The sequence below is a fragment of the Arenibacter certesii DSM 19833 genome, assembly GCF_000429545.1.
Taxonomy (GTDB): Bacteria; Bacteroidota; Bacteroidia; order Flavobacteriales; family Flavobacteriaceae; genus Arenibacter; species Arenibacter certesii.
Map to the genome: position 1 here is coordinate 1 of NZ_AUCB01000026.1, position 57,671 is coordinate 57,671.

The following is a 57,671-nucleotide window of genomic DNA, read 5'->3' on the forward strand; positions in this document are numbered from 1 at the left end:
GTTAAAACGTTGGAAACGGTCAACTGATTCTCTATAACTACCGTATTGGTCGTTACTTTACAGCCATAGGCATCCCAAACCTCAACAGTATATGAGTTGGGCGCAAGGTTATTAAATACATTGCCGTTCTGTGCTGGGGCACCGTTTAGGCTATAGGTATAAGGGGCAACTCCTCCAGCTGCCGTAGCGGTTAAGCTTACCCCCGTTCCCGGAACATAACAAAGGTCTGTTGTAGCCGACAAGGTAGCCGTAGGCATTGCAGAGGTAACAATGTTAAACGTCTTGGTCTGCACACAGCCACCTGCATCGGTTACACTAATAGTATAGGTACCTGTTTGGGTAAGACCAGAAAACACATTGCTGGCCTGTGGACCAAGAATATTGGAATTAGGGTCGGTAAGTTGGTATTCATATCCTCCCCAGCCATTGGTAGCGGTAATCGTAACAGATCCATCTGCTGAACAGGTCAATGGGCTCACTGCAAAAGTAAAGTCCATCTCCGTATCGGGCTCACTAATAGTAACCGTAGCCGTATCACTACAATTGGTAGTATCGTCGGTAACTGTAATAGTATAATCACCGGCAACAAGACCAGTTAAGTTAATTGTATTTGAAGACTGAGCACTAACTGCTGTAGCCCCGTTAATAGAGTAACTATAAGTAGTACTAAAATCACTTACAAAAAAGTCGACTGCACCGTCGGCATTTCCTAAACAAGTTATGTTGCTGACTAAGCTACCCGAAACCAGAATGGGGTCTATTGGAGTTATAGTATAAGTTTCATCATAAGAACATCCTTTACTATCTGTCACCCTGAAGGTATAGGTATCTGGGGCCAAGTTGTTAAAAGTGGCCATTTTACCAGTAGTAGTAGTTGCAGCAATAGTAACTGGAGCAATGATCTCTATGTTTAATGGATCAGACCCATTTACAGCGGTTACTGTTACATTGGATGTTTGGGTAGGACAATTGGGTGCTGTAGACGAAAAAGTTAAATCGGTAGGTTCATCTAACGCGGACAATACTATAGTATTCGTAACAAAAGTACAAAGTGTTGCATCCCTAATACTAATACTATAACTACCGCTAGTTAGATTAGAGAAAGTTTCTGCTCCTGGACCAGAGACAAAATTTACACCATCTATACTATAGGAGTAGGGCGCAGTACCACCAGTAACATTCTGTGCTTCAATAATCCCGTCCTGTAGACAGGTATAATCCTGCACTAAAACAGCGTCACCAGAAACAGCGTCTATTGGTCCTCCAATAGTAATAGTTTCTATAAATTCGCAACTGTCATTGCCTTTCGTTTGAGTAAGGGTTACCGTATAATCACCCTGTGGTAAATTTGTAAAAGTACCTGAGGAGTTATTAAATATACTGCCATCAGGATAAGCAAGGGAATAGTCAACCTTATAGCCACCCGTTGTGCCCATGTTAAAGGTAATTGATCCATCTTCGGCACCAAAACAACTCTCGTCTATAACCGAGGTAGTGTATTCCACCGCAGGAACCAAATCAATGTTAACAGTATTGGAAAATACGTAACAATTGTTCCTATCTACCACCAAAAAGGTATAATCACCTGGATCAAGGACATCAAATATTACGCTGGTTTGAAATTTACTTGGAGGTATTGAGGTTACATTTGGATAGGAGATAATAGAGTTTCCGTTATCATCAACATAGGACCAAATTGCATATGAATGAGGTGTCCTACCACCATTAGAGTCCATTTGAATATTTCCCTCTCTACAAGTAATATGTTGAGATACCCGTGCAGTTAAAGTTAAATCTGCTTCATTAAGTACAATAACTTTTTCTTCTTTATAACAGCCATCATCGGTACGAACACTAACAATGTAATTTCCTGCATTTAAATTAGAAAAAGTGAAATTATTATTCGGTTGGGCTGTCTCATTGTCCAAAAAAGTTCCGTTGCCACCATTACTACCATCATCAATTCTAATTACATATTCATAATTTCCTTCAACATTCAATGCCTGAATGTTTATACTTCCAAGAGTGCCACATGTCGTTCCTGTTGCTATGGTATTAAGTTGAAAATCTCGATCTCTAATTCCGATTTCGGGGGTAGTGAATTCACAGGATCCATCAATTGGCTCCCCTGTATTGGTATCAAGTTGACTAACTCCAATTCTATAAGCACCATTTGTATTGATTTCAAAACTTGGTCCATTATTAGCACTGTAAGGCACTATAATGGTGTTATTAGCTATATCATATAATTGATATCCGTATCCTAAACCTAAATTGGTAATTGTAATATTCCCTGGTGTGGTACAGATAATATCATTTGAGGTGTATTGAATATCCAGGTTATTTTGGAATACATTGAAGTAAAAACGACTAAAACATCCTCCTTGATAATTAACAACAAGTCGGTATTTACCCTCTTGGTTTGCCATAAAATTTCCACCAGTTGACACTTGGTTCCAGGTACAGGTAGCATTTTTATTACCACAATCGTCTCCTGAATCTGTACAACTGCCTTCCACCAATTTTTCCCAAACCATACTCTGGGCATCGGCTATGTTAACTTCAATTAATTGTGTGTCATTTACCCCACAAAGGAATATTTTAGGCAAGGGACTTCCATCTACCGAACAACTGACAATTTCCCCCTGAATATCATTTGTAGGATCTGCATCATTATTACTATTATTAAAGAAGTCTACAATAGGATTGGTTTGGGTAGTCCCAAAACGTTCAACGGTCAATATTTCCTTAAAACCTTTACAGGGATCGGCCACAATTTTATCTACGATATAGGTACCTATATCACGTACAATAAAAGTGCTAGGGTCATTATCAGGATCTCCATCTGTTATTAAGGTGTCGGACGCATCTAACTCCCCATTTCCATTTTCATCCTTATACCATTTATAATCGTCAAAACCGTTACCGGCATCCAGAATTACCTGTTCTCCACAAAGTTGTACCGTCCTTTTAAAATTACAATCGTCTAAATTATCCAATAAAAAATTGGTGGCACCAGGAGAGGCAAACCCACAACCATCAAAATCATGGGCAGAAGGATCATCGGTAATAACGTTACTATTAAGTCTTCCTTGGTAGGTAGAATAGGCCAAGTTTTGGATTATATTAGAACAGGCATCTATAAAATCAAAGCAGTTTTCTGCTACAGTTACCCGCATACGAATACTGCTAGATGAACGTCCTTTAACCCCTAATTCATTTGGAATGTTAAAGACTATAGTCCTTGTAGGTGCATCAAAAGTATAAGTCACCCCTGCTGGTAAGCTAAGGTTAGTCTCATTTAAAGTAACATTTATTGGAAGTATGTCTTTTATGGTAAAATTCTCTGCATCATCATTTCCAACATTCTGGAATTCTAATACATAATCTAACGTTTGTCCTAAATTTACCCCTGCACCCGTAATATCATTACCCGCAATATCTTCTACTGTCTTTTTTAGATTGATAATAGGTTCAATTATCTCTACATCAAAAGAGGTAAAGAAAATATCATACTTATCTTGGGAAGAACTAGCCTTTAGAACGGCTCCTGTTTCATTATTAGGGATAACCCCATTAAATTCGTTCGAGATTCTGAATAAATCTACGTCCCAACCCAACGTATTTATAGAATTAGGATTCCTGGAGGTAACGATGGCATCTGATATGGTAATATTACTATTAAAAAAGTTATTAGTAGGATTTACGGTATTTCCTAAAGGCGTAAAGACAGCACTACTGTTCGCTTTAATGGAAAGTCCGTCCCCCCCAATTCTATTATCGCCTTCAAGTGCCGCTACACCTAGTTGGGCATTAACTGGAAAAGGAGCTGGTAACGTAGTAAATCCGTTAAAGGGAATATCTATGGTCTCTCCAGATTTTATACCTGCATACCCATCAAAGGTGGTGATGAATTTTCCAGGTAGGCCTGGATTCTCAAAGACCACTACCATTTTCCAACCTCCAGAAACACCTCCAGAGACATTATCTCCAGAACTTGCCCTAATGTTAGCTGCAAAATATTCCCCATTAGGGTCGGCCATTCCACTTACAATAGAGGTAACATCCTTATAACAGGCATAAGGGCTATAAGACCCAAAATCGGAATCCCCTTGCCCATCAAATAATATTTCATCTGCTGTTAAATCTTGATACGTACCACCTGGAGTTTTAAATTTTATTTGATTAAAACCACTTCTATTATTTTCTTTAAATACAGCCGACCAATAGAGTCCCGCATAACGGACCTTGGCGCAACTTATATCTGGTACCGTAAGGGTGGCGCTACTACTACTAAATGTAGATGGATCCCCATCTACATCTATATATTGCATATTTAGATTGTCATTATACTCCGATGAATTTCCAGTATCATTATAGGGTTCATTTGGGGAAACAGGTGAAGAAACCCAAACATTCTCCCATTTATCACATTTCCCTTTTTTCCATTTAACGCAACGTCTTTCCCAATATCCATTTCCTTGCCTATTGACAATATTATTGGCGATAAAGGTGATATCACCACGTAGTTCATCTGCATATCGAACTTCAAAATCGTTCTTCACCTGAGAGACCGCACTAAAGGCACCCAATAGTAAAAAACAAGTTAAAAACAGATACTTGAAGGATATTGGCTTCATTTGAAAATCGATTTTGGTTGAGTATTGGTACTGCACTTGGATTGGTTTATTAGTTTGGGAAATACGAGTGTTTTTCGTTTGGGAAATTGTACGACAGTCGATTCCCATTACATTCTTATTCAAAACAAATATTGATCTTAATAGGGAGGCGATAAAGTTATTGTTGTAGAGTCGGGTAATTCTGTTGTGAAACCCATAGAACACATGGTATGGATTTATCTCCAATACCGCCTTAGAATTAAAGTGATGTTAAAATATGTAAATGGAGAGAATAACACCTTCCTTTAAAGAGGTGCTTTTACCCGATTATACTCCCTGATTACGGATTTTACTTAATAGAAAACAGGGTATACAGGCCATATCGGACAGGAGCTAGAGACAAGGAATTAGCCTACCTCAAAAAAACAATCGGTTTATAAAAAACCTTGGTAGTTAGTTGCATTAATCCCCTTTAGGTAATCTGGTTAGGGGCCACCTTCATAATCCAAATCTTATCATTATAGGAGTTATTTATTTTAGAATAATATGATACTAATGCATTATTCCATGAATCATATTTCTTTAGATAAACATACCGATAATTATTTTTAGGATTTATGAAATAGCCAGCACTATATCCCTGCGCATTTAATAATTTCACAAAGCTGTTAGCATTGTGGGCATTGGCGAAAACATTAGCGATAATATAATAGTCATTGCTTCCCCGCTTTTTATATTCCTTGGGAGTACTAGTGGCTGTAGCCTCACCACCAACATTATCCTTGACCACAACGTTTTTTTGTAGTTTGTCTACTTCATATTGGGAAGATGTTCCTTTAAGCTTGTTTACATTATTTACATAAGCTTTATCGTTATCACTCTGGTTATCTACATTCATGATCCACAAATCCTCCTGATAAGATCCGTTAAACTTAGTCTTATGGGCTGCAAGGGCTTCTTGCCAAGTGTCATATCTTTCTAGATACACATACTTTAATCCGTTCCTATTATTCTTAAAATGGTCTGCTTTAATGCCCTCATCAGCAAGTTTATCTATAAACTGATTCATATAACGATCCCCTTTGTAAACATTTGCTACCACGTAATAACCCTTATCAACACCTTCTAAATTTGTGAACTTTTTACTTTTAATATTCTGCCGCTTAGCCATCTCTGTAAACTGGTCTTTTACAACAGCATTATTTTCAGTATTTTTATTTAAACGATTATTGTTTGCAACCTTCCCGTTAGCATCCTTAGATTGCAACGCTTCTTTTATCCCAATTGGTTTATTCGTATTTTTCTTATTATTAGCTTGTAGCGCCAAAGCCCCCTGTACATTATTGGGCAGGTACATATTTTTAGCTTTTTCTTCAATATCGGGACGTTTTCCTTGGGTCTCGTTACGTACCATTTTCATGACCATATCAAACCTACGCTCCAAATCCCTCTGACGATTGGCTTCCAAAGAGTCTTGCCTGAACATTAGTTCTGCCAAAATCTCATTATTCTCTGCAAGGGACTTTCTAAGTTCTTCCAATTCGTCCTTTTGTTTTATAAGATTATCTTCCGTTTCCACTTCTTTTTCTACCAGCTGCTCATAGTCCTCTTGTAGCATTACCCTATCTTCCGTAAGAGTTGGAGTTATAGAATAGGCAAAGGAGATTTCGTGGGTTAGTCCAAAATTATCAAAATTGTTAGACAAACCCTTTTCCATAGTATAACCTAAGGAAAGTCGCTCGTTTAAATTAAATCCAATTCCTGCTGAAGCACCATAAAAATCATCATAGCCGGCCTGTATCCATCCAAGTTTTGGTAGGTCTACTATTAAGCTTCCCCCAAGTACCACTTCCTCCTCGCCCACTTTCCTAACTCGGGCCAAAGGCATTAAACGTCCATTCTCGAAAATTCCTTTTTCATTTTCAAACTCGTGGGTATATTGTAGATGACTAGAAAAAGTCTTGTCTTGAAATTCACTTACAGATTTACTTGTTTTCAGATTATAGTCGAACAGATTTTCTGCGAAAACACCCACATCGAACTTACCAAAAGAAATATTAAATCCAGGTTGAAAAGATAATAGATTTGACTCTTGCAAGCCATTCAACGATGGATCATTGGGATCTAAGGCAGACGCCCTATTCCTATCAAAACCACTATTGTAATATGCTAAGTTAGCCCCAAAAGTAAAGTTGCTTTTATCACTTAGTTTGACCCCATAGGCATAATTTGCCATCACCCCATAATTGGTAATCAAGCCTTCTCTTTGGGTGTATAGACTTAATCCTACCCCATTACGATCACTTACCCTTCCACTGTAACTCAAAAAATAATCTTGGTTATTATCATCAAATGATACCGATTGGTTTCTGTGTAATAGGTTTATATAGGATTTATTTTCCCTTACCGTAGAGAAGGTTGGGTTAATTAGAAACCTATTAAACTTTAAAAGATTCTGCGAAGGAACATCATAAGATATAAACGGACTATCATCTTGCGCGCTTAGAGAGGAAAACGCCAATATGAAAAATAGGATATATAAAAAGTTTTTCTTGTACATAGTGCGTTAACGTATTACTGTTATAGTTCCTTTCTTTAAAGTTTGTTTTGCATTTTTTATGGTATAATAGAATACCATATTTTGTTTAGGAAACTTCATGTTAGCCTCTGGCCAATTGTTCTGGTACTGAAATTGGTTAAGAACCTCTTCCCCTTTTTGATTATAGATAATTACATTTATCTCGGGATCCTTGGTATAGGTATTGGGTAGCACCCATTGGTCATTGTATCCATCACCGTTGGCAGTGACCACATTGGGCACTCCAAAAATATCTTGATAGGAAACAACAAACGTTTTCATTACTTGGCAGTCGTTTACTGATGCAATCAACATATAGGTTCCTTCCATAGTTAACGTAATGGTAGCGGTGTCTCCCAACAATACATTATTTTCAGTAAACCATTGGTAGCTATTTGCTCCATTGGCAGAAATTTCCTTACTGCTCCCTTCTGGGAATACAATTTCCTTAGCTGCAGGGTTGATTGTAACTAAAGAATCATCAAAAGGTGCAACAATCACTTGGTTAGACATAAGAGCACAACCATTTTTTTCCATCGTTAATTGATAGGTTCCTGCTTCGGTTACCGTTAACTCCTCTGTTGCAGTTGGCAAAATTATCCCATCTTTAAACCATTGGAAAGTTTCCCCACTTAAATTGGTTTCTGTACTAATAATTGCAGTATCTCCAGAACTACATATAAATGGAATGGTACTCGTTATGGTTAAACTCTCATTGGTCAGCAACTGTAAGCTAAGGTCATTGGAAATAGAATTAAAACTACCTAAGGTAGCGTTTAAGGCATAACTGCCATTTTCACCTGTATTGATTAAACTTATGGTTTTGGAAGTGGCCCCGATCACATTAATTCCATTTTTGATCCATTGATAATTAAATGAGGATTGTAAATCTGAAGTAACCTCCATTTTAGACCCATCGGACAATACCGCATCTATACGTGCTATTTCTAAGGCTACACTAGTATTAAAACAATTGATATATTCTGTTGCATAGTCTATTTTAAATTCAAAGGTATTGGGATGTACCACTGTTGTAGTTTCTATTGCTTTGGTTGATGTTGCACAGCTACCTCCACTTAAGGAAACTTCTGCGTAATAAACACCCACCGAATTAGCAACTAGGGAGCTTTCCGTTTCTCCACTTAAAGCTACATTGTCCTTGTACCATTGATAAGTTACTGGGGATGCATCTGATGAGGCATTTAACGTGATGGCATTCCCGGGAAGCATTACCATATTAGCCGGATTATCCCTACTCACTGTAAATATTCCATCTTGGGTAATGGAAACCGGATCGGAAGTTTCAGTACATATGCCGTTACCTTGCACCTTTACTGAATAATCTCCAGGGAATGATACGTCATTGGTATCAATGGAAAAAGTATAGGCGCCCTGTGAACTTGGTTGAATTACATTTCCATTTTTGTACCACGTATAGTACAGATCGGGATAGTTCATGTTGGCTTCCAATGGCGCTACTGTCTCGCCAGTACACAACGCTGCTTTTATAGGGGGATTTATATTGAGGCCAACACTAGATCCCACTTGGACTTCTATTGATAAAGATTGGGTATTGGAAGATCCCGAACAGGTATTACCATAATCTAGCTCCACTACATAATATCCTGCTTCGGTTACTTCAATAGAAGAACCGTATCCAGAGCTGGTATAAGGGGAGGTATTCCTATACCAATTATACCGATAGGTTTCGGCATTGGGAACATTGTAAACCTCCAAGGTAGTGGACCCACCATCACACAGTTCCACTTTCATAGCGGGAGTAGGAGCAGTATCGCCCATTTCCCTAATTTTAAGGGTAGTATTAAAATCAATATAATACATTTCGAAGGACTCTGATTGTGGACTAGTCTTTGCGGGTTTAGTGCTTCTAACTCTAAAACGATAGGCATCTCCCCTAGTATTACTCGGAAGCGCAAACTTGAAATCGAAATCGAAACTTGTATTTTTATCCGAAACACGTGAAAGTTCTGTGGCGTTAGTAAACAAGCCGTTCGCATCGGAAAGTTCTAAGATAAATTCATTATCCGCCGCAACTGTGGGCAACCAGGTAAAATTTACATAATACTCATTAAAACTAGCCGAACCACATGCTGCTGTCCAAACCGAATTCCCCGGTAAATTAGGATTATCGGCAGGAGTAGGTTTGTTTAAAGTCTGTGCACCAATAGTGGTCATTCCCAGAGCAACAAAGCTAAGAATAGAGAACACTAATTTAATTAAGAAGTTCGGTTTCATATTTTTTGTAGTTTAGACTACTACCAACAGCTATTTTTTTGCCTTTTAGGTCCTAATTAGAAAGCTATATTGTTGATAACTAATGGGTAACTTCCCCAAGCCAGGACTTAATTGCCTCATTTTCAAAGAAAGGGGATATCAAATATGACGTTTTGTTGAAATTTTTAGAATTTAAAGTTGTGAGGTTCTATAAAAGCGTTGTGAAACACACTTTCTTGTATGGTAGGTGCTTTTTATAGGTTAGTTTTAAGCGCAATTTCGTTACCTTTGCACCTCAAAATTTAGACTATGAGTGAAACATCCCGTTCGTTAAATTTTATTGAGCACATTATAGAGGAAGATTTAACCAAAGGCTTCCCAAATAACAAGCTTAGGTTTAGGTTTCCACCAGAGCCAAATGGATATCTACATATAGGGCATGCAAGTTCTATTTGTCTAAACTTCGGCTTGGGCATTAAATATCAAGCCCCAGTTAACTTAAGATTCGATGATACCAATCCCGCAAAGGAGGAGCAAGAATATGTAGACGCCATAAAGAGGGACGTAGAATGGTTGGGGTTTGAATGGGATACCGAATGTTATGCTTCAGATTATTTCCAACAGTTATATGATTGGGCCATAATTTTAATAAAGAAAGGAAAGGCCTATGTCGATAGTCAATCTTCAGAGGACATTGCTATTCAAAAAGGAACTCCCACAGAACCGGGAAAGGAAAGTCCACATAGGAATCGGTCCGTAGAAGAGAACCTACTTCTTTTTGAAGGCATGAAAAATGGTGAATTTAAAGAAGGTGAACATGTACTTAGAGCAAAAATAGACATGGCATCCTCCAATATGTTGATGCGTGACCCTCTGATGTACCGTATTCTACATAGAGCGCACCATAGAACAAATACCGATTGGTGTATTTATCCTATGTACGACTGGACACATGGGGAGAGTGATTATATTGAACAAGTTTCACATTCTTTTTGTACCATGGAGTTTGCCATGCACAGAGAATTGTATGATTGGTTTTTAGATCAAGTAGTGGAAGACGGAAGGGTTCGTCCCAAGCAACGAGAATTTGCTAGGCGAAATTTTAGTCACACCGTTGTGAGCAAACGTAAATTATTACAATTAGTCGAAAAAGGTATTGTAACAGGATGGAATGACCCGCGAATGCCTACTATTTCCGGGCTAAGAAGAAGAGGTTACACTCCAGAATCCATAAAAGCCTTTGCTAACACCATTGGAATTGCAAAAAGGGATAATGTGGTAGACGTTTCATTGTTAGAATTCCATGTTAGGGAACATTTAAATAAAATTGCCCCTAGAGTTATGGCTGTTTTAAACCCTTTAAAAGTGGTTATTACCAATTACCCCGAAGGGGAGGAAGAATGGTTGGAAGCTGAAAATAATCCAGAAGATGAAGGAGCTGGATTTAGAAAAGTTCCATTCTCTAAAGAACTTTATATAGAACAGGAAGATTTTAAGGAAGAAGCCAATAGAAAGTTCTTCAGACTTAAATTGGGCGGGGAAGTACGCTTAAAAAATGGGTATATCATTAAAGCAGAATCCTGTACTAAAGATTCCGATGGGAATATAATTGAGGTACAATGTACTTATGATCCTAAGAGTAAGAGCGGTAGTGGTACGGAAGAAAGTTTAAGGAAAGTGAAAGGAACTCTTCACTGGGTTTCCGTTAAACATGCCGTGGAAGCAGAGGTTAGATTGTACGATCGACTATTCACGGACGAAACTCCAGATTCTCATAAAGAAAAAGATTTTATGGATTTTATAAATCCAGATTCCCTTAATGTAATTACCGCGTATTTAGAACCAAGTTTGGCCGATGCTAAAGTAGGGGAGAAATTCCAATTTCAGCGCATGGGATATTTTAATGTAGACAAGGACAGCTCAGTGGATAAATTAATTTTTAATAGAACGGTTGGTTTACGTGATACATGGGCCAAACTTCAGGATAAAAAGTAAAATCAGAATCCCTTATTAGAAAAATAATAACAACAGGTATTTTCTATTAAAAATAAACACCACAGCGCTTATATGCTGTGGTTTTTTGTTTGCGGCAGGATTTCCATCCAGTGCATGCATTTTATAACGTTAGAACGGCTCAAATCGCGAATTTTAATGTCATGGTCGTCATCACCTCGGTTTACGTCAAAAGTTTATGCGATTGCACGCATACAGTATCTGCTTTTTCGTTAATTTTATACAATCGATGCATGGGCCTAAATAAAATGGCTAGGATATAAGAAAGTAACCATTTATCTATTTGGAAATTGTACGTTTTATTCCTACATTATAATTAAAATTACTAACATTTTAAATATTGACTATTATGACAAACGAAAGTGGAAATACTTTATTGGCTTTGCTTACTGGTGCAGCTATTGGTGCAGCGGTAGGAATTCTATATGCTCCAGATAAAGGAACTAAGACTAGAAAGAAAATTAAGGAAAAAGCACAGCAAACCAGCGACGATATCACTACGCGTGTATTACATGCCAAAGAGGAGCTCACCAAAACTGCGGAGGCCAAAAAAGTGGATTTTGAGCAAAAGTTGGAAGATACTATATCCACTATGAGCTATAAGGCTGATGACATTATAACGGCTTTGGAAAAAAAGTTGTCCGACTTAAAAAGCAAGAACACACAACTCCAAAAATAAAAATATACTAAATGGCTTTGGAGGAATTAAAGGATAACTTATCGGAAGTTGACAGAAATGTACGTGCCTATTTAGAAAACACCGAAGAGTATTATAAGCTCAGAGGGTTTAAATTAGCGATGCGTGGCATAAGTTCGCTGGTGAAACTCCTATTAATGGGAAGTATCGCTTTGTTAGCATTGTTTATGTTGTCCTTTGCCCTTGCCTATGGTATTGGACAATGGTTGAACAACATTTTCCTAGGTTTTTTAATAGTAGGGGGGATTTATATCCTTTTTGGAATAGGTTGTTATCTGTTTAGAAGTAAATTGGACAAACCCTTATTAAAGAAATTCTCAGATTATTATTTTGATTAAATATGAACACAAAACCCGTATTTACCTCCTTTGAGGAAATAGATCACAGATTACGAATTCTAAAGCTACAGCGCCAAATAGAGCTGGAGCAGATGAAGTTACAGGTTAAAGGAGCAAAAAATAATATTGTTCCTACGGCATTGATGGGCGGAGTGGGAAAATGGTCTAAAAGACTCTTAATTTCATTTATTTCAAGAAAGATTCTGAGAAAATTAACTTAGGTAAAACAAATAAAACCCTTTTATTCTTGTGAAAATTAAGAGATAAAAGGGTTTTTACTTTGCTTTAATTAAACGAATATAAATTTATGTCAATTAAGGGTTTACACGATGTCTAATGGTCCGTTTCAGCACTTATATACCAATAGGTCCTTTAAAGAGTTTTGGCTTAATACAGGGCAGAAGAAGATCTCCATAGGCGTGTCATCCCATTCGCAGGAGTGTATCGTATGATAAGTACGATCACTTACTTTCTACCTTCTTGCTTCTTATCCTTCTCCTCGGCCTGTTTCTTCATAGTCTCCCCAATCATATTACTCGCGGTAAAGGAAGCCACCATATTATTCAACATATCACTTCCAGCCTGTGGCGAATTAGGCAATAAAATAAGATTGGTATTTGTTGCTTCACCAATAGATTGTAAGGTATCATAATGCTGGGTTACAACAATAAGTGCAGAGGCTTCCTGTGAATTAATCCCCACCTTATTCAATACTTCTACGGATTCTTCCAATCCGCGTGCAATTTCTCTACGTTGATCCGCGATACCCTGACCTTGTAAACGTTTGCTTTCAGCTTCTGCTTTCGCTTTTTCTACAATAAGGATACGAGCTGCATCACCTTCAAACTGAGCAGCAATTTTTTCCCTTTCCGAGGCATTAATTCTGTTCATAGCCTCTTTAACCTGGCCATCCGGATCAATATCCGTAACAAGCGTTTTAATTATATCATATCCATAATCCAACATCGCATCCTGCAATTCGGTCTTTACGGCTATTGCGATATCATCTTTCTTAACAAAGACATCATCTAATTTCATTTTTGGCACTTCGGCTCGAACCACGTCAAATACATAGGAAGTAATTTGGTCATGTGGATATTCAAGTTGGTAAAATGCTTCATACACCTTTTCTCTAATTACCACATACTGAACGGATACTTTTAGTTTTACAAAAACATCATCTAATGTCTTGGTCTCTACTATAACATCCAATTGCTGAATTTTAAGTCCAACCCTTGCTACTATTTTATCTACTAAAGGAATTTTAATATGTAAACCAGAGGTCCTTATACTATGGAATTTACCAAAACGCTCTATAATAGCTGCGGTTTGCTGTTTTACCGTAAAAAAGGATGAAAAAAGAACTATAAACCCGATTAATACAATCGGAATTAATAAAAATGAACCCATAATATTTAATTTTAGTTATTGAAAATAAGATATATTCGGAAGATACGGTTAGTTTTTTATAATCTATTAAATTAATTCACTTACCGTATCCCCAATATATCCATAACGAGATGGATCCTATTATTTCAATTCTACTATAGCCTTATTAATTCTACGAATGCTATCTTCTTTACCAATTAAAGATAAAATATGAAACATATCTGGCCCTTTCATATCACCAACCGTAATCAGTCTCAACGGGGGCATCACTTTTCCGAAGGCCAAACCCTGGTCTCCAATCCAATCTTTCACTTTAGATTCCACATTTTGGGCGGTGAAGTCCGATATATTTTCTAAAATGCTTACCAATTGCCCCATAATATTGGCCGTCTCTTCTTTCCATTGTTTCTTAACCGCTTTTTCATTATAGTTATCGGGAGCAACAAAGAAAAAACTTGTTAATTCCCAGAAATCGTGGATAAAAGTAGCACGCTCCTTTATTAGTGCTACGACTTCTTCCACGTAGGGGAGTGCTATTCTTTCCTCAGAAATAAAGACATCTTTGTTCTCTAAAAGGGTAGTGTATGCCACAGCCAATTCCTTATTGGACTGCTGTTGCATATACTGATGATTATACCACTTGGTTTTATCAGGGTCAAAACGCGCTCCAGATCGGTTAACCCTATCTAAATCAAAGGAATTGACCAATTCTTCTAAAGAAAATATCTCCTGTTCGGTACCGGGATTCCAACCTAAAAGAGCTAAGAAATTTACAACTGTTTCCGGAAAATAACCAGATTCTCTATAACCAATAGACTCCTTCCACGTTAACGGGAAAACAGGAAAGCCCAATTTATCTCCATCTCGCTTACTCAGTTTTCCTTTTCCTACCGGTTTCATTATCAATGGTAAATGCGCAAATTGAGGAACTTCCCATTCAAAAGCTTCATATAACAACTGGTGTAGCGCCATAGAAGGCAACCATTCTTCCCCACGGATAACATGGGAAATATCCATTAAATGATCATCTACGATGTTGGCCAAATGGTAAGTAGGCATACCATCACTTTTAAACAACACCTTATCGTCCAATACGTTAGAATCAATCTCCATTTTTCCACGTACTAAATCTGATAATATAATTTTAGTATCGGTGGGGGATTTAAAGCGAATAACATATTCCTCCCCAGCTGCAATACGTTTTTTAGTTTCCTCTTCACCTAAAACAAGCGAATTGGTCAATTTTAATCGGTTATGGTGATTATAAATAAAGGTTTTTCCTTTTTCTTCGTGATCCATTCTATGCGCATCTAATTCTTCACTAGTATCAAATGCATAATAAGCGGCCCCCTTTTCAAGAAGAATATCCGCATATTTTCTATACAGTTCTTTTCGTTCACTCTGTCTATATGGACCATGGTCACCCTCTTTACCAGGACCTTCATCATAAGGTATATTACACCAATTTAATGCATCTATAATATATTCTTCGGCACCCTCAACATAGCGTTTTTGATCTGTATCTTCTATTCTCAATATAAAATCCCCATTATGCTTTTTAGCAAATAGATAATTAAATAGGGCGGTACGTACACCACCAATATGTAGGGGGCCAGTGGGACTAGGCGCAAAACGAACACGTACTCTCTTTGTCATCTTATAAAGTTTAATTGCAAAGATACAAATTGTGGTTATTCCATCCCTCTGTTTAAGCTTCTCTTAGAGGATCTAGGGGCATTTTTTTTGTATCTTGGTAATAAAAATTTCGCACATTGGACAATTACCAGCAAATACTGAATAAGCTTAATGCCTTTACCACAAAATACTACACTAAAAGGTTACTTAAAGGAGTATTGTTATTTTTAGCGTTAGGCCTATTTTTCTTCCTTTTAATATTGGGTATAGAATATTTTTTCTGGTTAAATTCTATAGGAAGGCTACTATTACTAGTATTGTTTATCTGTTCAGAACTATTCCTACTGGTTCGGTTCATTATAATTCCTCTCATATATCTTTTCCGATTAAAAAACGGACTAACTTATAAACAAGCATCGCTATTAATCGGCAAACATTTTAAGGAAATTGATGATAAATTATACAACTTAATAGATCTAGCTGAAAATAGAAATAAGTCCGAACTATTATTGGCAAGTATAGACCAAAGATCAGATAACCTAACTGTTATTCCATTTGTTAAGGCCATAAACTTAAATGAAAGCATTAAGTATTCTAAATACTTAATAATCCCAATATTTCTCTTCATAATGATATGGATCTTTGGAGATGTAGCATCTTTTTTAGGCTCCTACAAACGAGTCGTGAATTATGATATGGCCTACGACCCCCCTACGCCATTTTCCTTTCATCTCCTTACTTCAGATTTAAATGTGTTGGATAACGAGCCTTTTATCATCCAAATCACTACAGAAGGAAAAATTAAACCAGAAGGTATAACAATGCTCATGGAAGGAAAAGAATTTATATTACAGGAGCAGAACGGGTTATACCAATACGTTTTTTCTCCTCCAATAAAATCCACCACATTCTCTTTTTCCGCTAATGGAGTTAAATCCAGAAGGTATAGGCTAAATGTACTAAACACGCCAACTATGGAGGATTTTGAAATGCAGATGATTTTTCCTTCCCATACCAAAAAGTCTCGTGAGATAATAAAGGGTACTGGTAATGGCACTATTCCTGAAGGAACCAGAATGGAGTGGAAGATAAACTCATTACACACCACAAATGTAAACTTCACCACAGAGGACACATTATATAATTTTATTAGAAAAGATAATCTATTCCATTTTCACCAAAAAGTATATAATGATTTAAACTATACCATATCAGCGTCCAATTTAGCTGTAAAAGATTATGAAAAACTTGGTTATTCCCTAACAGTTATCAAAGATGCATTTCCTACCATACGCGTACAACAGATTTTAGATTCCATAAATCCCAATATTTCCTACTACAGGGGAGAAGCAACAGATGACTATGAGTTAAGCAACATCCGATTGGTATATTATCCCTCGGATGATAAAGCGTTGGCTAAGGTCTTAGGAATCTCCAAACCCGAACAAAATTATGATTCATTTTATTACACTTTTCCTTCCGGTTTAGCTCTAGAACAGGGAAAGGAGTATAGCTTTTATTTTGAAGCCCTAGACAATGACGGCGTAAACGGCTCTAAATCAACTAAGAGTCAGGTTTTCACGACTCAAATCTTAAAGGATAATGAGCTTTTAGATCGGGATATAAAGGCTAAAAAGGATATTCTTTCCAATATGGATAGAAGTATAGAAAAATTTAAGCAACAACAAACCTCCTTGGAGCAATTAAAGAGGGAACAAAAAGAAAAAGAGCGCTTAAGTTTTAATGATAAAAATAAAATTCATGATTTTCTTAAAAAGCAAGAGCAACAGGAGCAACTAATGAACCGTTTTAGAAATGAACTAAAAGAAAACTTACAACGAACCAATAAGGAAGATAAGAAGAATAAATTACTTCGAGAACGATTAGAACGCCAAGAAATTGAAGCCAGAAAGAACGAAAAACTCTTAGAAGAGTTAAAGAAACTCTCCGATAAAATAAATAAAGAGGAACTAACCAAACGGTTAGAAGAAATGGGAAAAAACCAAAAAAACAGTCAGCGTAACTTAGAACAATTGTTAGAATTGACCAAAAGGTATTATGTAGAAGAGAAGGTAAATCAATTGGGAGAAAAACTAAAAGAATTGAGTAAGGCGCAAAAATCCTTGGCGGAAGAAAACTTAGAAAATAAAAATCTAATTAATGAACAGGAAAACCTAAATAAAAAATTTGAGGAAATCTCCGAGCAATTAGAAGAAGTACAAAGAGACAATGAAAGTTTAAAAAAGCCAATGACTTTGGAAATTGACAAAACCAAAGAAGAGTCGATTAAAACGGACCAAAAAAATGCTTTAGAAGAACTCGGGAAGGACCAAAGTAAAAAAGAAGCTGAAAATAATAGGGAAATCAGCAATACAAATAAAGCAAAATCCCAGCAAAAATCTGCTGCCCAAAAAATGAAAGAAATGGGAGAGCAATTACAACTATCGGCTGGGAGTTCTGGAGCATCGGATGTTATGGAAGATTCTCAGGTATTACGCCAAATATTAGATAACCTCTTGCATTTTTCATTTCAGCAAGAGGAACTACACCACAATTTAGCGGAAGTGGATATCACCTCAAATCTTTTTAGCGGCACTTTAAAAAGACAACAAGAACTAAGAGAATTATTCAATCATGTAGATGATAGTTTATTTGCGCTTTCCTTAAGGCAAATAGAAATTTCCGAATTAGTAAACAAGCAGATTACGGAAGTATATTATAATCTAGACAACACCTTAGAAAGTTTAGCGGAAAGTCAATTTCACAAAGCATCCTCCGATCAAAAATATGTTTTAACGGCAACCAATGAATTAGCTGATCTTCTAGCATCCATTTTAGAAAATATGCAACAGCAAATGCAATCTGGTTCAGGGGGTGGAGGTGGCGGACCTGAATTTCAATTACCAGATTTAATCCTAGGTCAGCAAGAGCTGCAGGAGAAAATGGAGGGATTAGGAAAGCAATCAAAGAAGGACGGCGAAAAAGGTGAAAATGGCCAAAAAGGAGAAAACTCTCCTGGAGAAGATGGTAATTCCAAAGAAGGTAAAAAAGGTCAGCCTAAAGTACAAGGGCAAGGTACTTCAGAAGGAGAAGGTAATAGCCCAAATGGCAAAAATGGAGAAAACAGCAAGAATGACAATAATCCAAGTGAAGCAGAATTACAAGAGATTTATGACCTCTACAAGGAACAGCAAAGATTACGCGAACAGTTAGAAAATCAATTAAACTCCCTGCTCAATAATGAGGAGCGCACATTAGGGGAGAAATTAGCGAAACAAATGGAGGAATTTCAGAACCAGTTGTTAGAAAATGGGATCACCCAAGAGACTTTAAGTCAGATAAACAATATCAATTATGAATTGCTGAAATTGGAGAATGCCACAATGAAACAGGGCGAAAAAGAAGAAAGGGAAAGTCGCACTGCAGACGATAGATTTCAAAATCCGTTATTAAGTACTCCTGAGGTCTTCAAGAAAACTAATATCGATGTCGATATTTTAAATAGACAAGCCTTACCTTTGCGGCAAACTTATAAGAACAAGGTAAAGGAATATTTTAAAAGCGATGATTGATTATCACTATTTAACGGATTTTCAGATAGACAATGAAGCCGAGTACAGCGATTGGATAGATAGGATTATAATTTCAGAAAATGCTACTCAAGGTCAACTAGATTTTATTTTCTGCGACGATGAATATCTTCTTAAAATAAATCAGGATTATTTACAGCACGATACATTTACAGATATTATAACCTTCCCATATGGGGACGATCAAAATATAGCTGGAGACATTTTCATTTCAGTTGAGCGTGTTCGGGAAAACGCAAAGACATTCAAGGTAGAATTTGAGTCGGAATTGCGACGAGTTATGTCTCACGGCATTCTTCATATGTTAGGTTTTGGCGATAAAAACGACCAAGAAATCCAGTTGATGAGAGAAAAGGAAAACGAAAAACTAAAATTGTTCCACGTGGAACACTAGAGAAATATGTTCGACAAAGTATACGATGTTATAGTAGTAGGAGGGGGACACGCAGGGGCGGAAGCTGCAGCTGCAGCAGCTAATTTAGGTTCTAAAACCTTATTAGTTACCATGAGCTTACAAAATATAGGACAAATGTCTTGTAATCCCGCTATGGGCGGAATTGCAAAAGGACAGATTGTTAGAGAAATTGATGCCTTAGGCGGATATAGCGGAATCATAACAGATAAAAGCGCGATCCAATTTAAAATGCTTAACAAAAGCAAAGGTCCCGCAATGTGGAGTCCAAGGGCGCAGTGTGATAGAATGCGTTTTGCTGAAGAATGGAGAATAGCTCTAGAAAACACACCCAATGTAGATTTCTATCAGGAAATGGTTTCCGGTTTATTAATAGAAGAAAACAAAGTTGTTGGTGTAAGAACCAGTATGGGTTTAGAAATAAAATCGAAATCCGTTGTTTTAACCAACGGAACTTTTCTGAACGGATTAATCCATATTGGAGATAAACAAATGGGTGGTGGTAGATCAGGGGAAAAGGCCTCCACAGGAATTACCGAACAATTAGTAGCATTAGGTTTTGATAGTGGCCGAATGAAAACTGGTACTCCTCCGAGAGTAGACGGAAGATCGTTAGATTATTCTGTAATGATTCCCCAACCAGGTGACCTACATCCAGAAACTTTTTCTTACCTAGACACCAAACCACTTGCCACACAAAGAGAATGTCATATGTCTCATACCAGTGCGCTTGTTCACGATTTATTGAGAGAAGGTTTTGATAGATCTCCTATGTTTAATGGCAGAATCAAAAGTTTAGGTCCAAGATACTGTCCGTCCATAGAAGATAAAATAAATCGTTTTGCAGACAAGGACAGTCACCAACTGTTTGTTGAACCAGAAGGGTGGAATACCGTAGAGGTGTATGTAAACGGATTCTCTACATCACTACCAGAAGATGTTCAATTTAAAGCATTGCGCTCCGTAAAAGGATTTGAAAAAGTAAAATTCTTTAGACCAGGATACGCAATTGAATATGATTATTTTCCTCCAACCCAATTAAAACATACCTTAGAAACTAAATTAATAGACCACCTTTATTTTGCAGGACAGATCAACGGAACAACCGGATATGAAGAAGCAGCCTCCCAAGGTTTAATGGCTGGAATAAATGCTCACCTTAAATTAAATGAGAAAGATCCATTTATTCTACAGAGAGATGAAGCTTACATTGGAGTATTAATAGATGACCTTATAACTAAAGGCACAGAAGAACCCTATAGAATGTTCACTTCAAGAGCAGAATATAGAACACTGTTAAGGCAAGATAACGCAGATTTAAGACTAACTCCTAAGAGCTTTAAAATTGGTTTAGCTACAAAAGAAAGAATGGAGAGAATGGAGTTAAAAGAAAAACAATCCAATTCTTTTATACAGTTCTTTAAAGAAACAAGCTTCTCACCAGAAGAAGTAAACCCAATATTAGAACGACTAGATTCTTCCTTGGTTAAACAGCCAGATAAAATGTTTAAGGTCTTTTCTAGACCTAAAGTCACTATGGACCACATGAAGGAATTAGATGTAGTATCTACCTATATTAACCAAAACAGTTTAGATAGGGAAGTGTTAGAGCAAACGGAAATTCAAGTTAAATACTCTGGGTATATCGCTAAAGAAAAAAACAATGCCGATAAACTTCAGCGTTTAGAAAACATAAAAATTCCAGCAGATTTCGATTACAGTAATATTAAATCTTTGTCTTTTGAAGCAAGAGAAAAGCTAAAATCAATAAAGCCAATTAGCATTTCACAAGCATCAAGAATTAGCGGAGTATCTCCAAGTGACATAAGTGTCCTTCTAGTTTATATGGGTAGATAGTTATATTTTGGATATGCTATCGAAATAAACCCTATAAATAGTAGTTTAAACAAAAATAGCTAATGTTCCACGTGGAACATTAGCTATTTTAATACGCAATATATTGATAATCACTAATTTAATATATTTACAAAAGCCCAATATAGCCATATTCAATAGAAATAAGGCCTCCTAATACATCTAAAAGGCAATACATAATCCGTTAGAAGTTCTTTTGACCAATACTACCTAAATACTTAATAGTAAGGGAGCGTTAATTTCAGAGGTAAACTAACCACCGCTAAGATTCTAAACAGTAAAAAATAAAAAGGAACCATATCAAGCAACAATACCTAGTTGTTGAAAATTGAAAGACTACTTCCTTCTAATCATCTTTAAATTAATTGAACGTTTAAAAGTACCATCATAGTAAAATTAACTTAATATCATTAAAAAAGGGGAAACATGTAACCAATAAGTACTAAAACCCGTCTTACATAATGGGTCATTAAATCCTTTTTATTTCCCTCTCAATTAAAGTATCTTCGTCACAATTTAAACGCTATTTGGAAAAATGAAATCCAATGATTTATATTTAGATTGTAAAGACCATTCCGTAAGTGGTGAAAATTTTCAACTGCTATACCAAGCTAAAACGGATATGTTAGTTACCAATCCACAGCCAGAAAATTTAGAACAATATTATCAGAGCGATGATTATATTTCCCATACCGATTCCAATAAAACCATCGTCGATAAAGTATATCAGACGGTAAAAATTTTTAATTTAAAATCTAAAACCAATCTTATAAGGAGATATTCTAACGACGGTACAAATCTTTTAGATGTAGGTTCGGGGACGGGAGACTTTTTAATGGCCGCTAAAAAGAAAGGATGGAAAACAATAGGAGTGGAACCCAATACTAAAGCGAGAACAAAAGCTAAAGAAAAAGGGGTGGAGGTAGTATCTAACGTAGAAATGATTTCCAACACAAAATTTGATACAATTACCTTATGGCATGTTCTAGAACATCTCCCTAATTTGGAAGAACAGATAAAAACCTTAACCGGTCTTCTAGCAGAAAATGGAACGCTTATAATTGCAGTACCAAATTACAAATCATACGATGCTAAATATTATAAAAGCAATTGGGCAGCATTTGATGTCCCAAGACACTTATGGCACTTTTCAAAAAATAGCATCTCGGCGCTGTTTGAAAAACATAATTTTAGAGTTGTTAAAACTAAGCCGATGCTTTTTGATGCGTTTTACGTTTCCCTATTATCTGAAAAATATAAATCAAAGAAACAGAATTTTATAAAAGCGATTTATATCGGATTAAAATCAAATATCTACGGTTGGAGAACCAAAGAGTATTCCTCGCATATATATATCCTTAAAAATGCTTCAAACGTAATTTAATCGCGTTTAATGCCGATTTATAAGGCATACTATCCAACCATATTGCCTAGATATAGAAACTGTCTTAAAACGGATGTATGAAGGTATATTTTAATAAATATAATCTATAACAGTGGATTTATCTATCAATAATCCTTATATTAATATAATTGGAAAAATTAATTCGTGAGCTTAACAAAAAAAATATTCATGAAAATCGGAATCCGCACAATTTTTTACAATTAATAAAAAAGCTTTTCTATTTTTACGCAAAATATAAAAACGGGAAAATGAAAAAATTAGTTTTGGCTTTGGTGTTTTTAGGAATGCTTTCTTGCCAACAAGAAAAAATAGGATTTGTTGATAACGTAAAGTTAATGGATTCTTATAAAGAAAAGTTGGATGTTGAAAATAGATTCAAATCCCGTTCAGAAAGATTTACCAAAAAAAGAGATAGCATCTCCCAAGCATTCCAAATTGAAGCTCAAGCTTTTCAAGCAAAAGCACAAAAATTATCTCAAGCCAAAGCTCAGGAAGAATACGGAGCATTACAGCAACGAAGTCAATTTATTGGTCAACAATTACAACAAGAAGAACAAGAGCTTCAGATGAAAGGCCAAACTGAAATGGATAGTCTAGTGTCTAAAGTAAAAAAGGAAATAAAAAAATATGGAAAAGCTAATGGATATTCTTTTATCCTTAGTGGAGGAGAAGGGGGTAGTGTTCTTTATGGAACAGAAGCCCATGACATAACCGACGCCATTGTTAAAATATTGAATGATAAATACGAAGAATAAAGAATACCTTATTATCGTAAGTAGTACTGAAGCCTTGGGTTAGAAATCCAAGGCTTTTTCTATTTTATAGGTGCAGACCCTCTAAAATTAAACCCTATATTTAATCTAAAAGGAGTTCTACCTATATAGAAACGCATAGCACAAGTTCTTTATAGTAAAACTGTTAGATATAAAAAGGTATCCTACAACATTTAGTAGCGCTCCCAATAAGACTTTTAAAAAAGAGCGAACCCTAATTTGTGGAAAAATAATCATACCCTACTTAGTTAATAAAATACGAAACAACTTTTATCAATAGGGGTTTTAATGATAAAAATCCCTTAAGAATTTATATTGTACGAAAAAACTTAAAGAACGATAAGAAATATAATTCAAACTTTTACAATATTCTTCAATTTTATGTTAATTTTTAACAACATAACGAGAATATTGTCCTCTTCATCGTACTTTTGCGTTCACCCCACTTAACAATAAATTAAGAAAGGTTGAAATAAATGAATTAACTTTTTGAAGTACTAATTAAAGTAATCAATTTAACCATCAATCATTTAGATTTATTATTAGCATAATTATCAAAACGAGAAATTAACACTAACTGACATCTGGAAACTATGAAAACAAAAATTACTCTATTATTATTAATGAATTTCTTTTTTATAACGCATCTCTCCGCACAATGTTCGGGAGCTGATTTTGAAGAAAAGAATGGAATTGCCATTTTAGAAATGGAAGCCAAAACAGCAGGAAGCTGGAGAAAGGAAGCACGTTCTGGTGCTTCAGCTGGTTCAGCTATAGTATACAGGGGAAGTAATTCCTTTAGCGGACCAAGTAGTTCCGTTATTACCTATAATGTGAAAATTAATTCTCCCGGTACTTATCGTTTTATATGGAGAAACAGTATCGCCATTATTGCGAGTTCTAATGCTGCGACAGAACATAACGATTCTTGGTTAAAAATAAACGCTAGCAATTTTTTTGGTTTAAAAGGTTCTCACAGAGTTTACCCAAAAGGTTCTGGTAAATCACCAGTGCCAAATGGCGCTGGAGGAGGGGGATATTTTAAAATATTCACTAATATTATAAACTGGAGTTGGTCTACACAGACCAGTGATCACGATGATCATTATATCTATGCTACATTTAATAACCCAGGTGTATACTCCATACAAGTATCAGGAAGGTCTCAAGGGCATTCTATTGATAGAATGGTACTTTATAAAGAGAGTAATTATAGTGCATCACAGGCACAAAATTTGGCAACATCACAAACAAATTGTACAGGCGGTTCTACCCCTCCACCAACAACTCCTCCAACTACCAATGTAGCTCCAACCGTGAGTTTTACCAACATAAAAAACGGACAAGTTTTCCCAGTAGGGAGTAGTTTTCCCGTAGGAATAGCTGCAAAAGATTCCGATGGAAGTATAAGCAAACATCAGATCTATGTAAACAACGCATTGGTGGACACTGACGGGGCAAATTATTCACCGCATCAACTCACCAAATTAACTGCAGGAAGTTATACGGTAAAAGCAACTGTTACCGACAACCGCGGCGCAACCGGTTCAGCTACAGTAAACTTTGTTGTTGGCAGTGGTACAACACCCCCAACAACACCACCAACTACCCCCCCTTCAGGTAATAATCCACCTTCTGTTAGTTTTACCAACATAAGTAATGGACAAAATTTTGTTGTAGGAAGCAGTTTCCCGATTCTTATCGCAGCAACTGATTCCGATGGTAGTATCAGTAAACATCAGATTTACGTGAACGGAAAATTAGTAGATACGGACGGTGCAACCTATACTGCACATCCACTTACCAAATTAAGTGCAGGAAGCTATACCATCAAAGCAACTGTTACCGATAATAAAGGAGCTGCTACCTCTGCAACGGTAAACTTTACTGTAGGTGGAAGTACGACCACACCACCGACAACACCGCCCACAACACCACCAACAGGAGGAAATACTCCCCCTACGGTGAGGATTTCTACTTTAACTGATGGACAAACTGTTAAAGTTGGTAGCACGGTATCTGTTGGCGTGATTGCAAATGATAGTGACGGTAGTATTGCTAAGCATCAAATTTTTGTGAACGGCATATTGGTAGATACCGATGGCGCCAATTTTACTCCACATCCCATTGTTGGAATTAAAGCTGGTAACCATCAAATTAAAGCAACAGTTACGGATAATAAAGGGGCAACAGCAACAACTACGATAAATATCGTAGCAGGTACTGGAACACCTACAACGCCCACACCTCCAACAACACCAACCAATCCTACCATTAGCTTAGATTTGATAAAAGCATCTACAAATGCAAAAATTACTTCGATTTCTAATGGTGTTTCCTTAAGTTCAACCAATGCACAAGGAATGAACATAAGAGCAAATGCTCCTAGTGGAACAAAAAGTGTTGTGTTTAGACTTTCTGGCACCCAATCTAGGTACTGGGTTGAATCTGCCGCTCCTTATGCCTTATTTGGCGATATAGGTGGTAATTACAACCCTCATAACCTTCCGAATGGATCGTATACTTTAAGTGCCTCGGCATATTCATCTAATGGTGGATCTGGAACACTAATTGCTAATTCTACTATAAGTTTTACAGTAGGTGGTGCTTCCACTTTTAATGCCTTAAGTGCAAGAAGCAATTCGAGACCTGATAGAAGCGATAAAACAATTGCCTATCCAAATCCTGTTCAGACTGATGGAAGGGTATCCCTAAAATTAGCTGAGGGTAAGTCGGGTGAGCATACCTATTATATCACCAATTCGCTTGGAATTCAAATTGATCAAGGTAAATTTAAAATCCAAGGTTCACAGAAGGAAGTTGATTTACAACTTTCGAATGTAGGAAGACAAATACCTGGTGTTTATTACCTCACTATATTAAATGGAAATTCTAAGGAAACAATCCCATTAATTAGAGAGTAAAAAAAGGATTAAAAAAGTTTAAAAATCAGCTTCCGAGACGAAGCTGATTTTTTTTTATTTTAAATATAAGAATCCCATAACTTGTAATGAACTACAAGGGGAACCGACCAAATAACTATTACTATTATTGTATGTTTACCAATTAACTATGATTTAGGTCCAAGACAATGGAAAATAAAACCGCCATACTTGTTTTTGCCAATTCTGCTAGGGAAGAAATTAAGCATAAGGAAATCCCTGGTGGCGGAGCTTTATTCAACGGACTAACAACACATACGTTAAAAACCGTAGAAAATACAAAATTGCCCTTTTTCCATTGCACCGAGCAGCAGCAATGGGGAAATAGTTTTGGGGAACGTTTTCTAAATGCCATAAATTGGGTATTTGATAAAGGTTACCAAAACGTCATCACAATTGGTAACGATACCCCACAATTAACAACAAATCTAATTTTAAATACGCATTCACAATTAACAGACAATAAAATAGTATTAGGACCCTCTTGCGATGGTGGATTCTACCTAATGGGATTTCATAAATCATTATTAAAAATTATAGGAGAGGACCAATTTAAAAACCTCCCATGGAAAACTGCCAGTTTAAACAATACACTAAATAAACTTTTAAAATTTATAAATGGGACAACTGTAAGTTTACCTACTTTACAAGATCTAGATGATCTAAGTGACGTGAAAACATTAATGGACCTATACCCAACCTTTACAAACAAAATTAGGGCAATACTGAGGTCTATCTTTCGAACCGTTATAAACATAATTGCATTACCTCTTCAGTTAACCCGCTTATATTTTTTTAACTACTACTTTAATAAAGGTTCTCCAGCACTAGAATTATCAAAAATATAATTCGAAGATATTTAAAATTTGTTGCCCAGTAGCGCCAAAATTTTATGACCTCTTTATCCATTTTCGGATATGCAATTCTATAAAATAATCCATTTAATAAACACAGGTACCATCAAGCAGTTAAACCTTGTGATACCCTATTTACTATAACATTAATTTTAAAGACAATAACAATGGCAGATACATACTACAATCCAGCAGACTTAAGAAAATTTGGCAAAATAAGCGAATGGAGTGAGGAATTAGGAACTAAATTTTTTGATTATTATGGAAAGGTCTTTGAAGAAGGTGCACTAAGTGCAAGAGAAAAATCCCTTATCGCCCTAGCGGTATCACATGTGGTAAAATGTCCCTATTGTATTGATGCGTATACCAAAGACGGCCTAGAGAAAGGTATTACGAAGGAAGAAATGATGGAGGCTGTCCATGTAGGCGCAGCCATAGAAGGAGGGGCTACATTAGTACACGGGGTGCAAATGATGAACAAATACAACAAATTAAGCATGTAGTTTATCGCCATACAGAAATAGTCAAAGTAGGATTATGAGTCTAATAGATCTGGAAAGAAGCACATGAATAAAGTTAAAATGGCAACAAAATCATTAAAGGCAAGACAAGATGAACTTGCTATAGGGAACAAGCAGCTAGAAATTCTTAATGGAGGGCCTTTTAAGGAAGGGGAATTACCTTATTTTAAGGATAAAATAGACCAGATTGGAAGATTTCCATTGCGCCCCAATAAATTAGAAATCCTTCAAATCAATGTAGGATATATGTGCAATCAGGTCTGTGAACATTGCCATGTAGATGCAGGTCCGGATAGGAAAGAAATTATGACCAAAGAAACCATGGCACTTTGTTTGGAAGTAATAAAAAATACCGGTGCCCACACCTTGGACCTTACTGGAGGAGCACCCGAAATGAACCCTAATTTTAGATGGTTTGTAGAGGAAGCATCTAAACTAGGGATAAAAGATTTTATTGTACGGTCTAACTTAACCATCATCCGTGCAAATAAAAAATATTATGACCTACCTCAGTTTTTTAAAAAACACAATGTCCACGTAATTTCTTCTATGCCTCATTACACTAGGGGAAAAACAGATAAGCAAAGGGGAGACGGAGTATTTGATAAGTCCATTCAGGCCCTAAAGGATTTGAATGCAGTTGGTTATGGTATGGAAAACAGTCCTCTTAAATTAGATTTGGTCTATAATCCTTCTGGTGCCTTCTTGCCCGGTAACCAAGAAGCCATGGAGCGCGACTTTAAAAAGGCCTTAAAAGAAGATTTTGATATCAGTTTTCATCAGCTATTTGCTATTACTAATTTGCCCATAGCACGTTTCTTAGACTATCTTATTGCTTCAGAAAATTATGAGGATTATATGTATTCCTTGGTTGAAGCGTACAATCCTGTAGCAGTTGCCAATGTAATGTGTACTAATACCATTTCTGTAAGTTGGGACGGATGGTTGTACGATTGTGATTTTAATCAAATGCTAGGTTTAAAAGTGGCTAGTACCGTAAAACATATTAAAGAGTATAATGAAGTTATCCTTAACAATAGGGAGATCATTATTTCACAACATTGTTACGGTTGTACTGCCGGTGCAGGCAGTAGTTGCCAAGGAAACGTTATATAAAGGATTTTTAAGAAGTAGTTTTCCTATTATATATGAGGAGTCCTAATAAACTGTATGGTCTGTTAGGGCTCTTTATGATAAGTCTATATTCTAGATTGGGTGTTTCAACGAAAATAATGTTACTTTTAACATACCACTTTTAATATTTCTTCCCATGTGGAGTTAGGGTAACAAACTTAGAGGTCTGTTTACCAAAAACCCAACTATGAAGAACCAAATTAAACGGCTTGCCACAATAAATAGAATCCAATCTACGGGATTGGAACTTTTCTATCAAAAAGGATTTTACAATACCAGTTTAGACGATATATTAAAAAAACTATCTCTTTCCAAAGGTGCTTTTTACTATCATTTTCAATCCAAGGAGGAATTCTTTATAAGTATCGCACAGACGCTATTATTTAGAAAAGTATACCTGGATCTTATAGCACCGATTGAAGGAAAGGAAGACCCCTTAGATACTATTATCCAGTGTCTGGATACTAATTTAGAAACTGCAGAGAATAACTTTTTGGATTATGGATTTATACTGGGGAATTTTATTACAGAGTTTAATGGTAAAAATCCAGAGGTTATGACCTATCTACAAGATATTTTAACGGTATGGGAAGTTAATCTGGTAACTATTCTACAGAAAGGAAAAACCGATGGTTATATCAGTAGACATGTGGATAGTGAAGCTCTTGCCTCTTTTATAATTTCCTCCTATATGGGGGTACGTACTTTAATGGTAGAGAAAAAAAATAAGCGACTTAGGTATAAATATATACAACAGTTACGACAATATTTTAAAACAATGGACAGTAGGGCTACCGTTTAGCTTATTGTACTTTTAATATTTCCAAGGCTTTACCTAATACCAACTCTGGTGAAATGCTTCTCATAGCATTCTCATAGCCAGATGGAAATTTATTTCCGTATACCGAGGTTGGGATCAGGGGATATTTTTCTCTGTCTGAAACCAGTACATTTTCTCCTTGACCAAAGGGATAAAATCCTGCGTAGGGATGAGTAACTCCCCATAAGGTGATACAAGGTACCCCAAACATGGCCGACAAATGTGCATTGCCACTATCCATAGCTATCATCAGCTTCAATTGTGAGATAACAGCCAGTTCTTCCTTAAAGGGAATTTTACCTACCAGATTAAGACAATTTTCATATTTATCTTCCCAGATTGCCAATTTTGTCCGTTCCATTTCTCCTCCTCCAAAGAGTAAAATATGAAACAAACCAGCACTATTTAACCCAGCAACCACTTTCTCCATCAAATCCAAGGGATACATTTTACCATCAAATGCAGCGAATGGAGCAATACCTATCCATTGCTTTGTGGTATCCTTTATCACCATTTGAGTTTTAGAAGAAATCCTTCGTATTGGAAGTAAATTAACCTCTTCTAAAGGTACTGGAAACCCGAGCGTTGAAAAAACATCGGCATAGCGCTGATGCGTAGTTTTTAAAGGTTTAAATACTTTCTTGGAAAGAGAGGTCAACGCCCCTTTTTCTGTCCTTCCTTTATCTATTTGTACAAAACGAGTAGCTCCCATTGCAAAAAAAGCCCTTAGGACATTACTACGCATCACATTATGCAAATCGGCAACTACATCTATCTGCAGTAATTTTAATTCGTTATATAGCCTCCATAGGCCTAGAACACCCTTATGTTTACCCTTTACATCGGCTTCAAAAACCGTTAGCCTAGGAAGACCCTCAAAAATAGGTTTAAAAAATCCTTTGGTAAGAACTGTTATTCTAGTATTGGGATAGTGCTGAAGCAGACCAGCTATAATAGGAACAGTCATGGCAACATCTCCCATAGCAGACATCCTAATGACCAATATGTGGACTTCCTGTGAATGTAAATTTTTACCGGTATCCATACCTTCGTTAGGATTTTTTAAAAAAATTGTGATTATCTCTAGATAACCAAGGGATGCCTTAGTTCTTTTTTCGAAGTACCGGATTTAATTCATCGTCATTATACATTTTCATCTGCTTATAGACTTTCATGTATTTTTTTCCGGATTCAATATCAGCTAACAACTGGTTTATGGCCGTAAAAAGATCTTTTCTTTGTTCTAGTAGAATGTTAAGTTTTGCCTGGCATTTTTCTATATGTTCTGGAGATGCATCAGTTCTGTTTACTTCCTCCTGCATATGATATATTTTAAGTGCTAAAATAGATAACCTGTCTATAGCCCAAGCCGGACTTTCGGTATTTATAGTAGCCTCTTCTGCTTTGGTAACGGATTGATATTTATTTAGAAAATAACTATCTATATATTCCACTAAATCTGTTCTATCCTGATTACTAGCATCAATTTTTCTTTTCAACTTAAGGGCTGCTACCGGATCAATATTAGGATCTCTAATAATATCCTCATAATGCCATTGAACTGTGTCTATCCAATTTTTTCTATATAGCAGGTGGGCAATGTCATCTTTAGGATATGGATTGGTGAAAACTTGATCCACATTATCCTCTATATGATATTTATCAATACTCTCATTAAATATTTTAAAAGCAAACTCACTAAACATAGTCTTATCTTTTATTTACAAATATACCTTTAATTTAATTTAAAAGATCCGAGACAACAGAACAATAAATGGTAGCACAATAACTGAAATTAGTACCAATTCCTTTACTCTATCTTTTTTTATGGTTTCTAAATAGGTAGTCATGAAAACCACTGAAGGGAAAAACGTAAGCATAATTGGATGGTGTTCAGAAGAAGATTTAAAAAGGAAAATTACCAAGCCTACAAGAAATAAGTATAGCACCAACCGCATGCTCATTAGCCAATTTAAGCCAACGTTACCTAACCTAATATAACTGATTAAACCGCTCAATAGCACTATGAATACATAAAGAAATAAATAGGCAACATTTTCAAAATCATTAAAATAAGAAGGTGTTATTACCATATTAAAGACATAATGATCAGAAAGAAAATAAGGATCTTTTAATAACACCAGAATAGCCAGTGTAATTATAGACATCGCAATTATTGCCACAAATGGAATAAGCCAATTACGAATATTTTTAGCCTGATAAAAATAGATAGCAACAAAAACAAGCAGTAGATAAAGTAAGGCCCAATCGTAAAACAAGCTGGCTATTAAAATCCATACGGAAGCGTCAAATATTTTAAGTTTTACCTCTTTAAAGGATCGTAAGCTCAACAATCTTCTTACCGCCAATAAAATAAAGAAACTACAGAAAATAGCATCGGAATCTAGTAATACCCTTGGGAAAAACACGATAAGAAGGGTGTAAAATAAAATAGATAAAGAATTAGATCCCGTAATTTTATTTCTGTTGGTTATAAAATTTACTAGGAATATACTCAGCATTAAACAGCCCAAAATCACGGATTGTTCAAATAGCTGATCCACAGTATAGGTCTGTTGGAACATCACTAAATGCACAAACCAATAGAAGACAAAAAGGAATACAAGGAGTATTATATAATTAATTGGCTTTGTTTTCCCAAAAATGCTTGAAATCATTCTAGTTTTTTATATTTTTGTAGGTAAATATAATTAAGATGAATACATTTTTTTACGGTATCGAGGATTTATTTGTAAATGTGCTACTTGCACCACTTGATGCCTTACGTTCTATGGAAAGCTGGTGGGCAGCTAATACATTGAATTGGGTTTTCATATTGATCGGTTTTGTAGCCTTCGTATACTGGATGTTACAACTAAAAAATTATAATGATAGCGGTGAAGAAAATAAGGAAATTACTGCACATGATTACCTTTAAATTGCCGGTAAGAAACCAAACCCAAAATAAAAAAAGATTGCTTTCGCAATCTTTTTTTATTCCCTAATAAGTTCTATACCCTGCTCAATGTTAAGTTTATCCTTGGGCAAAAATCCTTTTACAATTAGTACAACTCCACAAAGAATTAGAATAATACCTAGCCCTTTCTTAACCAGATGAATTCTTCTTTTGGTTAATTTTCTACGCAATTGCTTTGCTAGAAGTATTTTAAAAATATCTGTAATAAAATAAGCACCTATCATGGCTCCAAAGAAAGTCCATATCCTTTTAGGATCATTATCCAAACTAGGCCCTACCACAATAATAATCCCAAGCCAAAACACCAAAACGCCAATATTGATGAAGTTTAGTAAAAAGCCTTTTACAAAAAGACTTAAGTAATCTCCTTTGGTAACCCTTATTTTTTCTACGGAATGTTTGGACTCCTTCTTTAGAACATTCGTAAGTCCGTAGATCAATAGTATAACGCCACCAAATACATACAGACCAGGCTGGTTACTTAAATTTTCCAACAACTGAAAACTACTGAAATAGGCTACCGTAATAAAAATAACATCAGCAATTATTACTCCAAAATCAAAACAGAGAGCGGCTCTAAATCCTTTAATAGCACTAGTTTCCAGTAATACAAAAAACACAGGACCTATCATAAAACTCAGTAAAAAGCCTAATGGTATTGCCGCCTGTACATCTTCAATCATACAATTTATTTAACACCCTGGGAATTGGTACCCTGGTAATAGGGTTATGTGGTTATACTTACGTTACTATTCAATTTTAAAAAACGGTTACTATTTCATTCGGGTGATTTTTCCGCCAAAAATTGTTTTCTCTTCCATTCTAGACGGATTGCCATAAACCATTACTTCCCCACCTGCTTTTACACTTGCTTGAACGTAATCTGTTGCAAAAATTTCTGCTCTGGAACCTGCGTTTACGTTAACGGTACTGAATTTCGTTTTAAACTCCTTTCCATTATAAATACCACCCGTGTTTATTTGAACATCCTGGTTATGCGAGCTGCCAACCGCAGTTATCATACCACCCATTACGCTTTTTATTAATAGCTGTTCTACATTGGCATTTATAACCAACTCGCCTCCCTCCTGCGCCTTAAGCTCTAAAACCTTTTGTTTTACTGCTTCTTTAGAAGTAATCCTAGCATCCTCATTTGTATCTATTACCAACAAGTCATCTGAATAGAACAGATCCACAAAGGTTCTATATCCACTAAACAACTTATTAATTTCCATACGTATTTTAAGGACTCCTCCATTGTTAATTATAACAACATTATTGGTATTGACTCCGGTTATTACCGCCTTATTCTCATTAGATCTAATAAGGTTAATAGACAGGCCATCAAAAGCTTTTACTTCCTTAAAAGTACTGAGTTCCTGAACTAACTTCTCATTTTGTGCCCCTATGGGCAGTATCACGATTAGGCAGAACAGAATAATTGATATTTTTTGTTTCATTTGTTAAAAGCTATCGTTTTTATAAGAAGTGAACTAATAAATTCCCTATAAAAACATTTATCTTTACTTACAATCTACTATTAAGTTAAGCAGAAACAATCCCTAAATTCTATTCATCTTTAGAGGTATTTCAGCTTAACACAATAGTAGTTTAAACAAAATTCATTCCAAAACGCAGAACTAGTTCTTTTTCCCCAATAAGGAAAAATCCAAATGACGCTTAACTAGGTCGGTACTTTTAACCATAACGATCACCTCGTCTCCTAATTGATATGTCTTATTGGTTTTTTGACCAACAATAGCATACTCCTTTTCATCAAATGTATAGTAATCATCCTTTATGTCTCTAATACGGATCATTCCTTCACATTTATTCTCTATAATCTCCACATAAAGGCCCCATTCCGTAACCCCAGAAATAACTCCTACAAATTCGCGATCCTTATGGTCTTCCATAAATTTAATCTGCATGTATTTTATGGAATCTCTTTCGGCATTAGCGGCCAAACCTTCCATATTGGAAGAATGCTTACATTTTTCTTCGTATGTAGCTGCCTTAGCAGAATTACCACCATCCAAATAGTGTTGTAATAATCTATGTACCATAATATCTGGATACCTCCTAATTGGCGAAGTAAAATGGGTATAATAATCAAATGCCAATCCATAATGACCAATATTATCAACGGTATAAATGGCTTTGTTCATACTACGGATGGCCAAGGTATCAACCAAATTTTGTTCCTTTTTCCCTTTAACATCCTCTAGAAGTTGGTTTAAGGAACTGCTAATGGATTTTTTATCCTTAAAATTCAGTTTATGCCCGAAACGCGAAATTATTCCGTTTAAGGCCATTAATTTGTCCTCATCTGGTTCTGGGTGCACTCGGTATACAAAAGTTTTCTCTGGTTTTTGCTTACCTATAAACTGGGCTACTCTTCTATTGGCGAGTAGCATAAATTCCTCAATCAATTTATTGGCATCTTTGGACTCTTTAAAGTAAACACCTTCGGGTTCATTATTTTCATTCAAATTAAAACGGACTTCTACCTTATCAAAAGAAATAGCGCCTTCCTTCATTCGTTCAGAACGCATAATCTTGGCAAGCCTATCCAGTGTTAATGTGGCTTGTACCACTTCATCATCTACTGTATAAGCCTCATCCCTAATAGAAATCTCCTTACTTATATTTCCATCATGGGTTTCTATAATATACTGAGCTTCTTCATAAGAGAATCTTTCATTGGATTCAATAACCGTTCGTCCAAACCATTCTTTTTTAATTTTGGCATTAGTATCCAACTCAAAAACTGCAGAAAAGGTATATTTTTCTTCGTTCGGTCTTAGGGAACAAGCATTGTTAGACAACACTTCCGGTAACATAGGAACTACCCTGTCTACCAAATAAACAGAGGTTGCCCTATTATATGCTTCATCATCTAAGATGGTATCTGGCGTTAAGTAATGCGATACATCGGCAATATGGATTCCAATCTCATAATTTCCATTTTCTAGAACGGTAAAAGAAAGCGCATCATCAAAATCCTTGGCATCCTTTGGATCAATAGTAAAAGTAAGGCTATCACGCATATCCCTTCTTTTCGCTATTTCCTCCTCTTTTATAGAAGTATCCATTTTATTGGCAAACATCTCTACTTCTACTGGAAACTCGTGAGGTAATCCATATTCAGCTAAAATAGAATGAATTTCAGTATCGTGCTCACCTGGTTTACCTAAAACTTGAATAATACTACCAAACGGTGAATCGGCATTGTCCGGCCACTCTTTAATTTCTACAATTACTTTATCCCCATCTTTAGCCGTAGATAACTTATCTTTTGGAATAAAAATATCGGTATACATTCTATAATCCGTAGGGCGAACAAAGGCAAAATCTTTTTGCATATCCACGATTCCCACAAAAGAAGTTTTAAAACGAGATATTATCTTGGTAATCTCCCCTTCTAATTTTTTTCCTTTTCTTTTTGGAAAAATATAAACCTCTACCTCATCTTTATGAAAGGCTTTTTTTAGTTTATTGAATGGAACAAAAACATCGTCATCTATACCTTCAACTAGTATATAGGCATTACCCCTTCCTGTTATATCTACTTTTCCGTTATGATAGGTTTTGGTACTCGCAATAGCCTTATAATTCCCTTTTCCTTCTTCTTGGATCCTCCTTTTTTCCTTTAATTGGACTAAACGCTTTATTAGATTATTTCTATCGCTAGCATCCGTTATACCAATCTTAGCCGCTATTTGTTTATAGTTAAAGGTTTTTTGAGGTTCCTTTTCTAGAACAGTAAATATACCTTTGGTTATTTCGTTATTTCTGTGATTTTTGATTTTCTTCTTACTTTTTGACATCAACTCTTTAATTTTTGGAAAATTACGAATTTATATCCATTGTCTTTCTATTCCGTTTTAGAAGTTAGAAATTCTTGTTATCAACATTTATAATATATATATATTTCTTTTTTCTAAAATTTAAAAAAAAATGCTTGTTATGATAGTGTGTTAATAGGGGACATAATTATTTCACTTAATACTTGCTTCGAGTAGATTTGGAAGTTTATCGACATCTTATGGACTATTGATTTGTATATAAATCAATAGGTTGACTTAGTTATCAACACTTATTGATAACCTTGTTGAACATGAAATTAGTGATAAGTAAAATTTAAATTACTGTTAATTACTTCTATTTAACGTTTGATATCTTTTAATGATATTTGAAAAGTAAATTATTAATCTTCCTTATTATTTTGTAAGGCAAAATTTAAATGGATTTTAAAAATTTTAAAGTTACTTTTTGTCGGTAGTTTATCAACAATTAACACAATTTATTAAACCACTAAATAACAACAGCTTTACGTTTTTTCTTAATTAATGTTGTTAACAACCCAAATAACGTTGTGAAACCATAGGTATTTGTACATTTGTACACCTCCATGTAGGTAGTAATAAACGTTTTAAACATTATATAATCTAAAATTAACTATAAAAGGATGAAAATAGCCGTTGGTAATGATCACGCGGGAACTGAATACAAGTTTGCGATTGTTGAACTGTTAAAATCTATGGATTTGGAAGTCGTTAATTATGGTACGGATAGTTCAGAAAGTGTAGATTATGCAGATTATATACATCCAGTGGCAAGTGATGTGGAAAATGGAAACGCAAATCTAGGTATTATAATTTGTGGAAGCGGTAATGGGGCCTCAATGACAGCTAACAAACACCAAAAGATTAGAGCTGCGCTATGTTGGAATACAGAAATTGTAAAATTAGCCAAGGAACATAATAATGCCAATATTTTAAGTTTGCCAGCACGTTTTATTTCCCTGCCTCAAGCTTTGGATATGGTAAAAACGTTCTTAAATACTCCCTTTGAGGGTGGCCGACATGAAAAACGAATAGAAAAAATACCTACCTGTTCGTAACTATTTTTTGGTTATTTAAAAGACCTCATATGGTTTAATAGTGGCTTCTCCTGTAATAGGAACCAACAGTTATGATAATAAAAGTAAAAACATTTAAGGAATTAGAGACGCCGGAATTATATGATATACTACAATTACGTTCAGAAGTGTTTGTGGTAGAGCAGAATTGCGCATACCAAGATGTGGATGGTAAAGATACTTTAGCATTACATCTATTAGGTTTAAAGAAAGGTAAACTGGTGGCTTACACGCGTATTTTTAAAACAGAAGTTGTATATAAGGAAGCTAGCATTGGTAGAGTAATCGTAAGAAAAGAGGAACGTATGTACGGTTATGGTAAGGCTATAATGGAAGCTTCTTTAAAGGTTATTGAGAATACATGTGGTACCGTTCCCGTTCGTATATCTGCTCAAACTTATTTACTTAAATTTTATAATTCTCTTGGATTTGTACAAGAAGGAAAGAACTATTTAGAAGATGGTATTCCTCATATATTGATGATAAAAAAAGAATAGATTCCAATGAGTTTTAAACTAAAAAACACCGAATATTCGGTGTTTTTTAGTTTATATAATTCTTATTGGTTTTATATTTTAATTGGGACTTTATCGGTAAGATTAATATCTTCCAACATATTATCTGTAAACTTATAATGACCCTTTGTTGTAATTATTTTGAATTTATTAGATCTCATTCTGCTTAAGGTATCCAAAAACAACCATTTGGATTTGAGCATCAATGGTCTTTCTGACTTTAAGCTGATTTCAAAATAATATTTTCTACCATTTTTTAAAGCTACAATATTCGGGGTAATCTTTGTATCACTACCTTTTTTAAGGTAAGATTTTGGACGGTCATAACCTTCAATATCTGCCTTGATATTTTCAAAACCATGTGCTTCTAAATGGGAAACGGACTTCTTTATAAAGGCCTCATTCTCAGAATTTTCGATCTTAGGAATTTCAGAATTTTCAAATTGTGTCATAACGGAAAATTAATGATTTATTTTAGATATAACAAAATTTATGTAGAGATCTCGTTGATTTTAGTAGATTTTTAACAAAATTTAGTTTACGATGTTAAAATCCATATTTATTTCAAATCTTTAGGACTATTCAAACTTAATTAATTGGAACATTAATAGTTGGAAGAATATGTTCTTATTTTGAAATACCGTCAGATTTATTTTATAGGACTTTAATAACTAGATTTTTAAGTATTCCAAGTCCTTTTACTAAATAAAATTTTCTATTTTTCCAAGTTAAATTCAGAACCTAAATAAATTGGGATTTGTTCTGAAGCAGAATTGGTTGTTACAATTGTAATTAATTATAAGTCCCTACTTAAAACGAAATTTTATGCGACGGTATTGGAATGGATTTTTAGCGGTATTTTGTTTAACATTGTTTACTTCTTGCCTTAGCGAAGAAAAGGAGGGTAATGAAGTTTTAAATAAACTCATAGAGGAAACAAAACAAGAATTTGCACCAGATCAACGAGTAGCTTTATTAAATTTAGAGCTTGTACCGATGGGTTCTAAAACGCTTATTAAGGGAGAAAGCAACCTTCCTGATGCCGTAAATGCCCTGAAGGAAAAATTAAAAGAGAATAATGTTTTCTATACAGATAGTATTCAGTTATTGCCATCTGCAGAATTACAGGGGAAGACGTATGGTCTTATAACAATTTCTGTTGCTAATTTACGAGGTAAGCCTTCTCATTCTTCGGAATTGGTAACCCAGGCCACCTTAGGTACTCCGGTGGAGATTCTAAAGGAAGAAGATAGTTGGTATTTAATACAGACGCCAGATCATTATCTTTCATGGGTAGATGGAGGGGGAATTTCTAGCTTTTCCAAAGAAGATTTTTTAAAGTGGAAAGCGACCAATAAAGTGATTTTTACAAAAACTATGGGTCAGGCCTTTTCTGCTCCCGATCAAAATTCACAAGTGGTTTCTGATATGGTAGCCGGTGGGATATTGGAATTGATAGGAGAAGAAAATAGTTTTTATAAGGTTAAATTTCCAGATGGAAGAATGGCTTTTATAAATAAAAATGAATCCCAGGATTATGACGCCTGGCTAGCCGCTTTAGACCCTTCCCAAGAATCATTGGTAAATACCTCCATGGACTTAATGGGCGTACCTTATCTTTGGGGAGGAACCTCAACAAAGGGAGTAGATTGTAGTGGTTTCACAAAAACCATTTACTTTTTAAACGGCATGGTGCTGCCTAGAGATGCTTCTCAACAAATACACACTGGGGCTACAGTGGATAAGGATAAAAATTTTGATCAGCTACAACCTGGTGATTTATTGTTTTTTGGAAAGCCGGCAACAGAGACTTCCAAAGAAAGAGTTGTTCATGTGGGGATGTGGATCGGTAACAATGAATTTATACATTCTGCAGGTAGGGTTCATATTAGCAGTGTAGATAAAGAGGCCGACAATTTTGATGAATATAACCTAAACCGATATTTGCGTTCCAATAGGTACCTTAAAGAACCAATGGACGGGTTGATAGAATTGGCAAAAACGCCGGTTTTCAAAGATTAGTCGACTAGATTAAAATTAAGGGCCTCATTACACTTCTGAAAGATGGTAATGAGGCCTTTTTTAATGTGCAAAAATTACAGATTTGATCTTGAATCCGTTAGAAAGAATGTAAATGGATTCTATATAGTATTCTGATTATTATAAAAGAACGGTTTTTCCTGTTCGCACCGATTCATCCGCTGCCAATACTATTTTCAGACTGTTAACGGCATCGTTTAAATGATCTGTAAGGTCTAAATCTTCTTTAATGGCTTTTAATAAATATTCCTGTTCCAATAGACATAATCCATCATGATCGGGCTCGTCCTCGGTTGGAATCATTTCATCTTTCTTTGAAAATTTACCTGCAGCATCTAATTCGCTGTAATGTAATTTTAGACTGTTGGTTTTGCTATGGCCATCTATATCTTGGGACTCACCTTTAGCTTCATCTATTATGGAGACAGCTCCTTTTGGGCCAATTACATCTTTTACAAAAAATGCGGTTTCACTCATCATAGGACCCCATCCTGCTTCGTACCAACCTACAGAGCCATCTTTAAATCGTACTTGTAGCTGACCATAGTTATACATTTCAGAGTCTATTTCCTCGCTTAAACGGGCTCCTATGGCGCTTACGCTAATAGGCTTGGATTGAGTCATAAGGCACATAATATCTACATAATGGACCCCACAGTCTACTATGGGCGACATGGAGTTCATTAATTGTTTATGGGTATACCAATGGTCTCCGGAACTTTGTTGGTTAAGGTTCATTCTCATAACCAATGGTTTTCCTAAACCACGGGCAACGTCTACAAACTTGGTCCAGGATGGGTGTACTCTAAGAATATACCCTACCACCATTTTTCTTTTTTTCTCTAAAGCTAAATCTACTAATTCTTGTGCCTCTTCAACAGTTAATGCCAATGGCTTTTCTACGAAGACATGGGCCCCTGCCTCTAAACTCATTTTGGCATATTCGGCATGGGTATCGGGATAGGTATTTATAGATACCACATCTGGTTTTGTTTGCTCCAAGGCAGTTTTAAAATCTGGAAAAGTAGGATATCCTCCCAATTCCTTGGATAGCTTTTCCCTGCTCTCCGCACTTCTACTTACAAGTCCCACTATTTCAAAATCGGAGAGTTTATGGTAGGCCCTAGCATGGGAAATGCCCATATTACCACAGCCTACAACAAGTGTTTTTAATTTTTTCATTATATAGTTTTAGTTGTTCACAATTATAATCAATTGTTGAAGTTACCCATTAGGGCCTCTTCAAATCAACTTAATTTCAATTTATTACCGATGTATCTTTACATTTTAAAATTACTTCATTAGCCTATTAGGTCATCTTTAAACTGACCATTGTTACATTAATTAAATGACTCATCTTCCTGCAAATTAAGAAAAGTATGTCTATTTAAGAAAGTTTCATCAAACTAGTGATTAAACTTTGGGAAAGACGTATTTGTTACTGTATTTATAATTACTAAATTGTATGCTTTTCGTATGTGTATTCACAGAACAAGAAAAAGTGCCAACAACCAAACCTATACTTTATACTATTCCATATAGGATAGTATAGCAAACCAACTTTATCGACTTAAAATGAGCAAAACCGCACTTCCTATTACCCAACGTTTGTTTTCTTTGGATGTATTTCGTGGTTTAACCATGTTTTTATTAATTGCTGAAGCAGCCGGCTTTCATGGGAGCTTTGTAGAATTGGTATCAGGAAATAAATTATTAGAACCAATAGCGCAACAATTGCGTCACCATCCCTGGAATGGGCTGCGTTTTTGGGATTTAATTCAACCTTATTTTATGTTTATCGTTGGGGTGGCCATGCCTTTTTCCTTAAGAAAACGACTAGCAACACAATCTAAAAAAGAGGTAAATGCACATATTATTAAACGATGCATACTATTGTTTGCCTTTGGGGTACTCTTGCATTGTGTGTACATTCACGCCTTGGTATGGGAACTGTGGAATGTATTGGTACAATTAGCATTTACTATTGCCATTGCCTATTCTATTATGTCCTTATCTCACAGGACTCAGATTTTTATTTGCTTTGGAATTTTACTACTTACCGAAATAGTATACAGAGCCTATAATCCACAAGATCCTTTTGTAATGGGAAGCAATTTTGGATCGTGGGTAGATATGTTGTTGATGGGGAAATTAAGTGGTGGAGGATGGGTAACCATTAATTTTCTTCCTACCGCTGTTCACACGATTATGGGGGTACTTTGTGGACAATTATTGCTCTCTGGAAAATCGATCAAAGAGAAAATAAATCCACTATTACGATGGGGAGGTATCTTACTGGTATTAGGATATGGTTTGGATATAACGGGAGTTACCCCAATTATTAAACGAATTGCTACCACTTCCTTTACCTTGGCGTCAGGAGGTTGGGCATTACTTACCTTAGGCCTATTTTATTGGTGGATAGATATTAAGGGGCATAACAATAAATGGTTACGGATATTTTCCGTAGTAGGCACCAATTCCATTTTCATCTATTTGTTTGCAGAAACAGTAGGCTCCCAATGGTTTAGGGATTTTGGACTCATTTTTACCAAGGGTATTTTAGCTCCAATGGGTGTAGATACCGGTTTAATAATGGTTATTAATTCCCTATTCGTCTTATTTATGTTTTGGTATATCACCTATTTTCTAGATAAGAAAAAGGTGTATTTTAAAATATAGGTCAGTCTATAATTGTATATAGTTTAGTACCCTAAGATTTCCTTGTATTTTGAATTATCCTTTAACAATGCCGTTGCAGTTAGTATTGCTTCGTCATGGAGTAAGTGATATTCATAAAGTCCGTTTCTATAGAAGTATCTTTTGAGGATTTCGTCTTCTAAATTCTTTTGAATCTCTTTTCTATATTTTTCCAAGGCAGCAGTCTTATCCTTGTTCATGGCCATCAAAAGGGATTTGTAATTATCGGTCACCTCCGAGCTGTATAAGTTGCTTTCTTCGCTTGCCATCACTTCCTTTAATGCCTTCTCTGCCTTGGTTTCAAACTCAAAACTACTTTTAGCAACATAAGACTTAAAATTTTCATATTCACTTTCGCCAATATTAAAATCGGATACTTCATCAAAAGTATTTTTGTAAAAATAATCCGTTGCAAAATCAAAAATCAGATTATCGTTAATCAAGGATTGGGTAAGCGCATTTGTTTTAGATGTGGCAATTTCGATATCTGGCAAAACACCGCCACGATCCTGAACCTTTCTTCCGTTTTTGGTGGTAAAGTCTTGAAATTTGGTGTTTTTAAGTGCATTTCCGTCTTCGTCCCTGTTCCAATAATCCAAAGATTGGATACATCTCCCTGAGGCCGTATAGTATCTAGAGATGGTAACTTTTAATTGGGTACCATAGGTAAGTTTTAAAGGACGTTGTACCAATCCTTTTCCAAAACTCCTTGCTCCAACAATAACTGCCCTGTCTAAATCCTGTAAACTTCCCGATACTATTTCACTAGCAGAAGCACTTCTCCCATTTACTAAAACTACTAAGGGTATTTCTGTATCAACAGGCTGATTGGTGGTTTTGTATTCCCTATTAAATTTTTTCACTTTGGATTTGGTAGTTACCACAAGTTCCCCTTTAGGGATAAATAGGTTGGTTATGTTAATGGCTTCGGTTAATAATCCACCAGGATTATCCCGTAAATCCAGTATTATATTGTTAGCTCCATTATTCTTAAGATCTAAGAGTGCCTCCTTGGTTTGTTTTGTTGCTTTTTGATTGAATTTAGATAAGACAATATAGCCAGTATTGCCATTTATCATTTTATAAAAAGGTACGGCATCTACCTCTATGGCTTCCCTATTTATGATGGTGGTCTTGGTCTGACCTTGTCTTAGATAGGTAACTTCTACACTAGTATTGTTAGCCCCTTTTAGAAGTTCATCTGCATTGTCCTGAATTTGGGAAACGGTAAGATCACCAATTTTAATTATTTCGTCCCCTGCTTTTAAACCAGCCTTATCCGCTGGATAATTCTCATAAGGTTCTATAATGAGAATTTTATCCTTAAAACTACGGACCACGGCCCCTATTCCAGAATATTTTCCTTGATTATTTATTTTGAAGGTTTCTACATCTTGTTCGTTGAGGAACTTGGTATAGGGATCCAATTCTTCTAGCATGTTCTTAATTGCAGTGTCCATCAACTCAGCTGGATTGGTTTCATCCACATAGTTCATATTTAATTCTTTGAATAGTGTGGTGAAAATTTCGATCTGCTTGGCAATTTCAAAAAAATCGCCTTTAAAACTACTTCCTGCAATTAAAAAAGCAATGGCAATTACGGGAATAAGCACTCGCTTTAGTAATATCCTTTTCATAGGTAGCTATTTATTTTTTTATATGTAAACTTATCTAATGGCATTCATCGACTAAACCTCTTACCTCCTAGTCATCAGCTTTCGGTTATGCGTAATTCACCTGTATTATTCTTTTTTATCTGCTTTAGTATGTTCCGCTGCAAACTTTGTCATCAACCGAATCATAGTATCCGATATTTTTGTCTGTACGGGCATCTCTTTACCAAGATATAAAAACATAAACGCAAATTGGTTTTCGTTGTTGTTAAAAATCAGGTGTTTATTTAGTCTATATCCTTCCCGCATCAATCTTTTTATACGATTTCTTTTTACCGCACTCTTAAAATTTCTTTTGGAAGCGGTTACTCCTACCTTACAATGGGCATCATCCTCAAAATCAATTTTCAGGTATATTAGTCTAATGGGATATTGGGTAATGGATCTACCCTCGGCAAATAACTTTTCAATTAGTTTTTTGCTCTTTAGTTTCTCTTTTGTTGGGAGGGAAAATTTCTTAGGTTCCATACTTAATATTTTCTCTAGTGGCAACAGTGTTTCCTTATGATTACTTTTAATATTAAAAGACTTAATTTTCCAAGGTATTGTAGGGATTATGAGTGCTCCCAATTTACCGTATAATGGTAGACTTATCCCCTATCGATGCTAAAAATAATATAGGGATAAGTTTTTTATCCATATTAATTGGTAAAAATGCTTATCCCTATAAAAAATAATGTTGGTACTAATTTCTATTAGAAATTCTATTCAACGTTTTGCGTTGCCTGCCAGAAATTATTTTCAAAATTAATGTCCGCCATCAACTGGGATGGATCTATAACAATCGCTTTAATACTATTTAAAGGCTTGTTTAGCTCAAAACTGTAGTTTGGGTAAGCCCAGGGCCAGTTTTGTAATACAGTCCTTTTAAGAGTTGGATATGGGTTTTCCTTCTCACCGTACATCATCCTAAGCGGTGCGTAAAGTGTTTCTTGGGTACCATCATTATAGATTACAAAAATGTCTATGGGCATAGGCATGGACCCAATGCGTTCCAAACTTATCTTAGTCTTATCTCCTTCTGCTACAACTTCCTTAATACCATAGTCTATAGTGTTTGTGGTCTGTGTCCAATCTGTAAGGTACCAGTTTAATTCCATATGGGACACTTTTTCGGCTGTTCTAATAAAATCGGTTGGTGTAGGATGGGTAAATTTAAAATCCTCATAATATTTACGCAAGGTTTCCATAAGCTTGTCCTGTCCAATTATATAGCCCAATTGGGAAAGGAAAATTGCACCTTTACTATAGGCAGCTACACTATAGGAAAAATTAAGGTCGTATCTATCGGCATGTGTTGTCTGTGGTCGCTCTTCCCCTGCTTCTATAAGTCTATAATAGCTATTGTAAGATCCTTCAAAAGGATTTTCCTTTTTCTGATCCATAATCAAGTTCATGCACAAACTAGAAATAAAGGAAGTAAATCCTTCATCCATCCATTCATGTTTGGTCTCGTTAGTGGCCAATACGTGCTGAAACCAAGAGTGTGCCAACTCGTGAACCATGACCCCTACTAGGCTTCCAATTGTTCTTTCTCCTGTAATAAGTGTACCCATGGCATATTCCATACCACCGTCTCCACCTTGGATAACAGAGTATTGATCATAGGGATATTCTCCTAGGTTATTATTGAAAAACTCCATCGCTTCCACCGTTTTTGGCTGAAGGTTTTTCCAGTTTTCCAAAATTTCCTTGTTGTCCTTATATAGGAAATGTAGGGTTGGACCGTTCTCCATTTGCACGATATCGTGAATATATTCTGGATCAGCTGCCCACATAAAATCGTGTACTTGCGGGGCTTTAAAATGCCAAGTAAGGGTTTTTCCCTTTACTCTTTTCACCTTAGATCCAGGCGTTTCATAACCATGACCTACTTCTTGTGCGTTTTGCAGGTAACCGGTACCCCCAACAGTATAGTTTTTGTCTAGGGTTATCTTTACGTCATAATCTCCCCAAACCCCATGAAACTCACGTCCAATATAGGGAGTAGCATGCCAGCCTTCAAAATCGTATTCTGCCATTTTTGGATACCACTGGCTCATGGAGAGCGCTATGCCTTCACTGCTATTTCTACCGCTACGTCTTACTTGTTCAGGAACCTGCCCAGTAAACGACATGTCAAAAGTAGCCTTGCCTCCTGCTGGAATGGGCTTGTTTAGGCTAACCACCAAGATAGTCCCTTCTTCCTTAAACGTAACAGGTTGCCCATCTTGATTAAGTTGTGATACGCGTAAGTAACCAATCTCGTCTGGACTTAGGGTAGCGATTCTACTTTTCCCTTCGTGCATCATTCTACGGTCTGGATCTGGAATACTTTGTAAGCGTACATCCATTTCACTACCTGGTTGAAAGGCGTTAAAGTAGAGATGGTAATATACTCTCGTCAATTCGTCCGGAGAGTTATTGGTGTATACCAATTTTTGAGTTCCAGTAAATTGATAGTTTTTCACATCCATGGATACGTCCATGGTATAATCTACATGTTGTTGCCAATAGGAGGTGTTTCCCTGCGCCTTAATTGTGGAGGTCAGTCCACAGAGCGCAATGATTAAACCTGCTAAAAGTCCTTTACTATACTTCATCATTCTTATAATTTTAATTTGCCTTTAGAAACAGCCTCGGCCATTATAAGGGCGTTATAGGCATTTACCATTTTTCCGGATTTAGAAATATCTTTAAAATCCATAGACTTATTATCATCGCCACCTACCGATACTTTCGATTTAGAGGAAAGACCAGACTGCATAATTATTTTCTTCACCTGCGAAGCAGATAAATCGGGATAGTAAGACATAATTAATGCTGCTACTCCGGCCACAGCGGGAGCTGCCATGGAAGTACCGCCTTGAAAATCATATTTACTTTCTGGCATAGTAGAATAAATAGCACTTCCAGGGGCAAAAACGTCTACGTTTATTGCACCGTAATTGGAAAATGAAGCTACCATTTCCGATCCGTACTTGCTGGTTAACGCTCCTACAGTAATAACGTTATCGGCCATTTCTGGACCGTTGTTTATTTGGTCGTTAGGAAAGTTAGGGTTTTTTGGATCGTCTAAGTCTTGACTAGAATTTCCTGCGGCATGTACAAAAAGCACATCGTTTTCTGCTGCGTATTTAATAGCATCATATACCCATTCTGCATTTGGTGAAAAAGATTTTCCAAAACTACCATTGATAATTCTGGCACCGTTGTCTACTGCATATCTAATCCCTAAAGCAATATCCTTATCGTATTCATCTCCATTAGGTACTGCACGGATACTCATTAATTTCACATTGTTAGCAACACCATTGGCTCCTTTTCCGTTATTTCTTTCGGCTCCAATAATACCGGCCACATGGGTACCGTGACTTTCATCTTCCAACCTGCTTTGAGGATTTCCGTCTCCGTAGTTGGTATCGGTAATATCATAAGGATCGTCACCAACTATTTCTCTACCGTTAAAATCTACGTTTAGGTTATAATTCAACTGGTCCGAGAAATAGGTAATACCGTTGTTCAAATCCTTTAATACCTCGGAAATGGAATCCTTAATAGTTAACATTTGGGTTAATATTCCCACATTGCCCATCATAGCTTCATTTTCTGGCTTTATTGTCGCTAGGTCTTTTTTGGTGTAGGTATCTTTTCCTAACAATTCCTTTACGTCAGAATCTGCATTTTTAACAGCCTGATAGATTTGCTCATATCGCTGTTTGTTTTGTAAAGCTTTATCGTAATCCTTCTCCAAGTTTTCCTTGGCTCTTGCTTGTAAAGCTGCATCACCTAGGTTAAGGGCAACAATTCTAGCCATTTCTAACTGCTCGTTATAGGAATCTCCTAAAAAGTTATAGCCGTGAATATCATCTACATAACCATTATTGTCGTCATCAATATTATTACCGGGAATTTCTTTTTCGTTTACCCAAAGTACATTTTTAAGGTCCTCATGAGTTAAGTCCATTCCCGCGTCCAATACAGCTACAACTACTGTTTTTCCTTTTTTATCTTTAATTATCTCAGCATACGCCTTATCTACACTCATTCCTGGGATAGTATCTGTAAGCAGATCTAAATGTCCCCAGTTCTTTTTCTCCGCCTCGGTTAGTTCAGCGGTTTTTAGTGGGAGGGTATCTATATTTTCAATTGGGGTTGAAACAAGGGCGGTTCCACCGCAACCAAAAAGGAGAAAGGAGGCCATTATGGCCAACATAGATTTGTTAAATGTCATCGTCATTTGTTGTTAAGTTAATTTATTCGTTTTTATTGAAGGATCTGCCAGGATATTCCGCTCTAAAGGTTTCTATACTACCACGATCTGCCATGGTTACAAAGCAGGTTTTACCGTCTTGGCCTCCAAAAGCAATATTGGAAGGTTTTTTTCCTTTCAGTTGAATTTCCGATATTATTTTTCCGCTTTTATCTACTACCACCACGGAGCCTTTATCGTATCGGGTAATGTATAAGTTCCCCTTAATATCGCATCGCATCCCATCCATACCAAAATCATCGAAAGCAAGAAACTCCTTTTTTTGGTGTATGGTGCCATCCTCTTTAATATCATATTCCCAGACCTTCCGCTGTACCGATTCGTTCACATATAGCTTACGCCCATCTGGACTCACCTCTATGCCGTTAGTAGTTCCCATATTATCTTCTAAGAGTTGTATTTTTCTATTCTGGTCTACCATCCAAATCCTGCCACTGCCTTCTTTCCAATTGGGATCGCTAAGATAAATGGTGTTATTTGGTGCTATGGCTAAATCGTTAGGCTGATTAAGTATAGAATCTTGAGCCCAAACTTCAGGTGTTTTGCTTCCTTTTTTTACCCGATATACTTTATGGCCTTTATAATCTGCAATAAACATATTCCCGTGGGTGTCAAAACGGATTCCGTTTCCTATACTTCCCTCGGGTAAGGTTAGGTATATTTTTCCTTTTCCATTTTGGTCTACGATTCCTATAGTACCTTCTTCCTCAAAATTAACGGCAAAGAGATCACCATTGGCATTTACTGCGGGACCTTCTATCCCTTTGGTAAATACATATTCTGCTGTAAAATCAGTACTGTGTTTTTGTTTTGGATTACAATTAGTAAGTACAAAAAGGCAAGTAATGGTAAAAATGGTTAGGCGGATCATATTATTCAAAAATATGGGCAAAGTTATGTGTTTCTTTTAAACGGACTCCTTTTTCTGTATGCTGCAAAGTACAGACTTGGTTATGGGCGTCGTGTTCCATAAATAGGTAATACTCATTTTTTACGGCGGTATCCAAAAAACGAGCTTTTTCTGAAAGCGTTAATAGGGGCCGGGTGTCGTACCCCATAACATAGGCAAGAGGAATATGGCCTACGGTAGGGAGCAGGTCTGCAACAAAGACCAATGTTTTTCCCTGGTAGGATATATGGGGTAACATTTGTTTTTCGGTATGTCCGTCTACAAATAGTATCCCAAAATCGAGTTCCGATTTTTCAATAAAATCAGTTTCGTTTCTACTAACGAATCGCAATTGCCCACTTTCTTGCATAGGCAATAAGTTTTCGGTTAAAAACGATGCTTTTTCCCTAAAGTTGGGTTTGGTAGCCCAGTCCCAGTGAGCTTTATTAGACCAGAAAGTTGCATTTTTAAAGGCAGGTTCATAGCCTGTTCTGTCCTTGTTCCATTGCACGCTTCCTCCACAATGGTCAAAATGAAGGTGGGTCATAAAAACATCGGTAATATCATCTCTGTGAAAGCCGTGTTTTTTTAGGGAACGGTCTAAAGTATGATCGCCCCATTGGTAATAATAGCCAAAGAATTTTTCTGATTGCTTATTACCCATTCCAGTATCAATTAGAATTAAGCGGTCGCCATTCTCTATCAGGAGGCATCGGGCTGCAAGATCAATCATGTTATTGGCGTCGGCCGGATTGGTTCTGTTCCAAATTGATTTTGGAACAACACCGAACATGGCCCCACCATCCAACTTAAAATTTCCTGTTTCTATGGGGTATAGTTTCATCGAAAATACTTAATCCGTGCAAATTAACAAAAGGAGTAAGTATATTGTTGAAAACCCTATTTTATTAGTGGTTTTTTAACATTTTTCAAGAAATTGAGTATTGTAAAACCTACTATTCCAGATAAATAACCTTTTCATTGGCACTAATATTATCTTTAAAATGGAAGGGACGCTTATGACCATTTTCATCTACAATTAAAATAGGAAGAATATCTTTATTTTTACCGCGTTCCTTTACCCATTCCCTTGTGGTACTATCGCTTTCCACAGTTTCTATGTTTTCCTTAAATTCATTGGCCGATATTTTATATGCCCATGGAGCCATATCGGTTTTATTGGCAAATAGAGAAGAAGCGTCCATAGGATCTAGAAGATTTACTCCTGCTGCGTTTTCATCTGGCGACATCAACACTATTTTATTGGGGATATAAAAGGAATTATTTGCTAGTTGGGTAGCAAGCAGATTGATCTCGCTATTCCCAGTGAGCGCAATAAAGGTATTTTTATCAATGGCATTGGCCATTTCAAAAGTATCTTCTTTTAAAGCATTTCCGTGTATTGCGGTTACCCCCTGCTCATTGGCCTCGTGTATTAGCTCTTTATTAGAATCTATTAAGACCACCTCATGGTGTTCCTTAAGTTGTTTAGCAATATATAGTCCTAAGGGATTGGCGCCAAGGATTAAATATCCTTTTCTAGTGTCTTGTTTTACCAATTCCCCTCTTTTTCGTAACCAATTAGTAGTCCATGTTAAGAATAAGGGAACTGTAAGTGTGGTAGAAATGGCCATGAATACCAATATGGAGAATATTTCTGTGGTGATAATTCCCATTTGGAGGCCTATACCTGCTATGATAATTTCTACGGCTCCCCTCCCGTTCATACCTGTTCCTATGGTGATCCCCTCTCGCCATCCGTAGCCGCTAGGGAGATAAAACAAGGCGGTCCCTACAATCTTTCCAATCACGGCTCCTGCAATAATTAATATTAAAAGAACAAGATCGGTTTGGAAGACCTCCAAGCTAACGTGAAACCCAGCGGTAACAAAGAAAATAGGAGCTAGAAATCCAATGGACATGTCATGGAAGACAATGGTTACATCCTTTAAAACGTTTCTAGAAAACACCCCTTCCCTAATAAAGAGACCCGCCATAAAGGCCCCTAGAATACCATGGAGACCAGCAATTTCGGCAAGTTCAGAAAAGGCCAATACAATGATGACCATTATAGTAAAATGAAATGTACGGTTAATTGTTTTTGTTTTGGACAACAATTTACCTAAGAGTGGAAAACCATAGATCCCTATTAAGGTGGCTGCTGCAAAAAATAGAATTGCTTTTCCTGCTACCCAAGTCAACCCGGCAGCGTCTACACTTCCTACATCTACAAAACCAATTATCCCAGCAAAAATTACCAAAGCCAAGGTGTCGGATATTAACGCTCCGGCCATAAGTACATAAGCTATTCTAGTATCCAGAAGTTTAAGGTCTACCAAAATTCTACTTTTTGTGGCCAAGGAGGTTACCCCAACAGCAATACCTACAAAAAGCGCGGCAATCTGGGTACCATCAAAAATTATAATGGTATAATAACCCAGCGCAAAAGGAACTACAAATCCACCTATGGCAGCAAGTAATCCTGCCCATGAAGCTTTTCCTAAATCTTTAAAATTGATTTCCATTCCGATATAGGCCATCAGAAAAAGAATACCTACTTCTGCCAAAGTATTAAGGGCTTCCGAGGTTTCTAAAATGCCCAGTAAAGCGGGACCAAGTAAAATACCAATTAACAATTCACCTAGGATAGGAGGAAAACCTACTCGTTTTGCAACCATTCCACCTACCCAGGCGGCAATTAAAACAAGAAGAAGATTTAAGATTTGTAGTTCTGCCATAAGATAGAAGATATGAAAAAATTGGTCGGGAAAATACCTAAATAATGCTAATTCACAAAGTAACCATACAAAATAATGGATTTCTTCTCCATAATTTACACTTCATTATTGGGTTCAAAATTATTGTCACTTTTACGAATTTGTTGGCGTTGATCCATGTTTTTTCCCTTTAGACTAATATTTTTACCATTTTTAAACTTATATTGTCCCAAACAGATTTATGGTAGAGCTTGCAGGAATAGTTGTTCTAGGTATTATAGCACAGTGGGTAGCATGGCGTTTTAAATTACCCGCTATTTTGCCACTGATTCTTATTGGACTCTTAGTAGGTCCAATAGCTACATTGTTTACAGAAGATGGCACTAAATTAATTAGACCTATATGGAATGAGAAGGAGGGATTATTTTTAGGGGAAAGCCTATATCATTTTGTCTCGCTGGCCATTGGTGTTATTCTTTTTGAAGGCGGACTTACCCTAAAACGGTCGGAGGTAGCAAGAGTAGGTCCCGTAATTACAAAGTTGATTACGGTGGGAAGCGCAGTAACCTTTTTCTTAGCGGGCACCGCAGCTCATCTTATATTTAATTTATCATGGCAAATTTCATTTTTATTTTCTGCATTGATTATTGTCACTGGTCCAACGGTTATTACACCTATTCTTAGGAATATTCCGTTGAAAAAAGATCTATCAGCAGTATTGAAATGGGAAGGAATACTGATAGACCCTATAGGAGCATTAGTGGCGGTATTGGTATTTGAGTTTATAAGTATTGGAGAAGGACAGGGTTATACCCAAACAGGTTTGTTGGAGTTTGTAAAGGTTTTGTTGTTAGGCTTCACCTTTGGTTTCACTTTTGCACACGCCTTAACTCAGGTCATAAAGAGGAATTATGTTCCGCATTATTTATTAAATGTGGTATCCCTATCCGTAGTACTTTCAGTTTTTGTGATTGCTGAGCTTTTTGCGCATGAATCCGGCCTACTTGCCGTGGTGGTTATGGGTATGGTAATGGGAAACACGCAGTTACCCAATATAAAAGAATTGCTCTATTTTAAGGAGTCCCTTAGCATACTCTTAATTTCTATGTTGTTCATTCTTCTTTCAGCAAGTATGAATATATCGGAATTGAAGTTATTGTATACCCCTCAAACATTGCTACTTTTCGCCATTGTAGTTTTTGTGATCAGGCCTTTGGGAGTATTCTTGAGTACCATGGGGTCTAATCTTAAAGTAAAGGAAAAGGTATTTATTAGTTGGGTAGGGCCAAGGGGAATTGTTGCTGCAGGAATCGCCTCGCTATTTGGATCAAAATTAATTTTAAGAGGAGAACCTGGTGCGGAATATATAACACCTCTGGTATTTATGATTGTATTGGGAACGGTATTGCTAAACGCTTCCACTGCCCGCCTTATGGCTAAATTATTGGGAGTGTATTTGGAGAAGTCCGAAGGAATTTTAATTGTTGGGGCATCTTCGGTATCTAGATTAATAGGTAGTTATCTTAAAAAGAACAATAGGCATGTGGTTTTAATTGATAATAACAAAACCAATATTGATAGCGCTAAAGGTCTTGGCCTAGAAGCTTTTGTAGCCAGTATTTATTCCGATGCGCTTACTGACGATTTAGAATTGAGTGATATTGGTTACCTCATGGCACTGACCGGCAACTCGGACATTAACAAATACGCTGTGAATACCTTTAAAAAACAATTTGGGGAAAATGGTGCGTTTCGACTCATTAATTCCGAGGAGATGAGCAATCCGGACAATAACCCCAAAGAAGGATTGTTTTCCCATACCGATGATTATGTTAAGTTAACGGAAACAGCAAGGAGATATCCGGTTATAAATGAAATTGAGTTAAAAGATAAAGAGCATTATGAGGGATTAATTGAAATCACCAAAGCGGATAGAGATATTGTTCCATTATTCTTTAAAGGGCTTGATGGGGATTTAAAGATTATTTCATCGTTTAGCACTGATTTTGAGGATATAGCAGAGGGAAGCAAACTGGTATATCTTGGGAAAAAAATGGAAGTGGATATGGAGCCGGAAGAGGATAAAATAGATACTGATATAAATTAAGGCTTAAATGCGTAATTGCCAATACTAGATACATTGAACCGATTATGGTTTTCTATTTTATAAAGACTGTTTTACAAAGGTTAAAATCTAATAAACGGGGTGTGTTTTTAAATAACAAAGAGCTTACTGATATACTTTCACCCAATCAATAATCATTTGTACGGGCAAATCTTTTGGGTCTACTTTCCCTACCCAAGATCCACCTAACTGCATATCTAGCATAAAATAAAAGGGCTGATCAAAAGGCCATTGACTTGGGTCTACATCCTCTAGTTTAGGGTAAATAAAAGTCTCTTTTCCATTAAGGGTGAACACTAATTTATCTGGGAACCATTCCATCCCATAAACATTATATTTTTCTGGGTTTACAGCTACCGTGTTAGAATGTGGCGGAATAGATTTTTGTTTAAGTTCCAAGGTGTAGTAGGAGTGAACAGTCTGAAATATTTTTTCTTCAAAACTTAAACGCTCCATAAGGTCTATTTCCCCATTTTTGGGATAGGCCCCATATTTTGGTTGGTCTGCCAACATCCATAGTGCAGGCCAAGCACCTTGGGCACTTTCTAACTTAGCTTTTATTTCTATTTTCCCGTATTGATAGGCAAATTTACCCTTTGTAGATACTCCCCCTGTTAGGTAGGGCACGGTATCTATACTACGATCTGGATTAACGATACCGCGTAGATAGAGTTTACCATCCTTTATATGGATGCAATCCTCATGAGGGGACATATAGTTGCCCCAGTCCGCTGAATTCCTTTCTATGACGTTCCATTTTGCCGCATCCAAATAATCATCTTTTTCGAAATGTTCTTCCCAGATCAGTTTCCAACTGCTCTGCTCTTCTGTGGCATTCTTGGATCCGCCACAACCTAAAAATAAAAATAGGCCACAAACTAATAAACTATAAACTTTACAGGTTGTGGAGGTCATAATTATTAGTCGTTTAATTTAAGTACGGCCATAAATGCCTCCTGCGGGATTTCCACATTACCGACCTGTCTCATTCTTTTCTTACCTTTCTTCTGCTTTTCCAGTAATTTTCTTTTTCTGGAAATATCCCCACCATAACACTTGGCGGTTACGTCTTTTCTTAAAGCTTTAATAGTTTCTCTGGAAATAATTTTAGCTCCAATAGCCGCCTGTATAGGAATATCAAATTGTTGTCTTGGTATTAGCTCCCTAAGTTTCTCACACATTTTCTTGCCAATATGGGCTGCGTTATCGGCGTGTATTAATGCAGATAGAGCATCTACTGGTTGTGCGTTCAATAAGATATCTACCTTCACTAATTTGGAAGTCCTCATTCCAATTGGAGTATAATCAAAGGATGCGTATCCTTTTGAGACTGTTTTTAACCTATCGTAAAAATCGAACACGATTTCAGCTAAGGGCATATCAAAATTAAGTTCTACCCTATCTGTAGTTAAATACGTCTGATTGGTAATCTGACCTCTTTTGTCTATACAAAGTGACATTACGTTGCCCACATAGTCGGACTTAGTAATAATGGTGGCCTTAATATACGGTTCCTCTACATGGTCCAAAGTAGAAGGATCGGGAAGATCCGATGGATTATTAACAATTACAGCTACTTCTGGATCTTTACGGGTATAAGCAAAATAACTAACGTTGGGAACCGTGGTAATTACGGTCATGTTGAACTCCCTTTCCAATCTTTCCTGAATGATTTCCATATGAAGCATTCCTAAGAATCCACATCGAAAACCAAAACCTAGGGCTGCACTACTTTCTGGCAAAAAAACCAAGGAAGCATCGTTAAGCTGGAGTTTTTCCATGGAAGAACGCAGATCTTCGTAATCTTCTGTGTCTACGGGATAGATACCAGCAAATACCATTGGTTTCACATCCTCAAATCCTCCAATAGGATTTTTTGTAGGGCTTGCAGCATCAGTAATGGTGTCCCCTACTTTTACTTCCCTTGCCTCTTTTATTCCAGTGATTAGGTAACCCACATCCCCAGCTTTTATACTTTGTTTAGGATGTTGTACCAACTTTAAAGTCCCCACCTCATCGGCAAAGTAATCCCTATTAGTTGCAACAAATTTTATTTTTTGACCTTTTTTAATTTCACCATTTATTACTCTAAAATAAGTTTCTACGCCCCTAAACGGATTATAAACAGAATCGAATACCAAGGCCTGTAAAGATTCGTCCACATTTCCTTTTGGTGCTGGGATTCGCTCTATTATAGCAGTTAATATTTCTTCTATTCCCAAACCAGATTTAGCCGATGCGGGGATAACCTCTTCTGGCTTACAGCCCAAGAGTTCTACAATATCGTCAGTTACTTCTTCTACATTAGCACTAGGAAGATCTACCTTGTTCAATACAGGGATAATTTCCAAGTCGTTTTCTAAGGCCAAATATAGATTGGAAATGGTTTGGGCCTGTATACTCTGTGCTGCATCTACCACCAATAAAGCTCCTTCACAGGCCGCAATGGAACGGGACACTTCATAAGAAAAGTCCACATGCCCAGGCGTATCGATCAAGTTGAGGACATATTTTTCACCCTTATAAACATAATCCATTTGAATGGCGTGGCTTTTAATGGTAATCCCGCGTTCCCGCTCAAGATCCATACTATCCAAAAGTTGATTTTGTTTTTCTCGTTCAGTAACGGACCCAGTAAAATCCAATAACCTATCCGCTAGTGTACTTTTTCCGTGATCAATATGTGCAATAATGCAAAAGTTCCGTATGTTCTTCATCTATGCCTAATTTACATTCGCTGAATTTGTCTCAACGTTTCATCATCCCATTTCCCTTGGTCTGCCATTAAGATGGTGCTCCAAGACTGGAAGTCATGGCAAAGATAGACTTTATCAACGATTTTTAAATTAAAAATAATACAGAGCTTTAGGAGGTTGTACGATCAGTATATATTACAATTCCGTATTTTTGATTCCTTCATCTATCTTTTGGACCAGTGTTGACTTTTACTACAAAAAGCAGCGTTAAGCCTTGCTGTATATAAATATAAAGTTAACTTTATTTATTTTTAACTTGGGAAACTTTGTTTC

General features: G+C 36.3%; 41 protein-coding genes and 1 pseudogene. 20 read left to right on the plus strand and 22 right to left on the minus strand.

Annotation, left to right across the window (positions count from 1 at the left end; all coding sequences use genetic code 11):
* From G466_RS0112995 to G466_RS0113005, 3 genes and pseudogenes are all read right to left on the minus strand, one after another.
* Positions 1 to 4,640: pseudogene (locus G466_RS0112995) on the minus strand (DUF11 domain-containing protein); the annotation flags it as partial.
* A 451-nt stretch (positions 4,641 to 5,091) separates the two neighbouring features.
* Entirely contained in the window at positions 5,092 to 7,179 is a 2,088-nt protein-coding gene (locus G466_RS0113000) for a PorP/SprF family type IX secretion system membrane protein (RefSeq protein WP_026814065.1), read from the minus strand.
* 6 nt (positions 7,180 to 7,185) lie between these two features.
* Complete coding sequence (locus G466_RS0113005) at positions 7,186 to 9,453, minus strand: T9SS type B sorting domain-containing protein (protein ID WP_034235599.1); 2,268 nt, start codon at positions 9,451 to 9,453, stop codon at positions 7,186 to 7,188.
* Positions 9,454 to 9,741: 288 nt separating this feature from the next.
* On the opposite strand from G466_RS0113005, the gene G466_RS0113010 reads away from it, so the two are divergent.
* The 4 genes from G466_RS0113010 (at position 9,742) to G466_RS0113030 (ending at position 12,701) form a co-directional block, all read left to right on the plus strand.
* Complete coding sequence (locus tag G466_RS0113010; RefSeq protein ID WP_026814067.1) at positions 9,742 to 11,427, plus strand: glutamine--tRNA ligase/YqeY domain fusion protein; 1,686 nt, start codon at positions 9,742 to 9,744, stop codon at positions 11,425 to 11,427.
* 367 nt (positions 11,428 to 11,794) lie between these two features.
* Positions 11,795 to 12,124, plus strand: coding sequence for a YtxH domain-containing protein (locus G466_RS0113020; protein WP_026814068.1), 330 nt, complete (start codon positions 11,795 to 11,797; stop codon positions 12,122 to 12,124).
* A gap of 11 nt (positions 12,125 to 12,135) precedes the next feature.
* A complete protein-coding gene (locus tag G466_RS0113025; RefSeq protein WP_026814069.1) occupies positions 12,136 to 12,480 on the plus strand; it encodes a phage holin family protein in 345 nt (114 codons plus the stop codon).
* A 2-nt stretch (positions 12,481 to 12,482) separates the two neighbouring features.
* On the plus strand, positions 12,483 to 12,701 hold the full coding sequence (locus G466_RS0113030) for a DUF6327 family protein (protein ID WP_026814070.1): 219 nt from the start codon (positions 12,483 to 12,485) through the stop codon (positions 12,699 to 12,701).
* 244 nt (positions 12,702 to 12,945) lie between these two features.
* On the opposite strand, the gene G466_RS0113035 is transcribed toward G466_RS0113030, so the two are convergent.
* Both G466_RS0113035 and gltX read right to left on the minus strand, forming a co-directional pair.
* On the minus strand, positions 12,946 to 13,890 hold the full coding sequence (locus G466_RS0113035; RefSeq protein WP_026814071.1) for an SPFH domain-containing protein: 945 nt from the start codon (positions 13,888 to 13,890) through the stop codon (positions 12,946 to 12,948).
* 120 nt (positions 13,891 to 14,010) lie between these two features.
* The gene (gene gltX, locus G466_RS0113040) at positions 14,011 to 15,525 is read right to left on the minus strand and encodes a glutamate--tRNA ligase (protein ID WP_026814072.1); all 1,515 of its coding nucleotides are present in this window, start codon (positions 15,523 to 15,525) and stop codon (positions 14,011 to 14,013) included.
* Between the two features lie 116 nt (positions 15,526 to 15,641).
* Between gltX and G466_RS0113045 the strand changes: the two genes are divergently transcribed.
* The 10 genes from G466_RS0113045 to G466_RS0113090 all read left to right on the plus strand — a co-directional run bounded on the left by G466_RS0113045 (position 15,642) and on the right by G466_RS0113090 (position 29,812).
* A complete protein-coding gene (locus tag G466_RS0113045; protein ID WP_026814073.1) occupies positions 15,642 to 19,076 on the plus strand; it encodes a hypothetical protein in 3,435 nt (1,144 codons plus the stop codon).
* A complete protein-coding gene (ybeY, locus tag G466_RS0113050) occupies positions 19,069 to 19,488 on the plus strand; it encodes an rRNA maturation RNase YbeY (RefSeq protein ID WP_026814074.1) in 420 nt (139 codons plus the stop codon). Before G466_RS0113045 ends, ybeY begins: the two co-directional genes overlap by 8 nt.
* Positions 19,489 to 19,494: 6 nt before the next feature.
* Entirely contained in the window at positions 19,495 to 21,363 is a 1,869-nt protein-coding gene (mnmG, locus tag G466_RS0113055) for a tRNA uridine-5-carboxymethylaminomethyl(34) synthesis enzyme MnmG (protein ID WP_026814075.1), read from the plus strand.
* A 553-nt stretch (positions 21,364 to 21,916) separates the two neighbouring features.
* A complete protein-coding gene (locus G466_RS0113060) occupies positions 21,917 to 22,765 on the plus strand; it encodes a class I SAM-dependent methyltransferase (protein WP_026814076.1) in 849 nt (282 codons plus the stop codon).
* Between the two features lie 149 nt (positions 22,766 to 22,914).
* Positions 22,915 to 23,541 carry an OmpH family outer membrane protein gene (locus G466_RS0113065; protein ID WP_373296623.1) on the plus strand — a complete coding sequence of 209 codons (627 nt, stop codon included), beginning with the start codon at positions 22,915 to 22,917 and terminating at the stop codon, positions 23,539 to 23,541.
* A gap of 611 nt (positions 23,542 to 24,152) precedes the next feature.
* Positions 24,153 to 26,483, plus strand: a complete 2,331-nt coding sequence (locus G466_RS23205; RefSeq protein WP_051315657.1) for an Ig-like domain-containing protein — start codon at positions 24,153 to 24,155, stop codon at positions 26,481 to 26,483.
* Between the two features lie 167 nt (positions 26,484 to 26,650).
* Complete coding sequence (locus tag G466_RS0113075) at positions 26,651 to 27,349, plus strand: TIGR04282 family arsenosugar biosynthesis glycosyltransferase (RefSeq protein WP_026814078.1); 699 nt, start codon at positions 26,651 to 26,653, stop codon at positions 27,347 to 27,349.
* Positions 27,350 to 27,522: 173 nt separating this feature from the next.
* Positions 27,523 to 27,858, plus strand: a complete 336-nt coding sequence (locus G466_RS0113080) for an arsenosugar biosynthesis-associated peroxidase-like protein (RefSeq protein ID WP_026814079.1) — start codon at positions 27,523 to 27,525, stop codon at positions 27,856 to 27,858.
* A 78-nt stretch (positions 27,859 to 27,936) separates the two neighbouring features.
* On the plus strand, positions 27,937 to 28,992 hold the full coding sequence (gene arsS, locus G466_RS0113085; RefSeq protein ID WP_026814080.1) for an arsenosugar biosynthesis radical SAM (seleno)protein ArsS: 1,056 nt from the start codon (positions 27,937 to 27,939) through the stop codon (positions 28,990 to 28,992).
* A gap of 205 nt (positions 28,993 to 29,197) precedes the next feature.
* Entirely contained in the window at positions 29,198 to 29,812 is a 615-nt protein-coding gene (locus G466_RS0113090) for a TetR/AcrR family transcriptional regulator (RefSeq protein WP_026814081.1), read from the plus strand.
* 1 nt (position 29,813) lies between these two features.
* Here G466_RS0113090 and G466_RS0113095 read toward each other — a convergent pair whose 3' ends face one another.
* Genes G466_RS0113095 through G466_RS0113105 form a run of 3 tightly spaced genes read right to left on the minus strand, consistent with a single transcriptional unit; the run spans position 29,814 to position 32,508 of the window.
* Positions 29,814 to 30,875: a glycosyltransferase family 9 protein gene (locus G466_RS0113095; protein ID WP_229797222.1), complete on the minus strand. Its 1,062-nt coding sequence runs from the start codon at positions 30,873 to 30,875 to the stop codon at positions 29,814 to 29,816.
* 58 nt (positions 30,876 to 30,933) lie between these two features.
* Entirely contained in the window at positions 30,934 to 31,536 is a 603-nt protein-coding gene (locus tag G466_RS0113100) for a DUF4254 domain-containing protein (RefSeq protein WP_026814083.1), read from the minus strand.
* A gap of 39 nt (positions 31,537 to 31,575) precedes the next feature.
* On the minus strand, positions 31,576 to 32,508 hold the full coding sequence (locus tag G466_RS0113105) for a DUF6427 family protein (RefSeq protein WP_026814084.1): 933 nt from the start codon (positions 32,506 to 32,508) through the stop codon (positions 31,576 to 31,578).
* A 38-nt stretch (positions 32,509 to 32,546) separates the two neighbouring features.
* Here G466_RS0113105 and G466_RS0113110 point away from each other — a divergent pair, with 38 nt between their 5' ends.
* Positions 32,547 to 32,768, plus strand: a complete 222-nt coding sequence (locus tag G466_RS0113110) for a DUF6341 family protein (RefSeq protein WP_026814085.1) — start codon at positions 32,547 to 32,549, stop codon at positions 32,766 to 32,768.
* Positions 32,769 to 32,824: 56 nt separating this feature from the next.
* On the opposite strand, the gene G466_RS0113120 is transcribed toward G466_RS0113110, so the two are convergent.
* The 3 genes from G466_RS0113120 to rnr form a co-directional block, all read right to left on the minus strand.
* On the minus strand, positions 32,825 to 33,490 hold the full coding sequence (locus G466_RS0113120; RefSeq protein WP_026814086.1) for a LysE family translocator: 666 nt from the start codon (positions 33,488 to 33,490) through the stop codon (positions 32,825 to 32,827).
* Positions 33,491 to 33,580: 90 nt separating this feature from the next.
* Complete coding sequence (locus G466_RS0113125; protein ID WP_026814087.1) at positions 33,581 to 34,267, minus strand: head GIN domain-containing protein; 687 nt, start codon at positions 34,265 to 34,267, stop codon at positions 33,581 to 33,583.
* A 180-nt stretch (positions 34,268 to 34,447) separates the two neighbouring features.
* Complete coding sequence (gene rnr / locus G466_RS0113130; protein WP_026814088.1) at positions 34,448 to 36,637, minus strand: ribonuclease R; 2,190 nt, start codon at positions 36,635 to 36,637, stop codon at positions 34,448 to 34,450.
* A 641-nt stretch (positions 36,638 to 37,278) separates the two neighbouring features.
* On the opposite strand from rnr, the gene rpiB reads away from it, so the two are divergent.
* Positions 37,279 to 37,713 carry a ribose 5-phosphate isomerase B gene (rpiB, locus tag G466_RS0113135; protein ID WP_026814089.1) on the plus strand — a complete coding sequence of 145 codons (435 nt, stop codon included), beginning with the start codon at positions 37,279 to 37,281 and terminating at the stop codon, positions 37,711 to 37,713.
* A gap of 71 nt (positions 37,714 to 37,784) precedes the next feature.
* Positions 37,785 to 38,228 (plus strand): GNAT family N-acetyltransferase, encoded by a 444-nt coding sequence (locus G466_RS0113140; RefSeq protein ID WP_026814090.1) that lies wholly within the window; start codon positions 37,785 to 37,787, stop codon positions 38,226 to 38,228.
* 71 nt (positions 38,229 to 38,299) lie between these two features.
* Here the strand turns inward: G466_RS0113140 and G466_RS0113145 are convergent, their stop codons facing one another.
* Positions 38,300 to 38,698, minus strand: coding sequence for a hypothetical protein (locus G466_RS0113145; protein ID WP_051315658.1), 399 nt, complete (start codon positions 38,696 to 38,698; stop codon positions 38,300 to 38,302).
* A gap of 373 nt (positions 38,699 to 39,071) precedes the next feature.
* Here G466_RS0113145 and G466_RS0113150 point away from each other — a divergent pair, with 373 nt between their 5' ends.
* Positions 39,072 to 40,268 (plus strand): SH3 domain-containing C40 family peptidase, encoded by a 1,197-nt coding sequence (locus G466_RS0113150; RefSeq protein ID WP_026814092.1) that lies wholly within the window; start codon positions 39,072 to 39,074, stop codon positions 40,266 to 40,268.
* Between the two features lie 138 nt (positions 40,269 to 40,406).
* Here the strand turns inward: G466_RS0113150 and G466_RS0113155 are convergent, their stop codons facing one another.
* A complete protein-coding gene (locus G466_RS0113155) occupies positions 40,407 to 41,468 on the minus strand; it encodes a Gfo/Idh/MocA family protein (protein WP_026814093.1) in 1,062 nt (353 codons plus the stop codon).
* 393 nt (positions 41,469 to 41,861) lie between these two features.
* On the opposite strand from G466_RS0113155, the gene G466_RS0113160 reads away from it, so the two are divergent.
* Positions 41,862 to 42,968, plus strand: coding sequence for an acyltransferase family protein (locus G466_RS0113160; protein ID WP_034235602.1), 1,107 nt, complete (start codon positions 41,862 to 41,864; stop codon positions 42,966 to 42,968).
* Positions 42,969 to 42,991: 23 nt separating this feature from the next.
* On the opposite strand, the gene G466_RS0113165 is transcribed toward G466_RS0113160, so the two are convergent.
* The 7 genes from G466_RS0113165 to G466_RS22000 form a co-directional block, all read right to left on the minus strand.
* Positions 42,992 to 44,623 (minus strand): S41 family peptidase, encoded by a 1,632-nt coding sequence (locus G466_RS0113165; protein WP_026814095.1) that lies wholly within the window; start codon positions 44,621 to 44,623, stop codon positions 42,992 to 42,994.
* Between the two features lie 105 nt (positions 44,624 to 44,728).
* Positions 44,729 to 45,127: a ribonuclease P protein component gene (rnpA, locus tag G466_RS0113170; protein ID WP_026814096.1), complete on the minus strand. Its 399-nt coding sequence runs from the start codon at positions 45,125 to 45,127 to the stop codon at positions 44,729 to 44,731.
* 236 nt (positions 45,128 to 45,363) lie between these two features.
* Positions 45,364 to 47,244 (minus strand): M1 family metallopeptidase, encoded by a 1,881-nt coding sequence (locus tag G466_RS0113180; protein WP_229797223.1) that lies wholly within the window; start codon positions 47,242 to 47,244, stop codon positions 45,364 to 45,366.
* 2 nt (positions 47,245 to 47,246) lie between these two features.
* Positions 47,247 to 48,878, minus strand: a complete 1,632-nt coding sequence (locus tag G466_RS0113185; protein ID WP_026814098.1) for a S8 family peptidase — start codon at positions 48,876 to 48,878, stop codon at positions 47,247 to 47,249.
* Positions 48,879 to 48,894: 16 nt separating this feature from the next.
* The gene (locus G466_RS0113190; protein ID WP_026814099.1) at positions 48,895 to 49,782 is read right to left on the minus strand and encodes an SMP-30/gluconolactonase/LRE family protein; all 888 of its coding nucleotides are present in this window, start codon (positions 49,780 to 49,782) and stop codon (positions 48,895 to 48,897) included.
* 1 nt (position 49,783) lies between these two features.
* Entirely contained in the window at positions 49,784 to 50,644 is an 861-nt protein-coding gene (locus G466_RS0113195; protein ID WP_026814100.1) for an MBL fold metallo-hydrolase, read from the minus strand.
* 112 nt (positions 50,645 to 50,756) lie between these two features.
* A complete protein-coding gene (locus G466_RS22000; RefSeq protein WP_051315659.1) occupies positions 50,757 to 52,538 on the minus strand; it encodes a monovalent cation:proton antiporter family protein in 1,782 nt (593 codons plus the stop codon).
* Positions 52,539 to 52,758: 220 nt separating this feature from the next.
* On the opposite strand from G466_RS22000, the gene G466_RS0113205 reads away from it, so the two are divergent.
* The gene (locus tag G466_RS0113205) at positions 52,759 to 54,624 is read left to right on the plus strand and encodes a cation:proton antiporter (protein ID WP_026814101.1); all 1,866 of its coding nucleotides are present in this window, start codon (positions 52,759 to 52,761) and stop codon (positions 54,622 to 54,624) included.
* A 123-nt stretch (positions 54,625 to 54,747) separates the two neighbouring features.
* On the opposite strand, the gene G466_RS0113210 is transcribed toward G466_RS0113205, so the two are convergent.
* Both G466_RS0113210 and lepA read right to left on the minus strand, forming a co-directional pair.
* Positions 54,748 to 55,557 (minus strand): glycoside hydrolase family 16 protein, encoded by an 810-nt coding sequence (locus tag G466_RS0113210; RefSeq protein WP_026814102.1) that lies wholly within the window; start codon positions 55,555 to 55,557, stop codon positions 54,748 to 54,750.
* A 5-nt stretch (positions 55,558 to 55,562) separates the two neighbouring features.
* On the minus strand, positions 55,563 to 57,359 hold the full coding sequence (lepA, locus tag G466_RS0113215) for a translation elongation factor 4 (RefSeq protein ID WP_026814103.1): 1,797 nt from the start codon (positions 57,357 to 57,359) through the stop codon (positions 55,563 to 55,565).
* Positions 57,360 to 57,671 lie beyond the last annotated feature (312 nt).

Bases quoted from the DNA above. Each gene is read 5' to 3' on its own strand.
- arsS (WP_026814080.1), top strand. From the start codon at position 27,937: ATGGCAACAAAATCATTAAAGGCAAGACAAGATGAACTTGCTATAGGG.
- G466_RS23205 (WP_051315657.1), top strand. From the start codon at position 24,153: ATGAAAACAAAAATTACTCTATTATTATTAATGAATTTCTTTTTTATA.
- G466_RS0113140 (WP_026814090.1), top strand. From the start codon at position 37,785: ATGATAATAAAAGTAAAAACATTTAAGGAATTAGAGACGCCGGAATTA.
- gltX (WP_026814072.1), bottom strand. From the start codon at position 15,525: ATGACAAAGAGAGTACGTGTTCGTTTTGCGCCTAGTCCCACTGGCCCC.
- G466_RS0113155 (WP_026814093.1), bottom strand. From the start codon at position 41,468: ATGAAAAAATTAAAAACACTTGTTGTAGGCTGTGGTAATATGGGCATT.
- G466_RS22000 (WP_051315659.1), bottom strand. From the start codon at position 52,538: ATGGCAGAACTACAAATCTTAAATCTTCTTCTTGTTTTAATTGCCGCC.
- G466_RS0113195 (WP_026814100.1), bottom strand. From the start codon at position 50,644: ATGAAACTATACCCCATAGAAACAGGAAATTTTAAGTTGGATGGTGGG.
- G466_RS0113020 (WP_026814068.1), top strand. From the start codon at position 11,795: ATGACAAACGAAAGTGGAAATACTTTATTGGCTTTGCTTACTGGTGCA.
- G466_RS0113000 (WP_026814065.1), bottom strand. From the start codon at position 7,179: ATGTACAAGAAAAACTTTTTATATATCCTATTTTTCATATTGGCGTTT.
- G466_RS0113025 (WP_026814069.1), top strand. From the start codon at position 12,136: ATGGCTTTGGAGGAATTAAAGGATAACTTATCGGAAGTTGACAGAAAT.
- G466_RS0113090 (WP_026814081.1), top strand. From the start codon at position 29,198: ATGAAGAACCAAATTAAACGGCTTGCCACAATAAATAGAATCCAATCT.
- G466_RS0113120 (WP_026814086.1), bottom strand. From the start codon at position 33,490: ATGATTGAAGATGTACAGGCGGCAATACCATTAGGCTTTTTACTGAGT.
- G466_RS0113180 (WP_229797223.1), bottom strand. From the start codon at position 47,244: ATGATGAAGTATAGTAAAGGACTTTTAGCAGGTTTAATCATTGCGCTC.
- G466_RS0113110 (WP_026814085.1), top strand. From the start codon at position 32,547: ATGAATACATTTTTTTACGGTATCGAGGATTTATTTGTAAATGTGCTA.
- G466_RS0113125 (WP_026814087.1), bottom strand. From the start codon at position 34,267: ATGAAACAAAAAATATCAATTATTCTGTTCTGCCTAATCGTGATACTG.
- G466_RS0113075 (WP_026814078.1), top strand. From the start codon at position 26,651: ATGGAAAATAAAACCGCCATACTTGTTTTTGCCAATTCTGCTAGGGAA.
- G466_RS0113145 (WP_051315658.1), bottom strand. From the start codon at position 38,698: ATGACACAATTTGAAAATTCTGAAATTCCTAAGATCGAAAATTCTGAG.
- G466_RS0113165 (WP_026814095.1), bottom strand. From the start codon at position 44,623: ATGAAAAGGATATTACTAAAGCGAGTGCTTATTCCCGTAATTGCCATT.
- rnpA (WP_026814096.1), bottom strand. From the start codon at position 45,127: ATGGAACCTAAGAAATTTTCCCTCCCAACAAAAGAGAAACTAAAGAGC.
- ybeY (WP_026814074.1), top strand. From the start codon at position 19,069: ATGATTGATTATCACTATTTAACGGATTTTCAGATAGACAATGAAGCC.
- G466_RS0113205 (WP_026814101.1), top strand. From the start codon at position 52,759: ATGGTAGAGCTTGCAGGAATAGTTGTTCTAGGTATTATAGCACAGTGG.
- G466_RS0113005 (WP_034235599.1), bottom strand. From the start codon at position 9,453: ATGAAACCGAACTTCTTAATTAAATTAGTGTTCTCTATTCTTAGCTTT.
- G466_RS0113105 (WP_026814084.1), bottom strand. From the start codon at position 32,508: ATGATTTCAAGCATTTTTGGGAAAACAAAGCCAATTAATTATATAATA.
- G466_RS0113185 (WP_026814098.1), bottom strand. From the start codon at position 48,878: ATGACGATGACATTTAACAAATCTATGTTGGCCATAATGGCCTCCTTT.
- G466_RS0113210 (WP_026814102.1), bottom strand. From the start codon at position 55,557: ATGACCTCCACAACCTGTAAAGTTTATAGTTTATTAGTTTGTGGCCTA.
- mnmG (WP_026814075.1), top strand. From the start codon at position 19,495: ATGTTCGACAAAGTATACGATGTTATAGTAGTAGGAGGGGGACACGCA.
- G466_RS0113100 (WP_026814083.1), bottom strand. From the start codon at position 31,536: ATGTTTAGTGAGTTTGCTTTTAAAATATTTAATGAGAGTATTGATAAA.
- G466_RS0113080 (WP_026814079.1), top strand. From the start codon at position 27,523: ATGGCAGATACATACTACAATCCAGCAGACTTAAGAAAATTTGGCAAA.
- G466_RS0113160 (WP_034235602.1), top strand. From the start codon at position 41,862: ATGAGCAAAACCGCACTTCCTATTACCCAACGTTTGTTTTCTTTGGAT.
- G466_RS0113035 (WP_026814071.1), bottom strand. From the start codon at position 13,890: ATGGGTTCATTTTTATTAATTCCGATTGTATTAATCGGGTTTATAGTT.
- lepA (WP_026814103.1), bottom strand. From the start codon at position 57,359: ATGAAGAACATACGGAACTTTTGCATTATTGCACATATTGATCACGGA.
- G466_RS0113010 (WP_026814067.1), top strand. From the start codon at position 9,742: ATGAGTGAAACATCCCGTTCGTTAAATTTTATTGAGCACATTATAGAG.
- G466_RS0113030 (WP_026814070.1), top strand. From the start codon at position 12,483: ATGAACACAAAACCCGTATTTACCTCCTTTGAGGAAATAGATCACAGA.
- G466_RS0113150 (WP_026814092.1), top strand. From the start codon at position 39,072: ATGCGACGGTATTGGAATGGATTTTTAGCGGTATTTTGTTTAACATTG.
- G466_RS0113190 (WP_026814099.1), bottom strand. From the start codon at position 49,782: ATGATCCGCCTAACCATTTTTACCATTACTTGCCTTTTTGTACTTACT.
- G466_RS0113060 (WP_026814076.1), top strand. From the start codon at position 21,917: ATGAAATCCAATGATTTATATTTAGATTGTAAAGACCATTCCGTAAGT.
- G466_RS0113095 (WP_229797222.1), bottom strand. From the start codon at position 30,875: ATGGATACCGGTAAAAATTTACATTCACAGGAAGTCCACATATTGGTC.
- rpiB (WP_026814089.1), top strand. From the start codon at position 37,279: ATGAAAATAGCCGTTGGTAATGATCACGCGGGAACTGAATACAAGTTT.
- rnr (WP_026814088.1), bottom strand. From the start codon at position 36,637: ATGTCAAAAAGTAAGAAGAAAATCAAAAATCACAGAAATAACGAAATA.